Source organism: Enterococcus hulanensis (assembly GCF_005405485.1).
Classification (GTDB): domain Bacteria; phylum Bacillota; class Bacilli; order Lactobacillales; family Enterococcaceae; genus Enterococcus_A; species Enterococcus_A hulanensis.
Genome location: NZ_BJED01000011.1, coordinates 1 through 57,671, shown reverse-complemented (window position 1 = coordinate 57,671; position 57,671 = coordinate 1). Strand labels below are relative to the sequence as shown.

The window sequence follows — 57,671 nt, the reverse complement described above, 5'->3', positions numbered from 1 at the left end:
AAGTTCACTGGCCTTGTTCTCTAAAGGAATCATGCTGCACGTTTCTCGTCCAGTGCGTTGGGATTCTGACCATGTAGTGATCATGGATGATGAATTACAAGAAATCGGCAAAGAAATTGTGCGTAATGATTTGTTAGCTAAAACCAATATCGGTTTGGATTTCTTCGATGCAACCATCAATCGGGTAGCAGCTTGGGTCGTTGGCACACGCAATACGCAAAAAGCATTATTGAAAGCAATGTTAGAGCCGATTGAAGACTTGAAGGCAATGGAATTGGAGCTTGATTACACGAAGCGCATGGCTTTAACAGAAGAATTGAAAGATTTCCCTTATGCCGATGTATGGAACTACTTCTGTGAACAAAACGACGCGCCAGTTGGTATGGATTGGTATGAAGAAGTGATGAATTATGAAAGAGACATTTTGGCAACACGGGAGAAAGAATTAATTACCGCACAAGCATAATCAATTGGCGGGGATTTTCCCCACCGTGTTAGATAAAAATTTGGAGGAATCAATCGTGAAAAATATCTTGGAAGCATCTTTTGTGGAAGAAATGGTGGAAGTGACCAGCAATCTGTACCGATTAGGCTGGGATGAAAGAAATGGCGGCAATATCTCCTATTTATTAGATGAAGCAGAGGTCAGCGAATATCTGGATACTGCTAATGTATTACGAAATATTTCGATGGACTTTGATGGAACAGCCCTGAAAGGAAAATATTTTATCGTAACAGGTTCGGGTAAATATTTTAAAAATGTCGCAAAGGACCCAGCTAATAATTTAGGGGTATTGAAGGTTGCAGAAGATGGACAAAGCGTTGATCTTTTATGGGGCTATACGGATGGCGGCGTGCCAACTAGTGAATTGCCTGCTCACTTAATGAGCCATATCGCACGTTTAGAGGTTGATCCAGAAAATCGCGTAGTGATGCATTGCCACGCGACTCATTTATTAGCTATGACCTTCAGCCATGAACTGACTTCAAAAGCAATCACCCGAACTCTTTGGGAAATGTGTACGGAATGTATGGTCGTATTCCCTGAAGGTATCCAAGTATTGCCTTGGTTGATCCCAGGATCAAATGAAATCGGTGAAGCGACTGCGGAAAAAATGCAAGAAGCCCGATTAGTTCTGTGGTCTTTCCACGGTGTTTACGGAGCAGGACGCACAATGGATGAAACATTTGGCTTGATCGAAACAGCTGAAAAAGCTGCACAAGTTTACACTTATGTTCAGGCGCAAGGCGGGGTTAGACAAACGATCAGTGATGAAAACTTCATCGCTTTAGCGAAACAATTCGGTATCACGCCGAATCCAGCATTTTTTGAAGCCGCTCAGGTGACAAGCAGATGATCAAAAAAGCTGTACGCATGAAACCCTATCCCGGCTTAAAAGAAGAGTATGCCAAACGTCATAACGAACTCTGGCCTGAGATGAAAAAAATGTTAAAAGATCATGGGGCGAAAAGCTACTCGATTTTCTTTGATCCAGAAACGAATTATTTATTTGGCTATCTTGAAATTGAGGATGAAGAAAGATGGGCTCAAACCGCCGATACGGAAATCAATCGTAAATGGTGGGATTTCATGGCAGATGTAATGGAAACAAATCCGGATAATTCGCCAGTGACCGTCGATTTAGAACAAGTATTTGAATTATAAAAGAAGTTGGCTGCAGCTTCTTTTGTAATTATATGTGAAGGGAAACACAATAAGGAACGGGAGCGAACAAAATGACAGTAAACAGAATGATATTAAATGAAACCTCTTATTTTGGAAAAGGTGCGATTCAAGAAGTGGCTAATGAAGCCAAAAAACGTGGGTTCAAAAAGGCGCTTGTGGTGACAGATAAAGATTTATTGAAATTTAAAGTGGCTACGAAAGTAATTGCTGTTTTAGAAGAGGCCGGACTAGCTTACGATGTTTACGATGGGATCGTGCCAAATCCAACGAGAGCAGATGTTCAAGCTGGAGTTAAGGCATGTCAGGAAAAGGCAGCGGATTACATCGTAGCTATTGGCGGCGGATCACCGATTGACACGGCCAAAGCAATTGGCATTATTATGACTAATCCTGATTTTTCCGATGTAATTAGTTTAGAAGGAACAGCGGAAACTAAAAATCCAGCGTTACCAATTTTGGCGATACCGACAACTTCTGGAACTGCTGCTGAAGTAACGATTAATTATGTGATCACGGATGCTGAAAATCATCGCAAATTTGTTTGTGTAGATCCTCATGATATTCCGGTAGTTGCCTTTATTGACAGCGATATGATGATGGGAATGCCTAAAGGCCTCTGCGCTGCAACAGGAATGGATGCGCTGACTCATGCTATTGAAGGTTTTATTACAAAAGGCGCGTGGGAAATGACAGACATGCTGCACATTCAAGCCATCGAAATCATCAGCCATGCTCTGCGTGATTCTGTTGCTGGTGATCAAACAGGTCGCGAAAAAATGGCGCTCGGTCAATATATTGCGGGTATGGGATTTTCAAATGTGGGATTAGGACTCGTTCACGGAATGGCCCATCCATTATCTGCTTGGTACAATACGCCGCATGGTGTAGCTTGTGCGACATTATTGCCATTAATCATGGATTACAATAAAGAATTTACGGGCGAGAAATATCGTGAAATCGCGATTGCGATGGGAGTGGAAGGTGCAACGGAGATGCCGATAGCTGAAGTTCGCGATGCAGCGGTTCAAGCAGTGAAGCAATTAGGAATTGATGTCGGCATTCCCCAAAGCTTGTCAGAACTTGGAATGAAGAAAGAAGACGTAGCGCGCATTGCTGAAGATGCTGCACGTGATGTTTGTACCCCAGGAAATCCGCGCGATGTATCAGTGGAAGAAATCATTGCTTTGTATCAATCAATGCTATAAAAAATTCTGTTCGTCGCTAGTTGTTTGAAAAGGAGAAGACGATGAAGTATCTCGTACAGCTTGAAACACTTGCTGGAGAGCAGCAGGAAAAGAATTTTCAGACTTATCGTGAAGCTTTGTGTTGTGCAACCAACTATGCCCACTTCAAATTTAGTAAAGTGATCCGACAAGGCGAAGTGATTAATGAGTTTAAATTTTAGCAGTCTTATAAAATCAAAAAAAGACAAAGTTCTGGATGTTGAAGCTCTTCAATGTTCAGAGCTTTTTTGTATGGGGAATACTTTACTTGATAAATCACTTCTTAAATTAATCGAAAGAACATCACATTTTTTTTTCAGCAACAAGTTTTTTTTGTGATGAAAGCGCATACTATGAAATTTTGTGGATGCTAAACTGACAATATAATTAGGAAAGGAGGATAGCGGATGATCATTACTGATAAGATGTTTTACCCAGAATTGATTGATGTCTATGATGGCAAGGGTACATTAGATGCGTTAGTTGATTATGCTGCGAATAAATTAGCAGAGCTGGGATTTATTGAAACAACCTATCAAGAGGCTTTGAAAGAACGAGAGCGGGAATATCCAACAGGGTTGCAGACACCTTCATTTGCTGTAGCGATTCCCCATACCGATCCAAGCCATATTAAGAAGCCTTTTATTTACATTATCAAATTAGCGGACTCTGTAACATTTGGTCAGATGGGGACGACAGATGAGTTTGTTTCAGCTAAGTATGCATTTTTTTTAGGCTTTGATAAGGGTGAGGACCAATTACAGCTATTGCAAAATTTGATGGCCATGTTTATGGATAAAAAAGTAATGCGGCAATTGGAAAAAGAGTTTGATAAAACAGAGATTTTAACAATAGTAACGCAATTTTTTAAAACAGAAAGCGAGAAGTGAGAAATGAAAATACACGATATTTATGAAGCACCTTTTATTCAAGAAATGTGTGAAGTGACTAAGAATTTATGGCGTAATGGTTGGGATGAGCGTAATGGCGGAAATATCAGCTACATGCTGGATGAGGCTGAGGTTTGTCTGTATCTTGATTTAGATCATGTAATTAAAGAAAAGGATTTAGATTTTGAAGTCAAAGAACTGGCAGGCAAGATTTTCTTAGTTTCTGCTTCAGGCAGCTACTTTAAAAATATTTGCAAAAATCCGGCGAAAAATTTAGCAATCGTTAAAATCTCGGATGATGGTGGAAGTTTTAAAGTTCTATGGGGACTGGAGGACGGGGGTGTTCCAACTAGTGAATTAGCATCGCATTTGAAATGTCATGCTGTTCGCTTAATGCAGGACCCGGATCATCGGGTGATTTTACATTGTCATTCGATCGCGATCTCAGCGATGACATTTATCCATGATTTAGATGAAAGGAAATTTACGAGATCATTGTGGGAGATGATTACAGAATGTTTAGTTGTTTTTCCAGATGGAGTTTCTGTTTTACCTTGGATGGTTGCTGGGACTGTAGAATTGGGCTTGGCCTCCGCTGAAAAAATGCAAGATTCACGTGTAGTGATTTGGCCGCATCATGGAATCATGGGTGCAGGACAATCGATGGATGACGCATTTGGACTTGTTGAGACAGTGGAAAAGGCGGCGGATATCTACATGCGCGTGGTTCAAGTACCTGGCGGCTTTAAGCAAAAAATTACAAGTGATCAATTGTGGGATTTAGCGGATCAGTTTGGTGTAAAACCTAAAGCGGGTATTTTAGAAGAACGAAGTACGATAAAGTAGTCAATAAAATAGAAAAAATATAGGAGGATATTTTAAATGGTTAAACGCTTAAGCATTATTTCAGTGTGTGGGTCAGGTACAGTAACAAGTTCAATGGTAGCCGGAAAAGTAAAAGACTTTTTGGATGATCATGGCATCAAAGCAAAGACAGTCGAAGTCAATCCTGGAGGTGTCGAGGAACAATTGGCTAGCGGTTCTTGGGATTTGATCGTTCATACAAGTCCTTTGAAAGGAAAATATGAATTACCGACTATCAATGCAGTAGGGTTATTATCTGGGATGGGAGAAGATGAATTTTTTGAAGAATTGCTTGAAACTTCGGAAAAATTAGTAGATTAAAGAGAGGAGAAATGAAATGTTAGATGTTTTATCGAAGATTATGGATGCTTTTGGTGCGGCGATCGTGGTACCGGTAATTATCTTCTTTATTGCTTTATTGATGAAGGTAAAACCGAAGAAGGCATTTAATGCGGCTCTGAATGCAGGGATCGGATTGACTGGCTTTAATATGATCATAGGTGCCTATACGCCGATCGTCACTCCAGCAATCAATCGAATGGTAGAAGAAACGGGTGTTAATCTGCGCATTCTTGATACAGGTTGGCAGGCAACGAGTGTTGTAGCTTATTCGACTCAAGTAGGTATGATTTTCTTAGCACTGGGATTAGCGCTGCAGGCAATTCTATTTGTTATTAAGTTTACAGACATTTTTATGCCATCGGATCTATGGAATAACTACTCCTTTATGTTATGGGGATCAATGCTCTATATTTCAACTAAGAATCTTTGGTTATCGATTGGATTGATGGTGGTTTCTAATCTTTATTGTTTAGTCTTTACAGAAATCGTCGCTAAACGCTGGTCTGTTTATTATGGTTATCCTCGCTGTACAATGAGTGCGCCTCATCATATTTGCTCGGTTCCATTAGCAATGGCGATGGATTGGATCTTGACTAAATTAGGTGCTAACAAAGTTCGCTGGAATCCCGAAACCTTACAGGATAAATTGGGCTTTTTAGGGGAACCAACTTCATTAGGCTTTATTTTGGGCCTAGCGTTAGGCTTAGCTGGTAATTTTATGCGATTGAATACATTGACAGGTTGGGGCGAAATCATGGTAATCGGTATTTCAACTTCAGCCATCATGGCGATTTTTCCAAAAATTGCTGGAATTTTTGCATCTGCATTTACGGCAATTACAGATGCATCAAAAAGTACTGCCAAAACTTCAGGCGGCAAAGACCGCGTTTGGTATTTGGCGATCAATGATGCCGCTGGTTATGGTGAAACAGCGACTTTGCTAACAGGGATGTTACTGATTCCGATTGTTTTATTACTAGCCATTTTCTTACCAGGCAATCAAACGTTACCTATGGTGGATTTGATTGCAATCCCTTACATGATTGAATTAGTAATCTGTATTTCAAATGGGAATATCTTCAAGTCATTGATCAGCGGAGCGATTTGGTGTGCTGGCGGTCTATATATTATTACAGCGGTCGCACCAATCTTTACTCAAGTGGCTATTGATGTCGGCGTTAATTTACCAGAAGGCGCAATGATGATCTGCAGCTTTGCTGTAATGACCAACCATATTATGGGAATACTCTTCTTGATATTCATGACGCAAAATCCACTTTGGATTGGGTTATCGGTAGTTGTTTATATTGCACTTTATGCCTTTGTTCGGATTAAAAAAGAAGCGATTCATGCTTATTTAGAGAATATGGCGAAGTTAGAGGAAGAAGCTGGAATTGTATCTGAGGAAGGAGCAGCCGTGTAATGTCAAAAGTTGTTGTTGTTGGAGATGGTTTAGTTTCTGCAGAGACTTTAGCCGAAGCTGCATTAGAATTGAAGCTTGAAAAGCCGATAGAGGTTGTCAAGTATCACTGGTTCGCTGATCTGAATAAAGAACAGTTTCAAGAAAAAATCAAATTGATCGAACAAAACGGACCTGAAGCACTTGAGATACCAGAGGGAATTTTAGACGACCTAGTAGATGCAGACTATCTGCTAGTTCATATAGCGCCGGTTTCTAAGGCAATGATTGAAGCAGCTCCTCAGTTGAAATTAGTGGGGACTTGCCGGGGCGGTGTTGAACATATAGCAACCAAAGAATTGAAAAAGAAACAAATTCCTTTGATTCATGTTATTCGAAATGCTGAACCTGTCGCTGATTTTACATTAGGGTTGTTTTACGCTTTGACAAGAAATATCGCTTTTTCCTATCAACAGGTAAAAGAAGCCAAATGGCCTAAGAAATTTGCGAATGATCCATATAAGACTACATTAGCTAATCTAAAAGTAGGTTTAGTGGGGTTGGGCTATATTGGCAAATTGGTAGTGAAGCGGTTAAATAGTTTGGGCATTGAAGTTATAGCGTATGATCCTTTTGTAGATAAAGAGAAAATTCGCGAAGAAGGCTTGCAGATCACTTTTGTTGGGCTAGAAGAATTATTTAAAACAGCTGATATTGTTTCGCTGCATGTTCGGGTAACGCCAGAAACAAAGAATATGATTAATGCCGATCTACTTTCCTTAATGAAGCCATCTGCTTATTTAATCAACACGGCAAGGCCGGATATCGTAGACAAAGCTGATTTTGTAGAGGCTTTACAAATGAACATGATTGCTGGTGCTGCTACAGATGTTGTTTGGGAGGAGCCCATTCGGCCAGATGATCCATTACTAGATTTAGATAATCTGATCATTACTTCTCATATAGCGGGAGACACGATCGATGCTATTCCACGATCTCCGTATTTACTACGCGATGTGTTGAATGATTATTTTGAAAGAGGAATGAGTGATATGCTCGTTCGAACCTAATTGGTTTAGTAAGAATGAGGGGGAATAAAAATGGATGTTATGGCGATTCAATTGTTGGAATTGTTTATTTCAAAAGGCAGTCAGACCTCACTTTCCTTAGAAAAAAAGTTTAGTTGGACAAAAGGTCAGTTAGATTATCGGATCAAAAAGGTAAATCAAGAATTGACTGAATTGAACTTAGGGAAAATCAAGAAAAATGGTACTTTCTTTCTCTTGGAGGGTCAGACTAAAGCAATCAAAAGCTATTTGACGAAAGTTTCGCCGTCAATCCATTTATCAGATAGAGAACGCGAATGCTTTCTCTATCTGATCATTCTGCTTCATCAAGGGGAGACATTGCAAACTTTAGCCGAAAAGCTTTTTGTCAGTAAAAATACAATTTTAAACGACAAGCGAAAATTAAGTGAGAACTATTTAAAACCGCTAGCTATTGACCTTCAATTCTCCAGAAAAAGAGGCTTTTATTTTGTAGGTAATGAAGTGGAGATTCGCCGATTAGGAATTAAATTCATTCGTGAAGTTGAAAAATCAGAGGACAATCTCGAATACTATTTAGCGATGATCAAAGTTCAAAGTCACGTTTTAACCGAGATAAAGGAAAGAATCCATTTATTAGAACAAGAATTAGGGCTGGAGTTTACAGAGTTTAAATTGGTGGATCTCTATTTGACCAGCTATATGTGCTCTGTAAGATTTGGTCAAGGCAATGAGTTATCACCAGGGGTTTTAGGGAATTATGTTCAAATGGTGGAAAAGGATTTTTATTCAAAAGTTTGCCAAGCTTTGAAACCTTTTTTTAAAGGAGCCAACTATTTGATTGAAATTCACTTTATTTCGATTCAATTACTAAGCACCAATTTGATTAAGATTCGTTCCAATTACAAAGATCAGGAATTGCTTCGAAGAATTCAATCCTTTATCAGTAGTTTTGAGATTCTAGGGATTACAGATATCAAAAACAAAGAACAATTGGAAGAGGCCATTTATCAGCATATCATCCCAGCCTATTATCGGATAAAATTTGGTTTGCCAGATAATGAGCTGCTTTTTTTGGACAATGTCGAAAATTATGACTTTATCCACCCTTTGGTTCATCAGTCAATCGGGATCATTGAAGATTATTTAAAGATCATTTTTCCAGAAGGGGAATTGATTTATTTATCTGTCATTCTTTTAAGCTTTATCAATGAAGAATTAGAAAAACAAAAGCGCCGAAAAATTCGTGCGGTAGTTGTTTGTCAGCATGGTATTTCCGTATCAAAGCTGTTGCTGGGAGAATTGAAGCAGTTGTTTACGACTATTGATTTCACACGGAATCTCTCTTTGCGTGAATTCTATGAAGAAAGAAGCAATGCTGTTGATATCGTCTTTTCAACGGTTCCGGTCAATACTAAAAAAGAAGTTTTCTTAATTCCGCATTTTTTAACGGATGAAGACAAGATGCATTTAATCAGTGATGTACGTAAGCGGATCGATTTTGATGAGACGTTTAGTCTGTCAAAAAACCACGAATTGGTCCAAAATTTATTGTCAATCATAAAAAAGAATACTCAAATTATCAATGAAGAACAATTAACCCAAGAGATACAGGACTATTTGCTTGAAACAGAAATCAATGAAGGGTTGAACTTCCGAAATCTAAACCCTGATTTGAAGGATTTACTGCCTCTTTCTCATATTCAAATTTATCCAAGTGTTAAGTCTGTCGAAGAAGCGATTCGAATTGCAGGCAAACCTTTGATTAACGAGGGATATGTGTCACCAAAATATATTGAGACAGTAATCGAGCATTATGATCCAGAATATCCTTATTCTGTAATTTCACCGGATTTGGCTATTCCGCATGCTGGACCAGATGATGGAGTATATCGTGTTGGAATGTCCTTCTTGAAATTGGATCAACCTATCTCCTTTGCGGAAAATATATCAATCAGTATGATCGTAGTGATTGCACCAAAAGATAAAAAAAGTCATATCAAAGCGGTAACCCATCTTTATGAGTTAGCAAAAAAGCCGAGTTTCATTTCAGCGATGAAACAAGCAAATTATGAAAAGGATATTCGTAACTACTTTCAGCTGGAGGTTGGCAAATAATAAGGAGGAAACAATGGGAAATCAGGGGATTCTGTTACGTAAGGTAACATTGGATAAGACACTCAATCAATTGAATTTTTTTCTTAAAGGAGCCTTCATGATCTTATTGATGTATCTTCTCAATGGTTGGCTAATTGAGAAAAATCTGCAAATCAAAGACGTTCAAATGATTATTGGCTTATATGGTTTAGTTTTCATCGGCTTTTTCTTTCTTAAAAAGAAAAAGAGCAGTTTAAGCGATAATAAAGTGATGCATGATTTGAAAGACTATTTTGATATTCAAAAATTTACTGATGTGGAACAATTAGACAAAAAATTGATTCAAGAAATTAAACAGCAACGAAGATTTGTTGTGAACAAGGGCCAAATCGTCGGTACACAACATTTCTTGCTGTTTGACTTGATGGACGGTCAATTTCTTTTGATACCTATAAAAAAAGTAAAAGGGCTGCAATTAGAACGAATCAATCAGCATTTTTGTGTCAACATTCAAACGGAAGTAAAAAAAGAAAAAATATTTTTTAAAAAGAAAAGTGAAGCGAATGAATTCATCCTTCAATACGAAAAGTTTTATCATTAAGCATTTTAAATTTTGTATTATTTTGCAGCAAATATTTACAATTAGAAGTCATAGAAACCGCTTTCTAAATGTGGGATAATCAGTTGTGAAATAAAACACAATAAAGGAGAGATACTATGGTAGTCAATCGAATGATTTTGAATGAAACGTCTTATTTTGGTAAGGGTGCGATCCAAGAGGTAGCCAATGAAGCGAAAAAACGTGGATTCAAAAAGGCGTTAGTCGTTACTGACAAAGATTTATTGAAATTTGAAGTAGCCACAAAAGTTACCGCGATTTTAGATGAGGCTGAGTTAAGCTATGAGATTTTTGACGGGATCGTACCGAATCCTTCAATCGAAGATGTGCAAGCAGGGGTTAAAGCCTGCCAAGCGGCGGAAGCGGATTATATTGTAGCCATCGGCGGCGGTTCTCCGATCGATACAGCCAAAGCGATCGGCATCATTATAACCAATCCTGATTTTTCTGATGTGATCAGTCTGGAAGGGCCAGCGGATACTAAAAAACCGGCATTGCCGATTTTAGCCGTACCGACAACTTCTGGAACTGCCGCTGAGGTAACGATCAATTATGTAATTACTGACAAAGAAAATCAACGTAAATTTGTTTGTGTCGATCCGCATGATATTCCAGTCGTTGCTTTTGTTGATAGTGACATGATGATGGGGATGCCGAAAGGTCTGTGTGCTTCAACAGGGATGGACGCGTTGACTCACGCAATTGAAGGGTTTATTACAAAAGGTGCATGGGAAATGACCGATATGCTTCACATCAAAGCGATTGGAATTATTAGTCATGCCCTGCGTGATTCAGTTGCCGGTAATCAAGAAGCACGAGAAAAAATGGCGTTAGGTCAATATATTGCAGGTATGGGTTTCTCAAATGTCGGACTAGGATTAGTTCACGGAATGGCGCATCCATTATCGGCTTGGTATGATACGCCTCATGGAGTAGCTTGTGCGACGTTATTGCCGCTGATCATGGACTTTAACAAAGATCATACCGGAGAAAAATATCGTGAAATCGCGGTTGCGATGGGAGTGGAAGGTGCGGCAGATATGCCGTTAGCTGAAGTTCGCGATGCAGCGGTTCAAGCTGTGAAGCAATTGGGAATCGATGTAGGAATTCCACAAAGCTTGACTGAGCTCGGAATGAAAGAAGAAGACGTTCAAAAAATCGCAGAGGATGCCTTCCGTGATGTTTGTTCGCCGGGAAATCCTCGCGACGCTACGGTAGAAGAAATTATCGCCCTATACAAATCAATGCTATAAGAAAAAAGCCAACCTCGCGAGGTTGGCTTTTTCAATGCGCGTAATTAGTCATCATTTTCGGGAACTTTATTATCTAGGTCTGTCCGCACGATTAAGACATCACAATCGGCATTGCGGATAACATATTCAGAGACAGATCCGATAAACAAGCGTTCAACGGCATTTAAACCCGTTGCCCCCAGCATAATCAAATCGATTTGGTTATTTTCTGGAATTTGGTTGGCGATCATCACTTTTGGCGCGCCATATTCAATGACCTTACTGATATGTTCTACACCAGCTTTTTTTGCGTCAGCTTCATAATCATTTAACGTCTGTTTGGCCATGTCGGTCGCTTGTTCTGCTAAAACATTATCAAAAGAAGAAACTGTTTGAAATGCACGCGTATCAATAACATGAGCGAGTAATAATTCTGCTTGATTTCGTTTTGCGACATTCACTGCTTTTTTGAACGCCAACTCTGCTTCATTAGAACCGTCTACTGCTACCATAATTTTACTATATTCTTGATCCATCGTTACCAACTCCTTTTCTCATCTTTATTTTAAAACAAAATCTTTGAAATTGGTACTGTTAACCTTTTTTTGTTTTTCCGCCCATCAACAAAGCGAAGATCGCTGCGACTACTAAAAGCAAGATCAAATACATCATTGAGTAAGAACGATTATCCAGCACACCGACAATCACCGCCATGATCCCAAGTACAGCATAGATAGAACCAAAACGACGCAGAAATTGGCGAGATTCTGTTTGTGAGTCTTTACTAAAAAGGACTAAAAGCCCATTTGGTTTTTTGATCAGATAATAGCTGCAGATTAATAAAATAAGTGCAAGCAAAAATAATAAAATGCGGATCATTTTCTTCCTCCAATACAATAAAAAGCAATTTGCAGTACGCAAATTGCTTTCATTCCATCAAAAATGGAAAATTCCGTCGATGCCGTTATTCACCCGATAGTATTGATCCCGCAAGATACAGCAGGTGGGTTCCATGGTCTAAGCGTCGAACTACCAAATGAAAAGGCATGTTACCAACTTTGACACAAGACAGATCCCAAGATATCAATAAAAATGTTCGGTCAACACTGAAATAGGCAACGCGCACATCACAGAATTTCCATCTCAATCATAGCACAGTCATTATTGAGACGCAACGAAGCGGCTTGTAGTTAAAAACTTGAAACACTTCAAAATAATCACGTCTTCTATACGTATATTGTATAAAAAAGGAGGACGTCATGTCAAAAAAAATTGCTTATTTTTTTATCTTTTTATTTATTTTACTATTTGGGTCCTTTTCCATGGAGGCAGAGGCTGATACTTTGGAGCTTCTGCCTCCGCTTGCTCAGCAAAAAGAATACCCATTAAGCGCTGAAGGGTTCAAAGAACTTCTTTTGGATCTTTCTCACTTAGGAACGGAGGAGCACTATACGATTCAATTTGATGGGCTGCTTGATTTAAGTCAAACAACCGTCGGCCTCAATGAAAAACGGACTAACCCTACGTTTGAAACGATTAATTTTTCCTGTGTGTCGGCAAATCTGAGTTTCAAAGGTATAGGCACCGAAGCCCAGTTGTTTTTACCCAATGATTGTTTTTTTGGTCAAGATAGTCACTTTAATTCATTAAGTTTACAAGCGGCGAAAATTTATGGGAACGGCCATCAGTTGTTCTTTGAGGATATTGGGCACACTCAGACTACTCGAGTCTTTGGCGGCAGCAACTGTGATTTGGCAGGAAATCCCAAAATTATTTTTCAGCGAGTAACAGGCGGGAGCTGGGAAATTTTCGGCGGAAATGAAGCTGGAATACTGACGGGAAATCCGACGACTCAAGTTTTGGATCTGACTGGTGATATTCCTCAATTGTGCGGTGGTTCTTTGAAGGGAAAGATTCTGGGAGATGTCACGACCGAGATACGAAGACTTAATGGAACGCTAACTAATTACTTTGGTGGAGGATTGGGTGCTGAGGGTGATCCAGTTGAAGTAACTGGGAGGATTAATAATCAATTGATCTCTAGTTCAGCGGATTTTAGCTCGGGAAATTTCGTTGGCGGAGCAGCCTTTGGCAAAACTGGACCGATTAATACGCTGCTCTCTGGCGCTGGCGGCTTTACAGAAGCGGGTATTTTAATCGGCGGTTCGCAGACTGGGGAGATTTATGGACAGGAGTCCGCCATTACGACTCAGATCGACACGCGCCAATTTCAAAAAGGCGAACGGAGCTTTGTCGGAGGAAATCAATACAGCGGAGCGATTTATGGCGATATTGAGAATCAGATTTATGCTGGAAAGGCATTTCAAGGCTCCTTCAAACGAATTGATGGTGCAGGCGGAATGGATGTGGAGAAGAAGAGCCTTACGAATTCCCCAACGTTAGTACCATCAATTAATCTGACTGATCCGCAAGAACGAACGGCTGAGGAACTAGCTTATGATCAGTTGAGTCCGGCTGAACGTTATTCACTGGCAAAATCTCAAGCTAATTTTTCGGTTGAGGGGAATGTTAGGACTCGTTTGATGGGGGGCTGTGTCAGTCGTGGACTAGGGAGCGGATATACTGTTTGCGGCGCTGGTTATGCAGGCGTGATCAATGGCAAAGTCAGTCTGAGTTTAGGTGAGGAAAGTCTCGTTTATAGCATGCTTTGGGAAGATTATACAAAGCAAAAAGAGAAGGACCCAAATTTTTTAACAGATGAAGAGGATTTAGGTTCGACTTACGGTTTTAGTGGCGCTGCAGGGGGCGGGGACAATCAAAGCTCATGGGAGAACGCACTTTATATCAAGGGTGAAACAGAACTGATCGTTAAGCAGGCACTATTGAGCTATGCATATGGCGGCAGCTTTAACGGAGTTGTTGAAGGAAATAGCCGCCTGCGGATGGAGGGAGGACAAGCCAGTGGCGGCTGCGGGGCAGGCAGTGGTTGTTATCGTGTCTATGGAGACAGTCTGTTTGAAATGACTGGCGGCAAAATCGAGCGATATGCGGTGGCAGGAAGTACGCAAGATCGGCGAATGAACGGTGATGCCCGCGCTGAAATTTCTGGCGGGAAGATTTTAGGAGTGCTGGCGTCTTCCTATGGTTCACGTTCAAATCACATGATTGATGGAGACGTAGAGACCATTGTCAGTGGAGGAACCTTTGAAAAAAATAATGAAGCGACTCAAATCATGGGCGGCCTAGCAAAAAATGGAATGATCAGCGGCAACGTTTCCTTGAAGCTGACCGGAGCAGTAGAGCTGGCAGCAGGAATAGGCATCTCCGCCGCACGTCCAAGAAATACGGAAAGGACCAACCAAATAGGCGGAGCTGATAAGGTAATTAATTTTGAATTAGCAACGGAAAAAACTTTTTCTGAGATCGAAGTATTGGGAGACGGAGCAGAAAATCCCAACTTGCTTTACACACCAGCAATCAGCATGAAAATCAATACGCCAAACGGCAGCTTTTCTTTGATTCAAGGGATGGTCAAAAATAGTTTTGGCGGCAGTCTGACCCATGAACTGGCGATTGATATTCAAGCAGCTCACGCAATCAAAATGATCGTCGGCAGCGACCTTACGACCTTCAATAATCGATTGATTGAAAAAAGTGAGGCTGCTATTGCATTAAAGCTTGGGAGTTCCAGTGAAGAGATTCGGGTCGAAAGAATCTATAATTTCACACAGCTTGCTGTAGAAAATAAAGTCGCAGCAAAATCAATTCTAAATGGCAGCGGAGCGACAAGTGAAAACTTTGAGCAAGAGTTTCAGCAATTCGGCGAACTTTCCTTAAAGGAAGGAGCTAAATTGCTGGTGGAAGAATTAAAAACTGGAAAACTGTTTACTGATAAAAATGCCGAAGTCCATTCACCAGCTGGTGCACAAAATATCTTTCTGGAAAAGCTTGTGCCGAAGGAAAAATTAATTTGGCGATTGCTGCTGCCAAAAAATCAGGAAGAAATTAAAGGGAAATATTTTGCGCAGCAAAACGGCTATCCCGTGATGACCTTTGCAGGAAAGGAAAGCTCATTATCGCCGGAAAATTTTATCGGCTTTGATGAAGCAGGACGTGCGTTTACTGGGGATTCTAACGGCGAGTTTGGACTGGCTGTTGCCGCCACGATAATTGATTATCAAGTAACCAGTCAATTAGGAGAAGTCGCCCACAGCTTTTCCTTGAAGCCTGAGAATCACCCACTGGCGCTAGACGTCTGGGGAATTATTGATGAACGAGAGGGAGAAATAATCATTCCCGCCAGAAATAAAAGCAAGTCTGAACTGAGATTTAGCGAAACGGATCAGGTTTCCTTTCAGCAAGCAGAGGTATCAGCCAGTAACGGTGAGAAAACAATTCTGACTGAGAATTTTTGGCAGCCGACAGATAATTACTTTTATCAAATCAAAGCAGCGTTTCAACAAGGAGCAGGAAGTCTTAAACTGCTTTCGGTTCCAACGCTCATGGATTTTGGTCAGCAGGCGATCGGAAGGAAGACAACTTTTTATCCTGAAATTTTAGGTAAGCTTGAGATAAAAGATACTCGCAAGGAACAAAACCCATGGGAATTAACGCTGCAGGCCGAGGCGCCAGAAGAGGGCATGCTTTATTTTCAAGCAGACGGAAAAACCACTTCATTGGATGAAGCGGCAATATTATTTAAACAAACAGGCTCATTGGAAACGACTCTTGATGATTGGGACGAATCAAAGGGCATTTTTCTGAAGATTCCCAAAGAGCGGCAAAAGTTAGGCAATCATCCTATGACTTTTCATTGGACGCTGACGACGAAAGTTGAATGATTTTGTTGAAATAGAAACAAAATTAACCTAGAATGGTTTTGCACTCATCAGGATGTCAGTAAAAAAATCATTACGATGAATAGGAGAAAAAGCGCATGAACAAAAGAGAAGAAGTTCTGGCAGGGTTCAGCGAGGTCTTTAATAAATACGCGTGGCTAAATAAGGTAAAGATGGAGAAGGCTTTAGCAGGATACGCTGCTTCAGAGGTTCATTGTATTGAGTTCATTGGCAAACACAAAGACCCGAATGTCACGAAAATGGCGGAATCCATGTATATGACGCGCGGGGCAATTAGCAAGCTGACGAAAAAAATGTTGAAAAAAGGCTACATCGAAAGCTATCAAAAGACTGACAACAAAAAAGAAATCTATTTTAAGCTGACAGCCGAGGGGAAGAAGGTCTTCGATATTCATGAGCGGCTTCATCGAGAATTTGAGGAGCGTGATGAAGTAGTTTTTGAATCCGTCACCGATGCGCAATACGACGCCTTTCTAAAATTTCTTGAACGTTATAATCAACACTTGGATCAAGAAATCAAAAAACAAGATATTACGATCAATTAATTTTGAGCAGTCGATCAGGACTGCTTTTTTTATTGAAATATTTTTGTTGACAAGGAAACAAAAAAGTTTTATAGTTTCCTAGGAAACAAAAAAACCGACTCTCGACTGCAGCGAGAAAAGTCGCCAATATCTGTACTTTAGGATGAAGCAAACGGCGATATTCGGCTCGAAGAATTTAATCCATAATTTAATCTACTGTTTAGAGAAATCATTTTACAAGAACTATCCACGTTTTAGTGCGGATTGAAAAATGGTATTTCTACAAAAAATCCCCTGTTAACCTGAGAAAGGAGTTCTTTATGACTCAATCAAATAAATTACCTAAAGAAGTTTTATCGGCAGCCTGGGCGATCGCTCTTGGCGCCATTGCACCAATGCTCGACTCTACGATGGTGAATATCGCCATCGATCAATTGACCAAAAATTTCCATACAACACTAGGAACGATTCAATGGGCCATCACTGGCTATGTGCTTGCGCTGGCAATCGCTGTCCCGATCGCAGGGTGGTTGATGAATCGTTTTGACGGCAAGAAAATCTTTATCGCAGCGGTGATACTGTTCGGGTTCACATCCGTACTTGCCGGCATCAGCTGGAATGTTACCAGCTTTATTGTCTTTCGATTGCTTCAAGGCTTTGCTGCTGGAATCATCACTCCACTGATGTCCACCCTCTTAGTTAAAACTGCTGGACCAGAAAATATCGGACGGGTAATGGCGATCGTCAGCACCCCTATGATTTTTGGACCGATCCTTGGTCCGGTGCTTGGCGGCTTCATCGTTCAAGCGGTCTCTTGGCGTTGGATCTTTTTCATTAACATCTTTATCGTTTTAATCGCTGTGCCGTTAATGCTGCGGACGTTGCCAAGCTTTGAACCATTCAACCGAGAAAGCAAGCTGGATATTTTCGGAATTCTTGATTTGTCTGCAATGAGTGCCGCTTTGATTTACGGCATCACTAAAGCGGCTGATCATGCGACCTTCAAAAATAGCGAATCATTGTTCTGGACAGGTATCGGCTTGGCGCTTCTGTTTGTTTATATCTTTTATGATCGATTTAAGAATCACGCGACAGTTTTACCGTTGACGATTTTCTCTCATAGGAGCTTTACGGCATCAAGTGTCGGTCTGTTTTTCGCAAACATCGCGATTATGGGACCAATGCTGATCTTGCCGCTATTCTTCCAAAATTTCCGACATTTTTCTGCGATGGAAGCCGCGATCGCCTTGATTCCGCAAGGACTTGGTATGTTAGTGACGCGTCCATTGATCGGTAAAATGATTGATAAGCTTGGTGCTAAATATGTCGTGATCGTCAGCTTGATCATCTCTTTGGCAGGGACGATTCCATTGGTCTTTATCACAGATAAAACCAGTATGGCTTGGATCGCTTTGATTTTATTTATCCGCGGTACAAGCTTCGGCGGTATCAATTTACCTTTGACCAGTGATGCATACACCGGATTAGCCGATGAAGAATTACCGGATGCAGGTGTCGGCATCAACATTATCGAAAACCTTGGATCAAGCTTTGGTTCGGCGATGATCGCGACTGTTGTCGCAACAGTTCTGCAAGGCTCTCAGCCGACGATTGCTCACGAGCTATCTGCTTACCACGCCGGCTTTCTTGTCTCGGTCGTCGTTTTAGCACTGATCTTCATTCCTAGTATCTTTCTAACAAATAAAACCAAGGCTAGTGTGAAGTAACTCAAAAAAACAGGAGCTAAGTTCAATTACTGAACGAAGCTCCTGTTTTTATATAGCAATATTTAATTATTTTTTCTTTTTCCACTCTTCGATTCGCTGATATTGCTGACCGAGTGCTTGTTCATATTTACCAGTGGATTTTGGTTCATAATAATGAGCGTCCTTGATCTTATCCGGCAAATACTGCTGATCAACCCAAGCATTTTCAAAGCTGTGAGGGTATTGATAGCCGATTCCGCGGTTAAGAGCTTTCGCTCCTTTGTAGTGACTGTCACGTAAATGGTCGGGCACTTCACCGGCATTGCCCATTCGAATATCTGTGATCGCTGCATCTAAGGCTACGTAGGCCGAATTAGATTTAGGCGAAAGGCAGAGATCCACGACGGCATCTGCTAAAGGAATTCGAGCTTCAGGAAAGCCTAATTTTTCTGCCGCCTGAACAGCTTGAACTGTTCGAGCCGCGGCAGCAGGATTCGCTAAGCCGATATCCTCATAGCCCATTACCATTAATCGCCGACAGATGATCGGTAAATCCCCGGCTTCAACTAGTCTGCCTAAATAATGCAGCGCGGCATTAACATCGCTGCCGCGGACTGATTTTTGAAAGGCCGAGATGACATCGTAATGAGCATCCCCATCTTTATCATGGGTCAAGGCTTTACGTTGGACACATTCTTCGATAATCGAAAGCGTCAGGTGAATTTTTTCTTCATCATTTTTCGGTGTAGATTTTGCGGCTAGCTCTAAGCCGTTTAAGGCGCTTCGCAGGTCGCCATTTGTGGCACGAGCTAAATGATTCAGTGCTTCTTCATCCAATTCAATCGGATAATCCCCAAGTCCGCGTTCTTTGTCTTGCATTGCGGTCTTGACTGCTGTGATGATATCGTCTTCGTTCAGCGGCTTCACTTCAAAAATCTGAGTCCGGCTGCGAATAGCGGGGTTGATCGTGATATAAGGATTTTCTGTAGTGGCACCGATCATGATGATTCGTCCGCTTTCTAAATGCGGCAAGAGAAAATCTTGTTTGGTTTTATCTAAACGATGGACTTCATCTAATAATAAGATGACTGTTCCGCTCATTTTGGCTTCTTCGGCGACAATCTGTAAATCTTTTTTTGTATCGGTGGCAGCGTTCAACATCCGAAACGCATAATTGGTGGAACCTGCGATGGCACTGGCGATGCTGGTTTTTCCAGTACCGGGCGGTCCATACAAAATCATGGAAGAAAGCATCCTCGCATCGACCATGCGGCGGATGATCTTTCCCGGACCGACTAAATGCTGCTGTCCAACGACTTCATCTAAGTTGCGGGGACGCATGCGAAAAGCTAAAGGCTGTTGCATAAGAAACCTCCTTGAAATTTTGAAAGTATTTTTTATCGGAACTTGAACTAGTTGTATATGATTCTAATAACGTGCAATGATTACTTTTCAAAGTAATTTTAGCAAACTGTGAAAAGTAGGACTGGCAGCTAGCTCAAGATTAAATGAGACTGTTTTTCGTACGCGTATCTTTTTACTAATCATGCTAAAGCAAGATGGAAAACTGGCAAATGTACGTTCCCATTGTAACATGTTTCCTTTGTGTTTGCTGAGTTTTGATCGCTGAGCGTAGCATGCGGCATGATTATTGTGTATCATGTAGAAGGTGAGAAAAATGGAACAGTTAATCAATTATTTTAATACTGAAACGACCGAAAATGTAGCCCAATATTTATTGGGGATGTATTTGGAGCATGAGACACCTGCGGGGAAACTGGGCGGATACATTGTTGATTGCGAAGCCTATCTGGGGCCTGATGATGAAGCCGCGCATAGTTACGGCATGCGTAATACGCCGCGTGTTCGTGCGATGTACGAAAAACCGGGAACGATTTATTTATATACGATGCATACGCATTTGATTTTGAATATGATCACACAGCCTGAAGGGATTCCTCAAGGTGTGATGATTCGAGGGATTGAACCTGCAGAAGGTGTCGAACAGATGATTCTGAATCGTCATGGCAGGACTGGTGCAGCGATATCGGATGGACCGGGAAAATTGGTCGAAGCACTCGGGATCACTCGGGAATTATACGGAGAATCAATTTTTACGAGTTCCCTGCATTTGATTCCGGAAAAACGACGTAATCCAAAGCAGATCGATGCCTTGCCGCGTATCGGAATCCCGAACAAAGGTATCTGGACGCAACGACCATTGCGCTATGTCGTTCATGGGAATCCTTACATAACGAATCAACGCAAAGTATTAATAGAAGAAAACAATGGATGGAGGAAATAAAAATGGCAAAAGAAACCATGGTTACTTATTTAGACAGCTATTTAAACAAAAAAATCCCTGACTATGAGTTAGCTTTAGACTGGGACACGCGCAACCGCAGCTTTGAAATCGCATTTCGCATTTATGGAGAAAATAAAGGTCAAATTGAGATCGATGATGTAGATGGTGTGGCTTCTGAAGAAGAGATCATTGAATTTGAAGATGGAATTTTGTTAGTTGATCCTGATAAGTCGGTCTATGATCCAGAGGACTTTTTAGCAGTGATTCCATACGAAGGCAAAAAAGGCATGAAGAAAAATGAATTAACCGCGGTCGTTGATTACTTGAAAGATGTGATCGATGAAGGACAAAGCGACCTATTAGATTTTTTAGCTGATGACAGCGACGATGCGATTTTTGAAATGAACTGGGATGATGCAGTTTTCAAAGCGTCAATCAAACCGACCGACAGCAGCTATCTGCCATATCCAAGCTATTAGGTGCCAGTTCTACTTCTTGCTTTAGCAAGCTTAGTAGAATGGTATACGGCTTGAAAAACAATTACCTTAATATGAAATAGGGGAGGAACAACCATGAAATGGAATGAAGTCAAAGTAACAACGGAAAGCGAAGCAGTTGAAGCGGTCTCGAATATTTTAATGGAAGCCGGTGCTTCTGGTGTAGCGATCGAAGATGCTTTGGATTTTGAAAATTATCAAGAAGATCAGTATGGCGAGCTTTTGGACAAGGAAACTTTTTCAAGTTTAAAAGAAGGCGCAGTTGTGATGGCCTATTTTCCAGAAACGATTTTCTTGCCGGAAATTTTGCCATTTATTAAAACTAAGATTGAAAAATTGCCGGAGTTTGGATTGAATATCGGGAAAAATATCGTGGAAGTCAGCGAAGTGGAAGAAAGCGACTGGGCGACGGCTTGGAAAAAATATTACCATCCTGTTCGCGTAACACGCTATTTAACGATCGTGCCAAGCTGGGAAAAATATGAAGCACAGCATGAGGATGAAAAAATCATTACCTTAGATCCCGGCATGGCCTTTGGAACGGGCACACATCCAACGACGAATCTAACCTTGCAAGCATTGGAAACTGTTTTGCGCGGCGGAGAAACGGTCTTGGATGTCGGCACAGGCTCTGGTGTATTGAGTATTGCCAGCTCGATTTATGGAGCAAAGGACATTTACGCTTATGATTTAGACGAAGTTGCGGTCCGCTCTGCACAGGAAAATGTTGATCTAAATGCCAATACTGAAAATATCCATGTGTCGGCCAATGATTTATTAGTCGGTGTGGAAAAACAAGCAGATGTGATCGTAGCGAATATTTTAGCAGATATCATTGTCTTGATGATCGAAGACGCTTGGCGTTTATTGAAGCCAGAGGGGATATTCATCGTTTCAGGTATCATTGAGGACAAGAAAGATATGGTACTGGAAGAAATGTACACGCAAGGCTTCGAGGTCGATCGGATCTTCCAACAAAAGGATTGGTTTGCCATTATCTTGAAGAAACCAGAGGAAGACTAAGATGCAGCGCTATTTTATTGATCAAGCCTATCAGCCGACAGTCGAAGTGTCTGGTGAAGCGCATCATCATATGTCTCGGGTGATGCGGATGTCTGTCGATGATCAGGTTTTTCTTGTCTTTAAGGATCAAACGGCTGTCAAAGCGAAAATCACCGCGATCGACAGCGACAAAGTGGTCTTGGAAGAAATTGAAAAAGAAAGTTTGCAGCGTGAACTACCGATCCAGATCACGATCGCCAGCGGTTTTCCTAAGGGAGAAAAATTAGAGCTGATCGTGCAAAAGGGAACGGAGCTTGGGGCTCATGATTTTATTGCTTTTCCCGGCGAAAGTTCAGTAGCAAAGTGGGATGCGAAAAAGCAAAAGAAAAAACAGCAGCGGTTAAATAAGATCGCCCAAGAAGCAGCGGAGCAATCCCATCGACAAGCACTTCCAATCGTCAATTTTGCTTCGGAGAAAGAATTGATCGCCCACTTTTCTGAATACGATGCTGTTTTGATCGCTTATGAAGAATCTGCAAAGCAAGGGGAGCAGGCTCAATTAGTTCAAACCTTTCAACAATTAAGCGCGGGGCAAAAGCTATTGGCGGTTTTTGGACCAGAGGGTGGATTGACGCCGAAAGAGATCGAAAGTTTCCAAGCAGCAGGAGCAAAGCTTTGCGGTTTGGGACCGCGGATTTTACGGACAGAGACGGCGCCGTTTTATTTGTTGAGCGCAGCGAGTTTCTACTATGAATTGCAGCGCTGATTTGATTGAAAAAGCCTACTAGACTTTGTATAATAAGAACAATCATTTTCAAAAGAGGTTGGGACAGAAGTGCTTATTTCCTTAGAAGCTGCTTCTGGGACACCGTTTATAAATAAAGGGGGAACGTCACTTGGCAAAAGAAGTTGAATTAACCGGTCCTGACGTCATCAGGATGGTTAGTACGTACATGGGAAAAGAGCACGTGGCGTTTGTACAAAAGGCTTACGACTTTGCTTATGAAGCGCATAAGCCCCAGATTCGCAAATCAGGAGAACCCTACATTATCCATCCGATTCAAGTAGCGGGGATCTTGGCTGATTTACATATGGACCCTCACACTGTGGCGACGGGTTTTTTACATGATGTTGTAGAAGATACACCGGTTACTTTAGAGGATTTAAAGGTTGAATTTGGTGAAGATGTGGCTTCATTGGTTGATGGTGTCACCAAATTAGGGAAGATCAAGTATAAGTCACACGAAGAACAATTAGCTGAAAACCACCGTAAAATGTTGTTGGCGATGGCACAGGACTTGCGAGTCATCATGGTTAAATTGGCCGACCGTTTGCACAACATGCGGACGTTAAAATATTTACGCGATGACAAGCAGCGCAGAATCGCTCGTGAGACATTGGAAATCTATGCACCGCTGGCTGATCGTTTGGGGATGAGCCGGATCAAGTGGGAATTAGAGGATACAGCGTTACGCTACTTGAATCCAAAACAGTATTACCGCATCGTTCACTTAATGCGCAGCAAGCGTGATGAACGTGAAGGCTTTGTCGAAGAATCAGTCAATGAAATCAAGTCGGCTACGAAGGAATTAGGAATCGAAGCGGATATCTATGGTCGTCCCAAACATATTTATTCGATTTATCGCAAAATGCGGGATCAAAAGAAACAATTCGATGAAATCTATGATTTACTGGCGATTCGAGTAATCGTGGACTCGATCAAGGACTGTTATGCCGTGCTAGGGGCGATCCATACGAAGTGGAAACCAATGCCCGGTCGGTTCAAAGATTATATCGCGATGCCTAAAACGAATATGTACCAGTCGTTGCATACGACCATTATTGGACCAAGCGGCAATCCCGTGGAAGTTCAGATTCGGACCCACGAGATGCACCAGATCGCTGAGTTCGGGGTTGCTGCTCACTGGGCATATAAGGAAGGCAAGACCGAAAAAATAGAAACCAATCAAGATAATAAACAGCTGGATTGGTTCCGAGAAATTATCGAACTGCAGGACGAAAGCTACGATGCTTCCGAATTTATGGAAAGCGTCAAAGGCGATATTTTCAGTGATAAGGTTTATGTTTTTACACCAAAAGGCGATGTCACCGAATTACCTAAGGGCTCAGGGCCGTTGGATTTTGCTTATAGTATCCATACCGATATCGGGAACAAAACTACCGGTGCCAAAGTTAACGGCAAGATGGTGCAGCTGGATTACAAGCTGAAAAATGGTGATATTATCGAAATCATGACTTCGGCGAATTCCTTTGGCCCAAGTCGTGATTGGTTGAATTTAGTCAAAACCAGCAAAGCGAAAAATAAAATCAAACGCTTCTTCAAAACGCAGGATCGGGAAGAGAATGTCACGAAGGGCCATGACGCAGTGGTTAAATGTATCAATGATCTAGGTTTCGTGCCGAAGGAAATGCTGACGAAGGATAAGCTTGCTGATACGTTGGACAAATTTAATTTCCACAGTGAAGAAGATTTGTATGCGGCTATTGGCTTTGGGGAAATGAGTGCGTTGACCTTTGCTAACCGTTTGACGGAAAAAGAACGCCGTGAACAAATGAAACAAAAACAGCGGGATGCTGTCGATGACATGGTCAACAATCCGAAAGAACCAGAGAAAATCAAAGTTCGTCATGAAGGCGGCATCGTGATCCAAGGAATTGACAACCTGTTGATTCGAATCAGTCATTGTTGTAATCCGGTTCCTGGCGACAATATCGTAGGATACATCACCAAAGGCCGCGGAATCTCGATCCACCGTGCCGATTGTCCGAATATTACGAAGCAAAAAGATATCCAGCAGCGTTTGATTGAAGTGGAATGGGAAGATACGACTAATTCTGTTCAAGAATACAACGCTGATTTGGAGATTTACGGCTTTAATCGCGATGGCTTACTGAATGATGTGTTGAATATTGTTAGCGGAATGACGAAGAAATTGGTTAGTGTTGAAGCGAAACCGACCAAGGATCGTTTGGCGGTTATCAATTTAACCTTCAAAATTCAAAACTTGAATCACTTGTATTCAATCGTTGATAAGGTCAAGTCTGTTCCAGATGTTTACAGTGTGAAACGGACGAAAGGTTAGTAAGGAGGATTTTATGCGAGCAGTTATTCAGCGTGTTAGCGAGGCGAGCGTGACTATCGATGAGAAGCTCATTGGCAAGATCGATCGCGGATTTATGATTCTTCTGGGCATCCATGAAGAGGATACTCAAGCGGATGCGGATTATTTGATTCGAAAAATTCCGTTATTGCGAGTGTTTGAAGATGCGGAAGGAAAAATGAATCAGTCGCTGCAAGATGTCGGCGGCAGTGTCTTGAGCGTTTCGCAATTTACACTATATGCGGATACGAAAAAAGGCAATCGTCCCAGTTTTGTAAAGGCAGCCCGGCCTGAAACAGCGATTCCTTTATACGAGTATTTTAATGAAGGTCTGCGCCAAGCTGGTTTGACCGTTGAGACCGGAGAATTCGGCGGCGACATGGACGTGGCATTGGTCAACGATGGACCAGTCACCATTCTTTTCGATACCAGAGATAAATAACTAACTAAACTAGCTAAGTACAAAAGTTTAACGACTTTTGTACTTTTTTTGCGCGTTCTGCTACCAGCTACAGCAGAATGTTACGCGTACAAGAATACGTTCGTTTTTCTGTGATTTTCAGAAAAAGGAATGCATTAAATTAAGTTAGCCCTACCTTTTATTCATTAAATAAGCGATAATTGAACAAAATAGGTAGAAAAATACATACCAATATGAAGGAGTCGAATACATGGAAACAAGGATCGAACAGGATTCAATGGGCCCAATTGAAGTACCGAAAACGGCTTGGTGGGGCGCGCAAACCGAACGCAGCCGCCAGAATTTTAAAATCGGCGGGGAAAAAATGCCGCCAGAGCTCTTACACGCTTTAGTGCTGGTCAAGAAAATGGCCGCGATCGCCAATCAAAGAACTGGGAAGTTGGCTGCTGAAAAAGCACTCGCCATTCAAAATGCCGCAGATTTGCTGCTGAAAGGTGAGAACTGGAATGAGTTTCCATTAGTAGTTTGGCAGACCGGCAGCGGAACCCAAAGCAATATGAACGCCAATGAAGTGATCGCGCATTTGGCAAGTCAAAAGGATTTGGCGGTTCATCCGAATGATGATGTGAATATGTCGCAAAGCTCCAACGATGTCTTTCCAACTGCGTTGCACATTGCCGGAGCTGTGGCAATTGAGAAAAATTTATTGCCGGCAATCCACGAGATGATCGGTGTGCTGGAAGAGCTGGAAGAAAAAAACAAGCATGTGATCAAAGTCGGACGGACCCACTTGCAGGATGCGACACCGGTGACCTTTGGCCAAGAGATCAGCGGCTGGCGTTCGGCATTGGAGCATAACGAGAATATGCTGATCAATAGCTTGGCAGAATTGCGTCAGCTGGCAATTGGCGGGACCGCGGTAGGAACGGGCTTGAACGCGTCGAAGGCTTATGAGGATGCCTTTATCGAAGCAATAAAAGAAGAAACAGGCATTCATTTTATCAGTGAGGCGAATAAGTTCCATGCACTGGCTAATCGAGATGCTGTCGTGTTTGTCAGCGGAGCGTTAAAAGCATTAGCGGCGAATTGTATGAAAATGGGAAATGATATCCGCTGGCTGGCTAGCGGCCCCCGTAGTGGGTTAGGTGAGATCACCTTGCCTGCCAACGAACCGGGAAGTTCGATCATGCCGGGGAAAGTGAATCCGACTCAGTGCGAAGCCCTAGCGATGGTGGCTGTACAAGTAATGGGAAATGATACCACGATTGGGATCGCTGCATCACAAGGAAATTTTGAATTGAATGTTTATTTGCCATTGATCGCTTTTGATCTATTGCAAAGTATTCGCTTGTTAACAGATGCCCTGCATTCTTTTAGTGATAACTGCTTGAAAGGGTTAGTCGTAAACGAAGAACGCATGGCCGAATTATTGGAACGATCATTAATGCTGGTAACGGCATTGAATACACATATCGGCTATGACAAAGGAGCAGAGATTGCCAAGAAAGCTTTTAACGAAGGTTCAACGTTGAAAGAAGCGGCATTAGGTTTAGGCTATGTATCCGAAGAAGAATATGAAGCATGGGTTCGACCGGAAAAAATGATTGGAGAGAATTACGATGACTATCTATGATGAAGCGTTGGCAGCACATGAGAAATGGCACGGAAAAATCGAAGTAACCAGCAGAGCGAAGGTCCGCAACAAAGACGACTTATCTTTAGCCTATACACCGGGCGTTGCAGAGCCCTGCCGAAAAATCGCTGAAGACAAAAATAAAGCTTACGACTATACCTGGAAAGGCAATAGTGTGGCAGTTGTTACTGATGGTACGGCAGTTCTAGGGTTAGGTGATATCGGACCAGAAGCTGCGTTACCTGTGATGGAAGGGAAAGCTTTGCTGTTCAAGGAGTTCGCAGACATTGATGCAGTGCCGATCTGCCTTGATACCAAAGACCCGCAGGAAATCATCCAGATTGTTAAAGCTATCGCGCCGACCTTTGGCGGAATCAACCTAGAGGATATCAGTGCGCCGCGTTGTGTGGAGATCGAACGTGCGTTGATCGAGGCCTTGGATATTCCAGTCTTTCATGATGATCAGCATGGGACTGCCGTGGTCGTAACGGCTGCGTTGATCAATGCGTTGAAGCTGGTAAAAAAAGAGGCGCAGGATTTAAAAGTCGTGATCTCAGGAACCGGCGCAGCCGGCAGCGCGATTATTCATATGTTAGTTGATCTTGGGGTGAAAAATATCATTGCCTTTAATAAAGATGGCGCGTTGAATGACCAAATGACGAATGCGACTTTTGTTGAAAAGGAAATCTTAGAATTGATCGCGCCAAAAGACTTCTCAGGTACGATGGCAGAAGCTTTTGTGGGAGCTGATGTTTTTATCGGTGTTTCCGCACCAAATCTAGTTACTAAAGAAATGATTGCCTCAATGAATGACGGCAATATCGTTTTTCCTATGGCAAATCCAGAACCGGAGATCACATATGCCGAAGCAATTGCAGGCGGTGCCTCTGTTGTGGGGACGGGCCGTTCCGATTTTCCTAATCAAATCAATAATGTATTGGCCTTTCCGGGATTGTTCCGCGGTGCCTTTACAGCAGAAGCGAAAAAAATTACGCCGCGTATGAAATTGGCGTGTGCCCATGCGATTGCCGATTCGATTCCTTACTCAGAATTGAATTCAGACTACATTATTCCATCTGCCTTTGATGAAAATGTGGTGGACCTGATCACTATGAAGGTCGCCGAAGCTGCTAGAAAAGATGGCGTGACACGTTAAGAAAACCCTTGACAAATCAAGGGTGGAAAGAACTTTCTATCGACAACTTTATAGGAATGGCATACTTTTAAAGCAATAAATCCAATTATTGAAGGTGATCAAATGGAAATCAGTCAACGAATCAAAATGGAACGGCAAGCAGCTAAATGGACACAGGATCAATTAGCCGATAAAATTTTCGTATCGAAACGGACGATCTCAAATTGGGAAACAGGCAGGACCGTACCGGATATCGAAAGTGTGCTGCATTTATCAAAGGTGTTCCAAGTTTCTTTAGACGATCTACTAGTGGCGGATTCCGCTGTGGTGAAAGAAATCAAGCGAAAAGAAAAAATCGCGAATCTAACGGGGCTCTATTATATTGGTCCTGTGCTGACTGGGATTATTTTGATATTGATGATGTATTTGTCTTCAGCAATTGTTCGTGGTGGGATTCTGTATTTTATAACGGCTGCTCTTTTGACTAATTTTATAACGTTGTCCTCCTTCAAATGGAAAATAGCTCATTTGAAGGGTGAGGAAGAGAAATTCCATAAAGAGATGAAGTGGACAAAAATTGCCGGAGCTGGCATTGTCGTGATTACCTGCATCTTTTTGATTATCTTATATTTTATTTGAAAACGGAGGTCATGAAATGAGTAAAGTCTTTAAAATGAGCTTTGCCTCGATTTATCCAATGTATCTTCAGAAAATCGAGAAAAAAGGGCGCAGCAAAGAAGAACTCGATCAGGTCATTTACTGGCTGACTGGCTATGATGAGCAGGGACTGCAAAAGCAAATTGATCAAGGTGTCGACATGGAGACCTTTTTTGCTGAAGTCCCGCAGTTAAACGAGAATGTTTCCTTGATTAAAGGTGTGATCTGCGGCTATCGCGTGGAAGACATCGAAGATCCGTTGATGCAAAAAATCCGCTACTTGGACAAGCTAGTAGATGAATTAGCCAAAGGAAAAAAGCTGGAGAAAATCTTACGTAAATAGTTGGGACAGCGAATCTAGATGGATTCGCTGTTTTTTTACGTTCATTTTCATTTGTCGAAACGATGAATAATGAAATATAAGTAGGGGGGGAAGACAACGAAGCAGAGCAACCACACCAGCATAGTCTGTCGTGTAGTTGTTCTGCTATTTTGCTAATTAGTTGTAAAAAGTTCGGACTGCATAAATTTTTTTGCACAACAAATAAACCCTCATAAGGCCAAATTTTTTGAAATCCTATTTCACCAGAACCATCCTCAATCAACGCAACCTATTTCCTTCGATTGCGTTTCCGATCTTTCTTTTTTCCAACCCCGCCCTTGCCTTTTTCTCTTTTCATCATCAGATCGTCGTTTGCCTCGCGCTTTTTCTGTTTCTCACTTTTCGGCTTTTGGTAGTTGGAATAGGAGTTTTTCTTGTGTACGGGAATTTCCACAGGCTTCTTGGTTTCGTTTTTTGGTTTTTCTTTGACTGCCGAAGTTGATCCAGCGCTGTTTGGTTCAGCCTTTTGTGCGACGGTGGCCGGACTTTCGGACTTCGCTTCATCTCCAAGCTCCGTCATCCGAGCGTCTGTCAAAACCATTCCTTCTGGTAAAAGCATTTTCACTAATGCTAGCTTTTCTGCATCACTCAGGTTGCTGAAGTCGAAAGCTGCTGGCTGCTGTGCTGGAGTTTGACTTGGAGCCTCTGCCACCATATCAACCGAATTTTTATCAGACGTCTCCAAGACCACACCATGTCTGACTTTCGGATAGCGAGTGCAGTTGAAGATATCGGAATTTTCCAGCTTAACAAAGCGGCGAATGCCATCCTTTTCAAAGATCGTCAAAGAAGACAGCAGCTCTAACGCCGCATCGATTTTCATTCCAGAAGATTCCGAGTCGGCATCCCGTAAGCTCCATGTATGGATTTTACCCACCGCATCCTCAAAGGTCGAGACGACTTTATATTGTCCATCCATTTTCTCGGCTGGTGTTGTGCTGCTAAATAAATATTTTTTATTGTCGCTCACGCGATTATTGTAGCGATGATATTCATTCTTATTTTTATAGAGACGGCGAGTAACCGCTTTCCATTCTTTGCCGGATGTAAAGGACGCCCGAAACAACGGAGCAAGCTTCCGCAGCACATCTGACGGCTCCGCAAATAAAAGGATCTCTCGAACCAAGTCCCCACAAAAATCGGAGAAATCACTGATGCACAAACATTGCCGAACCAGCACCGCCACCAAATATTGAAGCGTTGAATCCGCATCGGAAGAATCTTCGTAAAATTTCGCCAGGCGCTTCTCCAGATTCGCCCGCCCCATAGTGAAAAGTGTGATCTGTGACAATGGTTTTGTTTGCATAAGTGTACTCTCCTTCTAACCCAAAATAAGGTTCCATAATGTTTATATTTTTTTAACTCCACTTATTTATTATAACTCTTAAATAATACTAAATTATCCCAACTTTTTAATTTTCGCGAAAGAAAATTGTGACCATTTGAATATTGATTAAGAAGAATAATAGCAGGGCGCATATTTCGTGTTGGAAATAAACCGATATTTTAATAATGTTAATAACCTATGTATGTTTATTGATAAACAAATGTGGATAATAAACTTTACAATCAAATAAAATGCGTCTGAAATAAACATTAATAACTATATTTGAGGGTTATAGAAAAAGAAAAGAGGCGCAAATGATGAAAAAAGTGAAGTTGTTTGTCTTTTTGGTGTTGTCTCTATGTTTTTCAGTGTTGGTAGTTTTTGGGGAAGAAGCACATGCTGCGGATATGTATCGCCTGTATAACCCTAATTCGGGTGAGCATTTTTATACCGCGACTGCTGGTGAAAAGAACCATTTAGTAAAAGTTGGATGGAAATACGAGGGAATTGGTTGGATCGCACCTTCCAGCGGAAATGCGGTCTATCGATTATACAACCCCAATGCAGGGGATCATCACTATACGATGAATGCAGGTGAAAAGAATAATTTAGTTAAGGTAGGGTGGAAGTATGAAGGGATCGGCTGGTATTCGGATGTAAAGAAAGCGGTTCCGCTTTATCGTGCATACAACCCTAATGCAAAGGCCGGCTCACATAACTACACAGTAAATTATGCGGAGCAAAAGAATTTATTACGTGTTGGCTGGAGAGACGAAGGGATCGCTTGGTATGGAATCAATAAAAGCACACCTGTAACCAAATATTCAGTTACGGTGAAGCATGTTGGTTCAGATGGAAAAGAATTGAAGAAGTCCACCGCGAGTGTAGAAAAAGGAAAATCCTATACCGCGAAAGCAGAAAGCTTTAGCGGTTATACTTTAAAAGGGAGCAGCTCACAAACCGTTACAGTTAATGGGAATAAGACGATCACGTTCAATTATACAAAAAACGCAGCACCAGTGACTAAGCATACGGTGACAGTCAAGTATGTGGATTCATCAGGAAAAGAAATTGAAAAGGCTGTTACAGCAAGTGTAGAAAAAGGAAAAACCTACAAGGCAACAGCGAAAAGTATCAACGGTTATACGTTGAAGGGGAATGATTCGCAAACTGTAACAGTTGATGGAAATAAAACAATTACGTTCACGTATACGAAAAATGTGGCACCAGTAACGAAATATACAGTGACGGTCAAGTATGTGGATTCATCAGGAAAAGAAATTGAAAAGGCCGTTACAGCAAGTGTAGAAAAAGGAAAAACCTACAAGGCAACAGCGAAAAGTATTAGTGGTTATACGTTGAAGGGGAATGACTCGCAAACTGTAACCGTTGATGGAAATAAAACAATTACGTTCACATATACGAAAAACGCGACACCGGTAACGAAATATACGGTGACAATCAAGCACATCGGCTCTGATGGAAAAGAATTAAAGAAAGCTACTGTAACTGTAGAAAAAGGCAAACCTTATACTGCGAAAGCAGAAACGTTTACTGGTTATACACTAAACGATAAAGATGTTCAAACCATTTCAGCTGTGAACGCAGATCAAACTCTGACGTTTAATTATAATTTGAACAAATACAATGTCACGGTTGTTCATAAAGGCAGTAATGGAAAAACGTTAGAGACAGAAAAAGCTGTGTCTGTTGAATATGGTAAAGAACATACGGCGAAGTCAAAAACATTCACTGGCTACACATTATCAGGTAGTTCAAGTCAGAAAGTAACAGTGAAGGGCGCGACAACGATCACGTTTACGTATAATCCGAATAAGTATAACGTCACGGTTGTACACAAAGGAAGCGACGGAAAGACACTAGAAACAGAAAAAGCGGTATCCGTTGAATATGATAAGGAACATATTGCAAAATCAAAAACTTTTGCTGGCTATACTTTGTCGGGCAATACAACTCAAACTGTTACAATAAAAGGTACGACAACGATTACTTTCAATTATTTGAAGAAGTACGAGGTTATAGTAATTCACAAAGGAAATGACGGAAAGATTTTGAAATCAGAACCTGCTGTAGACATAGAGCAAGGAATAGTATTCTCGGCCACTGCCTCAAATTTTAACGGATACACGTTATCCGGGGAAAGCATCCAAAGAGTCACAGTGAAAGGACCTACGACGATTACGTTTACTTATAATTTGAATAAGTATAATGTCACTGTCGTCCATAAGAGCAATGATGGAACTATTTTACAGACTGAACCGGCAGTGGTGGTTGAATATGGTAAAGAATATACAGCACAATCAAAGACGTTTACCGGCTATACGCTATCCGGTAGCAAGACGCAAACTGTGAAAATTACAGGGAATCAAACGATTACGTTTACCTATGCTAAGAATGTCGTCAAATACAAGGTTACAGTCAATCATAATGGCAACGATGGAAAAAAATTACTGACTGAACCAGCAGTAGAAGTTGAGCAAGGCAAACCTTATACCGCTAATTCGAAAACATTTGATGGGTATAAATTAAATGGCAGTTCCAAGCAGACAGTCACAGTAAATCAGGATATGACGATTACGTTCAATTATAATAGCTTAGCATTTGATAGGATTACATTGCATGCTGTGGTTAATGGGGTAATAGTTAAATCAGTTACCTTTGATGTTAAGATCGGTGAAAAATTTGTACCTTCGTCTGATAAATTGAAATTGAGTCCAGATGAGTATGATTTGCTTTACACAACTTATTGGCCTGAAATAACTGCTGTTGGCGGAAGCGAACGCTCATACAAATTTGATATTAAACCATTTAGGAACTATTTATCTGAATCAGAATTGATGATTATGCAACAAACGATAGTACAAAAAGTAAATGATTTACGAAAATCGCTTGGAGTAAGTCCTCTCCAAGAAAATACAAAGCTAACTGCTGCAGCATATGTCCGTTCAACTGAGTTGAAACAGCGGCTGGCACATATTCGCCCTGATGGCAGAGATATTTCGACTGCGATAACTGAGCAAGGGCTATCTATTGTAGGTTATCCAGGTGAAAATATTGCATATGACGGGAGACCGGCAAGTTTAGTTTCTGGAAAAGCAGCAGGTGAAGCGATGTTTGAAAGTTGGAAAAATAGTCCTGGACATTATGCTAACATGATAGATGCTGATTACAAGTATATTGGTGTAGGAGTATATTGTTATGGTTCACAACTTTATGGAGCACAATTATTTGTAGAAGCATTTCGTTAATAATCAATAGTAAAGAGACTCAAAAACGGTTTTCCGTTTATGAGTCTCTTTTTTGCAAGAAATCCATATTTTTAAAGATATCTATCTATTACTTCTGAGTCTTTTCTTAATTCAGAAGTAGATGAAACATCGAAATTGTAAGGTTCGATTATTAAGGAGGGTGTGAATGAATAGTCACAAAAAGTAATTCCCCATAATGCACAATCCATTTCTTAAAAGCTAAAGGCTTTTGTGGTATACTACGTAAGAATCTATTTTTAAAGGAGGAGCCTCATGGCAGAGAAAGAAACATTTTATATCACAACGCCTATTTATTATCCAAGTGGCAAACTGCACATTGGGAATTCTTATACAACGATTGCCTGTGATGCGATTGCTCGCTACAAACGCATGATGGGCTTTGATGTGTTTTATTTGACTGGGGTCGATGAACACGGACAAAAAATTGAAAAGAAAGCCGATGAGCTTGGCGTGAATCCACAGGAATATGTGGATAAGATGGCGGCGGATATCAAGAAATTATGGAAGACGTTAGACATCAGCTACGACAAATTTATTCGGACAACGGATGATTATCACCAAGCGGCGGTCAAAAAAATCTTTGATCAGTTGTTGGAACAAGGCGATATTTATCTAGGTGAATACGAAGGCTGGTATTCTGTATCTGATGAAGAATACTTCACAGAAACACAATTAGACGAAGTTTATCATGATGATGAGGGCAACGTGATCGGCGGAAAAGCGCCAAGTGGTCACGAGGTCGAATTGGTTCGCGAGGAATCTTATTTCTTCCGTATGAGTAAATATGCGGATCGTTTATTGGAATATTACGAAGAGCATCCGGAGTTTATCCAACCGGAATCTCGTAAAAATGAAATGATCAACAACTTCATCAAACCAGGCTTGGAAGATTTAGCAGTATCACGGACGACCTTTAAATGGGGAATTCCAGTTAACGCAAATCCTGAGCATGTAGTTTATGTATGGATCGATGCGTTATCAAACTACATTACTGCATTAGGCTATGGTTCTGATGACGATAGTCTATTCCAAAAATATTGGCCGGCAGATGTTCAAATGGTCGGAAAAGAAATCGTCCGTTTCCACACGATTTATTGGCCAATCATGCTGATGGCGCTGGAATTGCCATTACCGAAAAAAATCTATGGTCACGGCTGGTTAATGATGAAAGACGGCAAAATGTCTAAATCAAAAGGCAATGTCGTTTATCCTGAAATGTTAGTAGAACGTTATGGCTTGGATGCTGTTCGTTACTACTTATTAAGAGCGATCCCATTTGGTTCGGATGGTGTGTTTACGCCAGAAGATTTTGTTGCTCGCGTGAATTACGATCTAGCCAATGACTTAGGAAATCTATTGAACCGTACAGTTGCCATGATCAATAAATATTGTGATGGTGTCGTACCGGCGTATAAATCATTAGTTACCGATTTTGATAGTGAGCTATCAACGACGGCTGCCAATGTGGTAAGCCGTTACCGTGAAGCGATGGATAAAATGGAGTTCAACAATGCGTTGGCAGAGGTTTGGACTTTGGTTTCTCGTGCGAATAAATACATCGACGAAACAGAGCCTTGGGTCTTAGCAAAAGATGAAGAACGCAAAGCAGAACTAGACAGCGTAATGGTTCATTTAGCAGAAAGTCTGCGGATCGTAGCGATTCTATTGCAGCCGATCATGACGCAAACACCAAAACGTATTTTTGAACAATTAGGATTGAACGCGGACATGATGAATTTAGCAACGATTCATTTCGGCGAGTTCCCAGAAAATACGAAGGTAACACCAAAAGGCAAACCAATCTTCCCACGTTTAGACATGGATGAAGAAGTTGCTTATATCAAAGAAAAAATGTCTGAAGGCAGTCAGCCGGAAGAAGAAAAGATCAAATGGAATCCAGAAGAAACAGAACTTGTTTCAGTCAAGGATAAAGAAATCAAATTTGATGTTTTTGACAAAGTCGAACTAAAAGTTGCCGAAGTCATGGAATGTAAAAAAGTCGAAGGCGCCGACAAATTATTACAGTTCCGTCTAGACGCAGGCGACAAACAAGATCGCCAAATCTTATCTGGAATCGCGGAATTCTATGCAGATCCAGAAAGCTTAGTAGGTAAGAAATTAATCATTGTAGCCAATTTAAAACCACGTAAAATGCGTGGGGAGATCAGTCAAGGGATGATCCTTTCAGCTGAAGCTCCAGACGGCACATTGAAAGTCGTAGAAGCACCAAATGACATGCCAAACGGCGCGATCGTTGGCTAAAAGTTATCAAAAAGGGACGAAACTCCACGAGTTTCGTCCCTTTCTTAATGATTAATTTTTTGTAAGCATACAGTTACGTTTCCTTTGTCAATAGATACCGTGGTTTTGATTGGGCAGAAAATACTTCCTTCAACGCTAGGATTTACCAGCCCAGTAATGCTAAAATGATTAGACTAAAATAAAAGAGGTGCATTTATGGAATTTAGAATTATTGAACTTCCGCCATTTAAAGCAGCTTCTTCGGGCTTGGATAGTAATGTTGATTTTTCTGAGCAAGGAGTTTTAGGCAAATTCGATGCTTATTTCTCTCAACTTGTTTCTGATCCGCGAGACTCTTTTGTGCCGCGAGATTATCTTTGCTTTGATGGCAAAAGGGGTGGAATGCTCTGGCTGTATGCGTTAACTGACGAGCAGGATGCTGGTGATTTTGAAGTGGTTGATTTTGAAGGCGGCCTTTTTTTGACCTACGTTTATGAAGATGGGGATGAGGCTGCCAGTCAGAGATTATTTAACGAGGCTAAAGAATACATCGAAAGTCTAGCTTATCTTGAGTTAGACATTTCTGAAAAACGCTTAATGATGGGTCATATTATCACTCCACAGGAAATTGTCGAGAAGCAGGGTTGGGCACAAATGGAAAGTTTTATACCGGTAAAATTATTAAATAATTGAAAAGAATCAGAAAATGTTCAATTGCCATATTTTTAATTACCAGAAAAGTGTGTTATAGTTAATTAATACGAAAAATATTTTTATGCGACAACTTTAACTCATTTTGATGAAATTTAATCAAACTGGCGTAACTATAGGGTTACAAGGATGTATTAGAAGGATTTGGGAATACATCGTTTAAACGAGAAATAGTTAATTTTTAGTAATAGTCAACACCCTCAGCTTTAGAATAATAAATATTGATTAGTTAGATAGCCCGCTCTTAATTGAGCGGGCTATCGTTCATTTTTGGGATGAAATAAATGATGGCGTTTACAAAGCCGTTTTGCATTTGGTAAAATGGATAATAATCTTTTTTGGAGCGATATATCGGGGTGTTTGAAAAGGAGTGGATTGGATATGGTAAAAAACTATGAGGCATTTTTTAAATTCTCGTTGGTTTTGATGCTGCTGGCATTTTTTATTTCCAACTTCGCGGATACAGCTTTGCTGGAATTTGCCAAAGGGTTTTCGACAGCACTATTAATGGTTAGCGCGTTTTTTAAAATTAGAAAAGAGTCAGCGAATAAAACAAATTCTTATTAAATGAAAGGAGCGATTTTATGACGTTTAAACAGATTATCATTTTTACGATCAAGGAGTTCAATAAGAACAAGGAAAAGGATGGATACCTTCCGCAAAATGGAACGGTCATTAATGCTTTTGTAAGTTCGAACGGCTTGAACAGTGTGGCAGTAGGTTTCGTAAAATAAGCAGAATTTTTTAAGCATTTGTTGATAATTGATTCAAACAAAAAAGGACTAGAATTCTAGTCCTTTTTGATTTATGCGTGCAGGATTTCTACAATTTTTTTATTAAAATCAGGCAGGTCATCCGGTGTACGACTGGTAACTAATTTGTTATCCACCACAACGGGTTCATTTTTGACGATCGCACCTGCATAACCGACATCAGGGCGGACGGTTGTATAGGCAGTCATCGTGCGGCCTTTAGTAAGACCTGTTTGGATAAATAATTGTGGTCCATGGCAAATAGCGAATAATGGTTCATTTTTGTCTAGGAAATAGGTTACAAAAGCGACAAAGCGTGAATCACTCCGTAATTGATCGGGTGAGAATCCACCAGGGATCAATAAGGCATCGAATTCTTCAGGTTTTACTTCATCGATTCCTTTATCACTGGTAAATTTGTTTCCTTGTTTGCCAGTAATTTCTTGATTGGCTTCAAAGCTGATCAAGGTTACTTCGTTTCCATCATTTTCTAGTGCTTCTTTTGGAGAGGACAGTTCAACATCCTCAACTAAATCTGTAACAAGTACTGCAATTTTTTTGGTCATTGAAATTTCTTCCTTTCCTTTTTCTTATATTTAACACTAAAGGAGAATCGTGAATAGTTCAATTAATCTGTTTGCTATTTTTCTTCTTAAGCTTCACTTAAGGTTCGTGCGTTACTTTAATTATACCAACAACATGTTTTTTTTCATTTCGCTAGTCATTTCTGTGACTAGCCCTTTTTTTTGTAAAAATCTGTTCATTTCATCGCTTTTTTCGCGAAACTAACCATAGTAAGTGAGCGGATTTTGATTTACAAGAAAGGGGAGGATAAAAATATTTTTTGTAAAACCTGTTGACAGCGCTTTCTGCATTTGTTAAGCTAACTTTGAATTAAATAGACCAAGTGATGGATAGTGATTGTTTAAATACAAGCTAAACCTGATGATGTGTACGATTTATTTGTCGTGCCCTCATTGGGTTTTTTTGTTGCTCTAAAACAGGAGGTGACTTTATAAAAAAGAACAATCTTGGGTTTGACAACGATTACAAAGATATCTATCATTTTAAGTGAACGAAGTCAGTGGAAATGATTTTTAGTAGCGAATGTCACAGAACGGAGGAGCATTGGATGCAGATTCAGAAGATTTTGAATAACAATGTAGTCATCACGACCGATCAAAAAAATAACGAGATCGTCGCGATGGGGCGTGGTCTAGCCTTTCAGAAAAAAATAGGGGACGAGATAGCCGAGGAGGCGATCGACAAAACCTATCACCTTGCGAATAGTGATTTGTTCCATAAGTTTCAAGAATTGTTAGTAGATGTTCCGATTACCTATGTAGAAATCGCCAATGACATCATTGATGAAGCGAAGGTTACATTGAAAAATCCGTTGAATGACTCGCTATATATATCGATCACTGATCACTTATACGCCGCGATCCAACGAGTGAAAGAAGGCGTTCGGGTTCGGAATTTATTATTGTGGGATGTTAAGCGTTTGTTTCCAGATGAATTTTCAGTTGGCGTGAGCGCGGTAAAAAAGATTAAAGAACAGTTTGGAATTGATCTAGGAGAAGACGAAGCGGGAAATATCGCTTTGCATCTAGTGAATGCGCAAACGGAAAGTGATAATGAAGACGCCTATTTGATGGCGGAATTGATGCAGGAGATCATTCAAATTACCAGCTATTATTTTAAAGTTCAACTGGATGAGGAATCTGTCTACTTCTATCGTTTTACGACGCATTTACGTTTCTTTGCTTCTCGGATTATGAGCCATCGGCAACTGACTGATGAAACAGATGACGAACTGCTTTTGATTATTCAAAAGAAATATCAAAACGCCTATCAATGTGTAGAACGAATTGCTGATTTTATTAGTAAAAAATATCACTATGAAATGTCAAATGACGAGAAATTATATTTAACGATTCATATCGCACGATTAGTACAAAAAGTAAGCCAATAGAATTTAGACGCCGTCTGCTTTACACATAAATCCCGGGTTGTTGTTTAGTAAGAAGGCATACATTACGAAAAGACTAGTTATTTAGGAGGAAGAACAGTGGGTAAATATCATGATTTAGCAGAAAAAATTGTCGCAAATGTTGGCGGCAAAGATAATATCAGAAGCCTGACACACTGCATTACACGCTTACGATTTAAATTAAAGGATGAAGGCAAAGCCAACGAAGAGGCTTTGAAAAACATGGATGGTGTAGTAACTGTCATGAAAAGCGGCGGTCAATTCCAAGTCGTTATCGGAAATCACGTACCGTTAGTGTATGCGGATGTTTTAGATGTTGCGGGAATTACCGGCGAAGCTAGCGAAGAGGATGAAGGAGAAAAGGGGAATATCTTCAATCGCTTGATCGATGTGATCTCTAGCTGTTTCCAACCATTCTTGGGAGCATTGGCAGCCTGCGGGATGTTAAAAGGGTTCAACGCGTTATTCTTATACTTCAAGTTATATGAAGCAGGCAGCGGGACTGATTTATTTCTTACTGCAGCCGGCGACTGTATCTTCTATTTCATGCCAATCGTTATTGGGCTGACAGCTGCTCGTAAGTTCAAGGTTAGCGAGTTTACTGGTATCGCAATTGGTGCTGCATTGGTTTATCCAACGATCCAGGCTTCGGCTTTAGGTGCTGGCAAACCAATCATGACACTTTTTGCTAACACGGTTTTAGAAAGCCCAGTATTTATTAAAGTCTTCGGTTTGCCAATTATCGCTAACAACTATACAAGTAGTGTGGTACCGATTATCTTAGTTATCTGGTTTGCGAGCCATATTCAAAAATTAGCGAAGAAAGTCATTCCTGAGTTGGTTCAAACATTCTTGGTTCCATTGTTTACGATTTTGATCTCAGTATTTTTCGGATTCCTGATTATTGGTCCAGTAATTACGTTCTTGACGAATATTCTAGGCAGCGGATTTACTGCATTGTATGAATTCTCTCCAGTTCTAATGAGTGTTGTCGTTGGATTCTTCTGGCAAGCCTTGGTTATCTTCGGCTTACACTGGAGCTTGATCCCGTTAGCGATGATCAATCTTTCAACATTAGGTTTTGATACGATCTTAGCGGCTTCATTTGCGGCCAGCTTTGCTCAAACAGCGGTTGTATTCGCAATGTTCTTCAAACTAAAAGACAAAAAATTAAAAGAGCTTTGTATTCCAGCAGTTATCTCAGGGATTTTTGGTGTAACAGAACCGGCAATCTATGGATTAACATTACCTAAGAAGAAACCTTTCTTGATTTCAATGATCGGTGCGGCGATTGGTGGATTGATCACTGGATTATTCGGAGCGAAAAGTTTTATCATGGGTGGTTTAGGTGCTTTTGGTTTTGTAAGCCACATTGATACTGCAAACAATGACGTTAGCAGCATGATTACACAATTTATCGCAGTTGGTGTAGCGATGGTCTTCAGTTTCGTAGCAACGATGTTGTTCTGGAAAGATGATGAAGTAACAGAAAAAACAGAAGTTCAAAATGAAATGGGCGTTCGTAAAGAAATCGTGACTTCACCTGTTCAAGGCAATATGATGCCGTTAGAAACAGCGAAGGACGAAGCTTTTGCTCAAGGTGCGTTAGGTAAAGGTGTAGTGATTCATCCGACAATTGGTGAAGTAGTGGCTCCATTCGATGGTACCGTGATGACGCTGTTCCCAACAAAACACGCGATTGGGTTAATTTCAGATAACGGACTAGAATTATTGATCCATATCGGTTTAGATACTGTTCAATTAGATGGAAAATATTTTGAAGCACATGTAGAACAAGGGGCAAAAGTGAAACGCGGAGATAAATTGGTCAGCTTCGATATTGAAGCGATCGAAGCGGCTGGCTTCAGCGTTGAGACACCAGTTATTGTAACGAACACGGCTGATTACTTAGACATTATCGAATCAGACAAGCAAGAAGATGTTTGTAACAGTGATGAGCTGTTGACCGTATTAGTCTAGTTTATTGAAGCAAAAAAGAGTTCGGGGCAAACGCCCCGAACTTTAATTTGGTCGAAATGACTCAGTAAAGTGGATCATTGACTCTGGTGATTCGGCCATGATGGCTGAACTGGTTTTTCGATTATCAACCAACTCGCTGATAGCGATCAGGTGATTGAGATTTTTTTGATAATCCTCTGCGAAGACGCAGCTGTATAAGACATCCAGCAAATAGCAGATAGAGGAATTGATCGTGAAATTGGCGATCTTGGAATACAGCCGTTCACGTGTTGTCATGCGTAAGACGGCTTGGCTGACCGACGCTAATGAATTTTCACCAATGCTGGTTAAAGCGATGATCGGAATGTTCTGCTTTTGCAGGATTTTTGCGATCTGCATGATAAAACCATTTTCACCGGTATAAGAAATTAAGATGGCGCAGGTGTCTTCTTGACTATTGAAGGCCTCATAAGCATCTTCGCCCATTGTTTGGCTAGTGACGACATTTTTTTTGATGCGGCGCATTTTCAAGGCGAAATCTTGCGAAATCAGTAAATTGGCGTTGCTGCCGAAGATTTTGATTTGTTTCGCGTTCAATAAAAGCTGCTTGGCTTTTTGCAGATCGTCGTGATTGAGCAAGCTCAAGGTGTCATCGATCGTGGATCGTTCTAAGGAAGCCATTTTATTGGCGATCGTCATTAATCCATCGTTGCTTTGGAATGGGAAATTGGCATCGACATCCTCAAAGTAGGTTTGCAGATAGGTTTGTTCAGCTAAAAATTCTGTCCGCAGCTCAAGCCAGCCCTTGTAGCCTAATTTTTTTGCTACACGGATCAAGGTAGAAGGATGAACGTAGTTGGCTTCGGCAATTTCCTTAATCGTCAGGGGTTCAATTGCGGTTCCTTTAGCTAAAATAAATTCTACCAAAGCACTTTCTGCGTTGGAAAAATCTGTTTGTTTCATTTTTTCCGATAATAGCATGGCGAGCCCTCCTTATGTTTACATTCATTATAGATTATTTGTAAACATCTGTATGCTTATTTTAGAGACTTTGCGAAAAAAATCCACCTGAATTTACAAAATAAATCGTTTTCAATCCTCTTTTTGTAAATAGAGGTGGAATAATTTGTAAACGGATTGAATAAAAAGTTTACATCACTGATAATTAGATTGTAAATAAAAATAGAAGGAGTCGATCGAATGTCAGCAGGAGTAAAAATCGCTACGATTGGTGGAGGAAGTAGTTACACACCAGAATTAATGGAAGGTTTTATCAAACGTTATGATGAATTGCCAGTTCGCGAGATCTGGTTAGTCGATATTGAAGCAGGTCGTGAAAAATTAGAAATCGTTGGAGCTATGGCTCAACGGATGTGGGATGCTTCTCCTTATGATGTAAAAATCCATATGACTTTAGACCGTGAAGAAGCCTTGAAGGATGCAGACTTTGTTACAACTCAGTTCCGTGTAGGGTTGTTAGAAGCGCGGATCAAAGATGAACGTATTCCAGCTTATTACGGGATGTTAGGTCAGGAAACAAATGGCGCTGGCGGTATGTTCAAAGCGTTCCGGACTGTTCCGATCATTTTAGAAATCGTTGAAGATATGAAACGTTTATGTCCAGATGCTTGGCTGATCAACTTCGCAAACCCAAGCGGTATGGTGACTGAAGCAGTTGTTCGTTATGGTAAATGGGACAAAGTCATCGGCTTGTGTAATGTACCAGTAATGGCAACGATGGTGGAACCTGAAATGTTAGGCAAGCAGCCTGATGAATTGATTTACAAATTTGCTGGCTTGAATCACTTCCATTGGCATAAAGTGGCTGATGACCATGGTAAAGACGTAACGATGGATATTATCAATAAAATGTACGAAGGCGACGAAACTGGAATGCCGAAAAATATCCATGATATTCCATTCCCAAGAGAGATTTTGGAACAAATGCAAATGATTCCTTGCGGGTATCACCATTACTATTACCAAGAAGAAGAAACCCTAGCACACGCTTTGGAAGAATACAAAACAATTGGAACGCGTGCTCAACAAGTGAAGAAAACTGAACAAGAGTTGTTTGAATTATACAAAGATCCGAAATTGGATTACAAACCTGAGCAACTACAACAACGCGGCGGCGCTTATTATTCTGATGCGGCTTGCGAATCAATTGCTTCTATCTACGCAAACAAAAATACGCAATTGGTTGTTTCTACTAAAAACAATGGTGCTGTGCCAGATCTTCCAGCAGACTGCGTCGTTGAAGTTTCTGCTTATATCGGCGGACAAGGTGCTCGCAACGTAGCCTTTGGCGAATTGCCAACAGCAGAACGCGGCTGGCTGCAAGTTATGAAAGCAATGGAATTATTAACGATCGAAGCAGCAGTTACTGGGGATTACAACACTGCTTTGCAAGCATTTACGATCAACCCAATGGTTCGTTCTGGTAAAACAGCACAACGTATCATGGATGAATTATTTATCGCACACAAAGATCACTTGCCAAACTTCAAGGAAACGATCGAACGCTTAGAAAAAGACGGCATCGAAGTACAAGATGAAGTAGCTCGTGAATTAGATTTAGAAAAAGTTTAGAAAGCAGGGAAATCATTAATGGGATTTAGAAAAGACTTTTTATGGGGCGGCGCAACAGCTGCCAATCAATGTGAAGGCGGATATGACGAAGGCGGACGCGGTCTGGCAAACGTCGATTTAGCACCAGTTGGTGAAGATCGTTTTGGCGTTATCGCTGGTAAAAAGAAAATGTTCAATTTTGATGATGAGCATTTCTATCCAGCAAAAGAAGCGATCGATATGTACCATCATTGGAAAGAAGATATCGCGCTATTTGCCGAAATGGGCTTTAAAACCTATCGTTTATCATTAGCTTGGAGCCGGATCTTCCCTAAAGGCGACGAAAAGGAACCTAATGAAGAAGGCTTGAAATTCTACGAAGACATTTTCAAAGAATGTAAAAAATATGGGATCGAACCATTAGTAACGATCACGCACTTTGACTGCCCAATGCATTTAGTTGAAAAATATGGTGCATGGCGCAGCCGTGAATTAGTCGGCTTCTACGAAAACTTGTGTAATGCAATCTTCACTCGTTATAAAGGATTAGTGAAATACTGGTTGACCTTCAACGAAATCAATATGATCTTGCACGCTCCATTCATGGGCGCAGGGTTATACTTTGAAGAAGGCGAAAACGAAGATCAAGTTAAATATCAAGCGGCGCATCATGAGTTAGTAGCATCAGCTATTGCTACAAGAATCGCCCATGAAGTAGATCCAGAAAACCAAGTCGGCTGTATGTTAGCGGCAGGTTCTTACTATCCATATACACCAAAACCTGAAGATGTTTGGGAAGGCCGCAAAGAAGAACGTGAAAACTACTTCTTCATCGATGTACAATCTCGTGGCGAATACCCAGCATATGCGTTGAAGGAAATGGAACGTAAAGGGATCGAAGTGAAAATGGAAGAAGGCGACGAAGAGTTGTTGAAAGCTCACACTGTTGACTTCATTTCATTCTCTTACTATTCATCTCGTGTAGCGACAACCGATCCTGAATTGTTGGAACAAACTGCTGGAAATATCTTCGCATCTGTGAAGAACCCGTACTTGGATTCAAGCGAATGGGGCTGGCAAATTGATCCTCTTGGATTGCGTATCACAATGAACGATTTGTATGATCGTTACCAAAAACCATTGTTTGTTGTAGAAAATGGACTGGGTGCTGTTGATACACCGGACGAAAACGGTTATGTCGAAGATGATTATCGTATCGATTATCTGGCACAGCACATCCAAGCGATGAGAGATGCAGTTGATCAAGACGGCGTTGACTTATTGGGCTACACAACTTGGGGTTGTATCGACCTTGTATCTGCCGGAACTGGCGAAATGAAGAAACGCTATGGCTTCATTTACGTGGACCGCGATAACGAAGGCAACGGAACCTTGAAACGCAGCAAGAAAAAATCATTTGATTGGTATAAAAAAGTAATCGAAACCAATGGTGAAGATTTAAGTAATTAATATGGAACCGAAACTTGTTTATTTGCAAGTTTCGGTTTTTTTTTGCGTAAATTTATAATAGAAGAAAACAATGTTAAGAAAAGCGCGTGATAGCGGGATTTGTAAGCTGTCACGCGCTTTTTATTTGCATTCTCAGCAACGAATAATTCTAATTCTTTATTTTTTTTAATAAAAATGAGTACCCTTTACTTTAATAATGAAAAAAGAAAAAAGTTAATAAAACGGAAGTGAAATAAAAATACGCTCAACAGCAGTGTATATAGGGTTTTTAATAACTTAAACATTTTTTTTTATGAAAAGTAAAAAAAAAGAATATCTGCTATTCTGAAGAAGAAAAAAGTGAATGGAGAAGCAAAGAATGAAAAATACAGTTTTTTGGGTATGTCTATTTATCCTTTTTTCAATTGTTGCTGAAATGGCCCTAACGATCGTGACTGTTCACGCAGATGCAGGGATTCAGTTAATTGATGAAAGAGATTTAAAGCTTTCCTATATATATATAGAAGAAAAGAATCAGCTCGTTCTGGATTTTGAACATAAAAGCGAGGAGCGGCAGCGCTTAAAAATTAAAATTACCGATGCGATGGATCAAGTGATTGATTATTCCGAGGCGGCCCACATGGTAGAGGAAAGTGGCTGGCTGCTGGAAGAGAATTTTTCAGGCGAAACAGCGGGGAAACTAACGCTTGATTTGGCGAGCACTGCTGGAAAGCATCAGCTATATGTCCAAATGGATCAACAAAAAGTGACTGATAATGACCAAGTAACGATCGAGGAGAATATTCTAGAACGGACGGCACCGTATATTCTCGAAACAGCGACCGCTGAACAAGGAAAAACGTCAGCTTCTGAAAAGGCGAATACGAAAGCAAGTTCTGCAGGGATCGAAGCAAGTTCAGAAAAATTTATTGGCCCAAAGGAAACGAAGATTAGTCAGACGGGAGCATCCGCTAGTAATAAGGCGGCGAGTTCGATGTATAGTCCGATCTATACGAATAAAGTACCGCAGTACAAAACAGATAAGAAGGGAACTTACCCAGAGTTTGCCTGGCAGCCGGAAGGGCAAACCAATGTGCTGAACCATCAGGGAGGGATTGAAAATCAAACCGGTTGGGACAATGTAACCAGCTGGAATGTAGCAGCAGATAATCATGACCAATCCTATATCAAATATGGTGAGGATGTGGCAGATCCAAACATTCAGCTGCGAAAATATGCTCAGCAAACGGATAAAGAGGATGAGTTTAAGATCAAGCTGAATGTTCGCGGCAATACGACTTATAAGCCTGGTGTCGATATCGTCTTTTTACTGGATAATACTGGCTCAATGACAACGAGAGCGGTGAGTAATAAGGAAGATAGTGTCAAAGCGTTAGGAAATATTCTCGATGAAATCGAAAAAGTAGCTGACCCCAGTACCGGCGGCATTCGCATTGGCGGGCATATCTTTGCCAGTTACGATAAGCAGCTTGAAGGAGAATGGAATTGGACCAGAGAGCAGACCCATCATAAGTTATCCAGCGATCCAGCCGATTGGCGCAAGCTCGAGTCATCTTATGAGTCGTTGCACGCTACAGGTCCTACCTTTACGCAAAGAGGATTGCAAGAGGCTAAAGATATTTTTAATGATCCGGAAACGAATACCGGACAAGAGCGCCACAAATTACTGTTTATTTTGACGGATGGGGCGCCGAATTCAAGCTGGAAGCCTGTGACAGCAGAAAAAAATGATTCCCTTTTCTATGATCCGACCTTGGTCACTAGTTTTGCCAGCGGGACCAAACCAGATTACTCACCAGGTTTAACGTTAGGAGCCGAGGGGAATAAAACCATATTCAACTCCCCATTAAATTTAAATGGGCAAAGAATTTCGAGTCATTTGACTACGACGAACTCGACAGCTTACCAACTGAAAAGTGAAGGAATCGAGATTCATAGTTTAGCATTAAGGATTACTTCTGATGGGAAAGACCACAGCATATCAGATTTACTAAAAGGGTTATATAAGATGGCGACAAGAAAAGCGAATGCCGATGAAGGCTCTGATAAGCAGTCCGATTACTTTTTTTATCATGCCAAGAATTCCTCTGAGCTGACGGAATATATCAAGACTTGGTATCAACGAATTATCCGGACGGTGGATAAAGGAGAGATCGCTGATCCGTTAGGGGATATGGTCGAATTCGTGAAGGAGGATGGCAAAACGCCGAAAATCACTCAAGTCGATAACGGTGCTCCGAAAATCGAGGCAGCCGATATGCCGAGCGTTTCTACATCTACCGATCAAATCAACGTAGAAAATCTCAACATGACTGCCAATCAGGAGATTGAGCTGGAATATACTGTGCGCTTAAAAACCGATGAGATCGAATCGAATAAATGGTACCAAACCAATAAGACAACTACGCTGAAACCAACTCCGGAACGGACAACTGATTTGATCGAATTCGGCAGTCCCTCGGTTCGGCTGCAGAAGACGGATTTTGTTATTCCGGTCAAGAAAATCTGGTCGGATACTTATCAAGGGAAATCCGATTACTGGGGGCTGAGACCAGATAAGGTCACGGCGACTTTGCAGAAATGGGACGGCAACGCTTGGCAGGACGTCGAATCCATAGCGTTGAATCCCGGTAATAATTGGGCAGCGACTTTTTCGGCGGTCAAAGGCAGCGATGAAAATACGTATCGCGTAGTGGAGGATGAACGAATAAACGGTTATAAAGCGCCGACGATTAATCAAGACAGCTTCAACTCGGAGACGATCGCGGCTGAAGGAATTAAGATCACGAATGAATTGCTGCGGGGAAGCTATTCGTTTAATAAATACATGGAAGATGGGAAAACGCCATTTTCTGATGATCTGCCAAAATTCCAGATCAAGCGCAGCGATGGAAAAGTTCTCGCGGAGGATGTGACACCAAATAGCGCCGGAGAAGTCAGTTTCGGCGAGGTGCCGATCGGTGTCTACACAGTGGAGGAGACGTATGTTCCGGTGGGTTTCCAAAAAATGGCGAACTTTGAGCTGAAGGTTACGGAGGCAGATTCTGCGACTTCACTTGTTTTTAAGGTGAATGACAGCACTGAACCGTATAGCGTTGTCAATAAACTAAACGATTTTTTATTGCGTGTTAAAAAAGTTGATTCACAAGGAAATCCGCTGGAAGGAGCGATTTTCAAATTAACTGGTCCAAATTATGAAGAAACACTGTCAGGCGGACCTGAGTTTACTTTCACTAAGTTGCGGCCGGGCAGTTACAGCTTGAAGGAAATCGAAAATCCGGACGGCTATCAACGAATCCAAGAACCGATCACATTTGAAATCGCGCTCGATGGGAAAGTGACGATCACGCCTCATGAAGATGCTGTTGGAATCGGCGGGGTAACTGAAGAGGAAAATCGGATCGTGTTGAAGGTGACAAATAAGAAGGTGAGAGCAGGCGTTTTGCCAAGCACCGGCGGTATGGGAATTCGGGCATTTCAATGGGCAGCGGGCATACTGGTTATGGGCGGTATTCTGTTGACGAGCCTTTCTCTATATCTTAATAGAAGGAAAAAGTAAAGTTTGGTCAGAATCCCGAAAATAAAATTTAAAAGAGTTTAAAAGTTGATGAAATGCTTTTAAACTCTTTTTTTTGAAAGATATTTAAAGTTTTTGATTCAAATATTTTAATTAGTTTCTATAATTTGAGTATTTATAAAATTAATGTCTTATAAAGAAAAAGATTTAAATAACTTCATAATGCAAAAATCTTATTATCCAAAAGCTTTTAAAGTGTTTACAATAACTGCAAATAAAATATCAACGAAAAAGCATCAATAAATAAGATTCGTTATCATATATATATAAAGAAAAATAGTAAAAAAATTGGGTTTTTCTTGCGGGAATTAACTCGAAAAAAAGGAGTATTTGTTTTTAGGAACAAATTTTTTTCAAAAAAATTAAATACATAGGTTCACAAGGCCGAAATTTTCAAAATATCAGTAAATAAGAGGGGGAATTATCCAAAAATTTAATAATCAAAAAATGATTCTAAAGAGGCAACTTTTTTAGATAGAAAGCTCCTCTTATGAATAGGATCTGAGATAAGGGCATCTCAGGCAACAGATCAATGAGAGGACGCAGTTGGTAGGGAAAAATTAGTTCGGTGCATGCGCAATGTGTTGATACTAATGCTTTTTTTAACTTTTGAGAGAGGGACATGAGGCATTAAAGGGAGTATGGAAGAAAAGGGGATGAGGAAATGGATTTTAGAGAGGTTTTAGGAACAAGCAGTTTACGACGTCTGCGCTTTGTTGAACTACTCTATGCAAGTCAAGTCGGCTTGCCAAGCGATCAACTGCTTGAGGAACTAGAGTGTTCATTGCCTATCCTATTAAAGGACGTCAAAATGATCAATGATGAACAAGATGATTTTCATATTGAAAAATTTAAGGGGCTTTACCAAGTTCAAGTCAAACCGCATGTAAGTATCAATCGGTTATACGCAGATGTTCTTCAGCAATCACCAGAGTTCCAGATTATTGAGGAATTACTTTATGAAAAATGTTCGAGTATCAGCGATCTGGCTGAGAAGCTGTTTTTGAGTGCGTCGAATACGCAGCGCTATTTAAAAAAGGTCGAAACGGCTTTCAAAAAAGCCGGAATCAAATTGGATTATCGTCCATTACGGATCGAAGGTAAAGAGAGTGTCATTCGACATTTCTACTATCGTTACTTTTTGGAAAAATCTGACCGCTTAGAATCGTTGTTTGTTGATTTGAAGGATTACCAGATCAAGGCGATCACCGACTTAGTGGATCAGTTTATCCAAGTCAATCATTTGGAAAATCGTCATATTTTCAGGAAGCGCCTTAGCTACAACATCTATATCAGCCTGTGGCGGATCAAAAACGGCCGACACTATCCTGAGAACGATCTGATAAGTCCGTTGAGCTTGCCTGATGAAGAAACCTTAGAAGCTTTCGAACGTATGGCTTTGGAGGTCTTTCGGGTTCGCTTGACTAAAGAAGAGATCAAGGACTGCTTGTGGTTGTCTTATGCGGATATGCTGATTTTTAGCGAAGACCAATGGAAATCGGCGATGAAGCAAAGCAGAAGCTATCGTGATATGTATCAGAAGCATCATGAACTAGTGGAAGATTTCAATCGCCTGATTGGCCGCTCGCTTGATGAGCTGGAGCGCAGTGAGCTGACGATCGTCTTAGTCAATGATCAGCGGATGTATTTGCCTAAGGGAAGGTTTATCGATATTTTGTACCGTCAACGGGGGATATTCCTAGAGAAGATGATGGAGACTCATTATCAAGCGGTGAAGAAGGTATTGAAGATTGCGGAAGCTTTTGTTAAAAAATATCGGATCTATCAAGAAAATGACTTTGTTTGGAACTACGCTTATCTATTGATCACGATGGTACCGCAAAGTTTGAATCTGCTGGCAACCAATGACCATCCGTTAAAGATTTTACTGCTTTCTGAATTGTCGCCGACAGAAGAAACCTTTTTGGCTGAGCAGATCGAAGAACGGATCTATGGCAATTTCAAGATTCATTTTGTCGAAGAACGGTCACGGGATACACGAATCGATCGGCATGAATTGGCGAAGTACGATGCTTTGGTCACATCCAGCAGTGTCGAGGAAGTGCCCTATGATTACCCAACAGTGATCATCGATCCTTTCTTGACTAGTCAAAATATCGTGCAGCTGCAGCAGCTGATCAGTGATTTATCTGGTTGATAGGTGAGGATTGAAGATTAGAACAACTAAATAGTCATTAGCTGGAAAAAGGCTCGCAAACGTAAATGTTTGCGAGTTCTTTTTTTGACGAAAACTGTCTCGTTGTCAAATGATATATTTTTTTTTAAGCAAATGAGGATTAGATAATAAAAATTAATATTAAAAAAATGGATTGAATAACCGTTCGATTAATTTGGACTTGAAAATAGCAAACAAAAAACTAAGTGTAATAACAAAAATAATTTGAAATACAGAAAAACAAAGAAAAATAATATCGGCTATTATTGTCGTAGAGGAAGACAGCAAGGGAAAAATGAAGGGAGGGGAAAAAATGAAAAAGTTAAATCTGTTCATGATTTTTGCAATGCTTCTTTCCTTAGTTATTAGTTTAGCTCCGCTAGTAACGACGGTACATGCCGAAACGTTGAAACATGAATTAATCGATGAGAAATTTCTAAAACTTTCTTATAGTAGTGAGTCGAAAAAGAATTCGAATGAGTGGCACTTGAATTTTAAAAGAAGAAGTGAAACGACGGATACTGAGCAGCGCTTAAAGTTTAAGCTAACTGATGAAAAAGATCAGGTCGTTGCTTATCCGCATGTCAAACATATGGAAGCAAAAGAAGACTGGCTCATGGAAAAAGAGTTTTCAATGGAAACGGAAAATCAGATTACGATTGAATTGTCCAAATCCGTAAAGAAACTTAATTTATATGTTCAAATGGATCAACAAAAGGGTGATGAGCTTGAAGAAAATATCCTCGATCGAAAGAAACCATTCATTTTAGTGGCAGAAGAGGTTGCTGAAAAGCAAGAAAGCTCTGAAAAACAGGCTGAGACAAAAGAAACTTCTAGTAGTAAAGGAGGAGCAAAAGAACAGACGGGTGAGACAAAGGAGTTAATTGGACCAAAACTGACAAAAGCCAGTCCTCAAGCAGCAAGGGCAGGTATGAACCTGATGTATAAACCACTATACACGAATAAAAAGACACAGTACAAAAAGGATGCAAGTGGAGAGTATCCTATATATGCTTGGCAGCCGGAAGGTCAAACGCATGTCAAAAATCATCAAGGGGGTAGTGAAGGAACCCCGGTTACTTCTTGGGATGGAGAAACTAGTTGGGATGTCACTGGGGATAATTACACGAGCTCTTACATAAAATATGGAGAAGCGTCAAATCCCAATTTATGGATGCGTAAATATGCGCAACAAACAGATAAAAAAGATGAGTTTAAAGTGAAATTAAATGTTCGCGGGAATACGATCTTTAAACCCGGGGTGGATGTGGTCTTTCTATTAGATAATACAGGATCAATGACGGAATACGGCAGGAAAAAAGCAGCCGTAGCAGCAGTTAAACAAATTGTTGGAAATTTGAAAAAGGTTGGTGATCCGAACTCTAATGCGATTCGTGTCGGAGCCCATGTCTTTGCTAGTTACGATCCAGGTATTGAGAAGTGGGCAAGAAGTGATACCCATCATAAGTTATCCAACAAGCCAGCAGATTGGGATAATATAGTAACTTCTTATAGTAATCTAGGCCCAACAGGACCAACGTTTACCCAACGAGGATTGCAGGAAGCGGCGGATATTTTAAATGATCCAGCATCAGATATTGGAGAAGATCGGCACAAACTATTGTTTATGCTGACAGACGGGGCACCCAACTCTAGTTGGAAGCCGTTGACAGCTGAGCAGAACAGTTCCCTATATTTTGATAAAACCTTGGTTACTAGCTTTGATATGGGGACTGCACCAAATTACAAAAAAGGAGAACTGTTAGGATCAACTGGAATTTATACCAGATTTAATGATCATACTTTAGATGTAAACAATCAAAAAATTAGTAGTCATTTAACGACTACAAACTCAACTGCCTATGAATTGAAAAGACAAGGGATTGAGATTCATAGCATTGCTGTCCAAATTTCTTCTCCGAGTGGTGACCATACTGTATATCAATTACTCGAAGGTATGTACAAGACGGCGACTAAAAAAAATAATGCTACTGGTGATGCCCAAAAAGATTACTTTTTCTACCATTCAAATAACACGAGTGATCTTACTAAACAGTTTGATGAGTGGTACCAAACGATTATTCGAACTGTTGATAAAGGGAAAATCATTGATCCATTAGGGGATATGGTAGAGCTGGTTGGAGAGCCAAAAGTCACACAAGTAAGTAATGGTGCTCCTTATTTTGATACGGAGACCAAGCCGGCAATCAAGAAAACGAATAACGATCGACAGATTGAAGTCGAAAATATCAACTTAACCGGCGGGCAGGAAATCGAAGTGGAATATACGATTCGCCTGAAACCAGAGGCAGTATCTAATCAGTGGTATCCAGCTAATAAGACGACCACATTGGCGCCGACCCCTGAACGAACCAATGACTTATTGGAGTTTGGAATCCCTTCTGTACGAGTACAATTAGAAGACTTTGTGATTCCAGTCGAGAAGGTTTGGGCAGGAGATGACAATGATTATTGGGGATTACGACCAAATAGCGTCAACGCTGTATTACAAAAATGGGATGGATCTGCTTGGACAGATGTTGAAACAAAGACATTAAATCCAGGAAATAATTGGAAAGCTGAATTTTCAGCAGTTCAAGGAGGTGCCGACCACAAATATCGAGTGTTAGAAACGCTGCGGAAGAAGGGCTACAAACAAGCGCGAGTCAATCAAGAAAGCTTTACTTCAGAGAATCTCGTCGCTGGTGGTATAAAAATTACGAATGAAATGCTGAAAGGCGAATACAAATTCTTCAAGTTTTTAGAAGATGGTGCAACACCTTTTACTAATGACTTGCCGAAATTCACGGTAAAGCAAAAAGGAACGAATAAGCTTCTCGCACAAGATTTAGAACCTAATTCAGCAGGACAGGTAACGGTCAGTGACTTACCAATAGGTGATTTTATAGTAGAAGAAACGTATGTGCCTTTAGGATTTAAAAAGATGCCGTTCTTTGAAATAAAGGTTACTGAGAATAATCCGCCGACATCATTAGTCGCAAAAGTTAAGGACAGCACAGATGCCTATAAAGCAACCAACATATTGAATGACTTTTCTTTACAGGTAGAGAAAAAAGATGCTGAGAATAAAGCTCTTAGCGGGGCAACCTTTAAGCTGAAGGGACCAAGTTATGAAAGAACAGAAGTAACTGGACCAACCTTTAATTTTAGTGGGTTGAAGGCAGGCAGTTATGAACTAGTTGAAACAAAAGCGCCAGATGAGTACAGCATTATCCAAGAACCGATCCGTTTCACTATCAAGCAAGATGGAAAAGTGGAGATTTCTCCACATCCGAATGTTTCTGGATCAGGTGGGATAAATGGCGGCGCAAATACAATCAATCTGAAAGTTACGAATAATAAGGCCAAAGCGGGGATACTTCCAAGTACAGGAGGAAAAACGTCTCAAGTTCTATTATTAGTAGCGACGGGACTTGTTGTCTCAGGAATCTGTTTAGGCAGCTTCTATTTAATTCATAGTAGAAGGGAGGGCTAGGAATGAAAAAAATCTTTTTACTCATTCTAGTTCTACTTCTAGGAACCTGTTCGCTCGGCTCAACCGCCAGAGCAACAGAGGAACAAGTAGATTTATGGATTCATACATGGTCAGAAGAGGGGAAGAAGGTAGAAGGAACGGAGCAACTGGGATTTGATGTGTATGATTTGACCAAATGGCGTGAAAATCGTAGGGGGGATGAAAAACAGGACAAAGAATACTTATTAAACACTTATTCAACAAAAGAAGAGTTGCAGTCATTTGTAAAAGAGGAGCAATTAGTCAAGTTGAATCAAACGCCTTATCCAGTAGATGGCAGCGGAAATGTATCATTCAGTGTTCCTCGTTATCAAGAGGAGAAAGATGCAGCATATATGATTTTAGCCAATGGCGAAACAGGAAACTATCATATGCTGCCGATCATATTGTACTTGCCGCAAACCCATCCTGAAACAAAGGATGAGGCACAACGTTTATTGATTTATGGAAAGTATCAAGATGTTACCCAAGAAGTCGAACCACCGGAGGAAACGACTGAAACAGAATCATACACTACCTCAGAAAATCCGGGAATCGAGAAGGATTTCCCTTCATCCGGTAAGGAGTTTCCATCAACAAATGATTTGGTTCGGGACTATACCATTCTTGGTTTGATACTCATGAGCATTGGTTTCATAGGATTTAAAATTATAAAAGAAAGAAAAAAACAAGGGGGATAAGAAATATGAAGAGCAAGGGATTTTTAGTTAGATTATTGATGGCGCTAGTATGTTTATTGCCAGTCGGAATTGGAATGTTTAGTTTAGGAGATTCGGCTTTTGCGGCCGATACCGTTGATGTGACGTTGCACAAGAAAAAGATGGATGAGTTTCCAACTGATTTAACGGAAAACACAGGTTTGGAAGATCCGACTTTTAATCAATATGCAGGATTACCAGATATCACATTTAGTGCATGGAATATTACCGATGATTTTTATGGTCAACTAAATGGAAAGTTGACTGGTTCAGAAAATGAAGCTGAGTATAAAGCAGCTGTAAAAAAATTGATGTTAGAATTTCAGTTGAATAAGTCAGCGGCAAAAAAAGTAGGAGCTGATCAAACGACTGACTCAGAAGGGGAAGCGATATTTTCTGATTTGCCAACCCGTAATGAGAAGGGACTCTACAATATTTACTATTTTGAAGAACATCAAAAACCAGGTGTTGAGATTGGAACACCAGTGATTTTAACCTTGCCAGCGATTGATCCTAGTGATGCGAGTCAAATCCATGATATTCACTTATATCCTAAAAATAAAGTGAAAGGTTTGGATGTAGAAAAAGAAGTCATTGATGATAATGGAAATAAACGGGAAGACACGGATCAAGATGGAGTACATGATTATGAAATTGGGAAACAAATCCATTTCCGTGTAAGTTTTACTATTCCAAGTCAAATTGGTGAGATTCTTGACTCTAATGGCACACTAAGTACTCGTTACACTAAATTGGAATTTAAAGATAAACTTGATAAAACTGGTGTTAAGTTTGAAGGTATCGACAAAATTCAATTTGATGGAAATCCGGATGAAAAAGATTCCTTCCTTAAGGATCATGCAGTCTTAAAACCTTTTGGCGATAAATACCCTTATGGAGAGGCAGCTGGATTTGAAATCAAAACTAATTTGAACAATGCAACAAGTAAAGGATCAGGTAAAGCGAATTATGATAAATCGGAAAAAACGGCTAAGTACTTAGCTAAATATGCAGGGAAGAAAATGGAAATTTATTATACAGTTTCATTTACTGAATTTACAAAAGTGGATGAAGAAATCAATAATAGATTTACTGTAACTTTTACAAACGATAAAGTTACAGATGAAGATGAGTATAATCCAGAAATCCCAGCGATTATTACTGGTGGTAAGAAATTCCTTAAACGTGATGTTGACAATGAACTAGGCTTAGGTGGAGCGAAATTCGTAGTTATCAAGAAAGATGCACAAGATAATGAATCTTATTTGAAAATCAGTAACGGAGTAGTTGATTGGATTCCTGTTGGAACAAATGAAAAGTATGATAACGCTACTCAGTATACTTCAGAAAATGATGGTAAGTTTAAAGTTGAAGGGCTTTCGTACGGAACCTACTATTTACGAGAAATCAAAGCACCAGATGGATTTAACAAATTAGATGGACTTGTAGATTTTGTAGTTGAAAAAGGCTCGTATGACGATAACTTGGAACTAGAAATTGATAATGTTAGAAAAGACGGTTTCTTACCATCTACTGGTGGAGCAGGGATCATTGCATTCTTGATCATCGGGGGCGCATTAATGAGCTTTGCAGTTATTCGCTACCGCAAATCACAACACGCAGCATAGTCTGACAAGTGAATAGCTATTGAGATGAGGCAGAACTTCTTGCCTCATCTTTTTTTGACTGGCAGAAAGTATAAAATTTTCACATGAATAAATCGCTTTGTAGCGGGTATATCCATGTCTGGCTTCACGAACTAGCTTTT

At 40.6% G+C, this 57,671-nt stretch carries 46 protein-coding genes and 1 other RNA gene (1 of these 47 running past the window's edge); 40 read left to right on the top strand and 7 right to left on the bottom strand.

Going from position 1 to position 57,671, the window contains the following annotated elements:
• From rhaA to fucO (FFR60_RS13035), 13 genes are all read left to right on the top strand, one after another.
• Positions 1-466 carry the final stretch of an L-rhamnose isomerase gene (gene rhaA, locus FFR60_RS13095; protein WP_137664498.1) on the top strand. It extends 818 nt beyond the left edge of the window, so the window shows 466 of its 1,284 coding nt (coding positions 819-1,284); its start codon lies off the left edge, out of view; it ends in the stop codon at positions 464-466.
• Between the two features lie 55 nt (positions 467-521).
• A complete protein-coding gene (rhaD, locus tag FFR60_RS13090) occupies positions 522-1,358 on the top strand; it encodes a rhamnulose-1-phosphate aldolase (RefSeq protein ID WP_137664497.1) in 837 nt (278 codons plus the stop codon).
• Positions 1,355-1,666 carry an L-rhamnose mutarotase gene (gene rhaM / locus FFR60_RS13085; protein ID WP_137664496.1) on the top strand — a complete coding sequence of 104 codons (312 nt, stop codon included), beginning with the start codon at positions 1,355-1,357 and terminating at the stop codon, positions 1,664-1,666. The genes rhaD (FFR60_RS13090) and rhaM overlap by 4 nt, the downstream gene beginning before the upstream one ends.
• Before the next feature lie 71 nt (positions 1,667-1,737).
• Positions 1,738-2,892 (top strand): lactaldehyde reductase, encoded by a 1,155-nt coding sequence (gene fucO, locus FFR60_RS13080; RefSeq protein WP_137664495.1) that lies wholly within the window; start codon positions 1,738-1,740, stop codon positions 2,890-2,892.
• 41 nt (positions 2,893-2,933) lie between these two features.
• On the top strand, positions 2,934-3,092 hold the full coding sequence (locus FFR60_RS13075; protein ID WP_171004933.1) for a hypothetical protein: 159 nt from the start codon (positions 2,934-2,936) through the stop codon (positions 3,090-3,092).
• Positions 3,093-3,317: 225 nt separating this feature from the next.
• A complete protein-coding gene (locus FFR60_RS13070) occupies positions 3,318-3,800 on the top strand; it encodes a PTS sugar transporter subunit IIA (protein WP_137664494.1) in 483 nt (160 codons plus the stop codon).
• A 3-nt stretch (positions 3,801-3,803) separates the two neighbouring features.
• On the top strand, positions 3,804-4,646 hold the full coding sequence (gene rhaD / locus FFR60_RS13065) for a rhamnulose-1-phosphate aldolase (protein ID WP_137664493.1): 843 nt from the start codon (positions 3,804-3,806) through the stop codon (positions 4,644-4,646).
• A 36-nt stretch (positions 4,647-4,682) separates the two neighbouring features.
• The gene (locus FFR60_RS13060; protein WP_088933553.1) at positions 4,683-4,985 is read left to right on the top strand and encodes a PTS sugar transporter subunit IIB; all 303 of its coding nucleotides are present in this window, start codon (positions 4,683-4,685) and stop codon (positions 4,983-4,985) included.
• A gap of 16 nt (positions 4,986-5,001) precedes the next feature.
• A complete protein-coding gene (locus tag FFR60_RS13055; protein WP_137664492.1) occupies positions 5,002-6,429 on the top strand; it encodes a PTS galactitol transporter subunit IIC in 1,428 nt (475 codons plus the stop codon).
• Complete coding sequence (locus FFR60_RS13050; protein ID WP_137664491.1) at positions 6,429-7,475, top strand: NAD(P)-dependent oxidoreductase; 1,047 nt, start codon at positions 6,429-6,431, stop codon at positions 7,473-7,475. The genes FFR60_RS13055 and FFR60_RS13050 overlap by 1 nt, the downstream gene beginning before the upstream one ends.
• A gap of 30 nt (positions 7,476-7,505) precedes the next feature.
• Positions 7,506-9,569, top strand: a complete 2,064-nt coding sequence (locus FFR60_RS13045) for a BglG family transcription antiterminator (protein ID WP_137664490.1) — start codon at positions 7,506-7,508, stop codon at positions 9,567-9,569.
• 13 nt (positions 9,570-9,582) lie between these two features.
• The gene (locus FFR60_RS13040) at positions 9,583-10,149 is read left to right on the top strand and encodes a hypothetical protein (protein ID WP_137664489.1); all 567 of its coding nucleotides are present in this window, start codon (positions 9,583-9,585) and stop codon (positions 10,147-10,149) included.
• 116 nt (positions 10,150-10,265) lie between these two features.
• Positions 10,266-11,420 (top strand): lactaldehyde reductase, encoded by a 1,155-nt coding sequence (gene fucO / locus FFR60_RS13035; protein WP_137664488.1) that lies wholly within the window; start codon positions 10,266-10,268, stop codon positions 11,418-11,420.
• A gap of 44 nt (positions 11,421-11,464) precedes the next feature.
• Here fucO (FFR60_RS13035) and FFR60_RS13030 read toward each other — a convergent pair whose 3' ends face one another.
• The 3 genes from FFR60_RS13030 to ssrS all read right to left on the bottom strand — a co-directional run bounded on the left by FFR60_RS13030 (position 11,465) and on the right by ssrS (position 12,538).
• Positions 11,465-11,935, bottom strand: coding sequence for a universal stress protein (locus tag FFR60_RS13030; protein ID WP_088933548.1), 471 nt, complete (start codon positions 11,933-11,935; stop codon positions 11,465-11,467).
• A gap of 58 nt (positions 11,936-11,993) precedes the next feature.
• Complete coding sequence (locus tag FFR60_RS13025; RefSeq protein WP_088933547.1) at positions 11,994-12,278, bottom strand: hypothetical protein; 285 nt, start codon at positions 12,276-12,278, stop codon at positions 11,994-11,996.
• A 66-nt stretch (positions 12,279-12,344) separates the two neighbouring features.
• Positions 12,345-12,538, bottom strand: a non-coding RNA gene (gene ssrS / locus FFR60_RS13020) — 6S RNA.
• A 120-nt stretch (positions 12,539-12,658) separates the two neighbouring features.
• Here ssrS and FFR60_RS13015 point away from each other — a divergent pair.
• The 3 genes from FFR60_RS13015 to FFR60_RS13005 all read left to right on the top strand — a co-directional run bounded on the left by FFR60_RS13015 (position 12,659) and on the right by FFR60_RS13005 (position 18,470).
• Complete coding sequence (locus tag FFR60_RS13015; protein ID WP_137664487.1) at positions 12,659-16,201, top strand: hypothetical protein; 3,543 nt, start codon at positions 12,659-12,661, stop codon at positions 16,199-16,201.
• A gap of 95 nt (positions 16,202-16,296) precedes the next feature.
• A complete protein-coding gene (locus FFR60_RS13010) occupies positions 16,297-16,764 on the top strand; it encodes a MarR family transcriptional regulator (protein WP_137664486.1) in 468 nt (155 codons plus the stop codon).
• Between the two features lie 299 nt (positions 16,765-17,063).
• A complete protein-coding gene (locus FFR60_RS13005; protein ID WP_137664485.1) occupies positions 17,064-18,470 on the top strand; it encodes an MDR family MFS transporter in 1,407 nt (468 codons plus the stop codon).
• A gap of 66 nt (positions 18,471-18,536) precedes the next feature.
• On the opposite strand, the gene FFR60_RS13000 is transcribed toward FFR60_RS13005, so the two are convergent.
• Positions 18,537-19,814 (bottom strand): replication-associated recombination protein A, encoded by a 1,278-nt coding sequence (locus FFR60_RS13000; protein WP_137664484.1) that lies wholly within the window; start codon positions 19,812-19,814, stop codon positions 18,537-18,539.
• 313 nt (positions 19,815-20,127) lie between these two features.
• Here FFR60_RS13000 and FFR60_RS12995 point away from each other — a divergent pair, with 313 nt between their 5' ends.
• From FFR60_RS12995 to FFR60_RS12950, 10 genes are all read left to right on the top strand, one after another.
• A complete protein-coding gene (locus FFR60_RS12995) occupies positions 20,128-20,754 on the top strand; it encodes a DNA-3-methyladenine glycosylase (RefSeq protein ID WP_088933542.1) in 627 nt (208 codons plus the stop codon).
• A 2-nt stretch (positions 20,755-20,756) separates the two neighbouring features.
• Entirely contained in the window at positions 20,757-21,233 is a 477-nt protein-coding gene (locus FFR60_RS12990; protein WP_137664483.1) for a DUF3013 family protein, read from the top strand.
• A 93-nt stretch (positions 21,234-21,326) separates the two neighbouring features.
• The gene (gene prmA / locus FFR60_RS12985; protein WP_137664482.1) at positions 21,327-22,274 is read left to right on the top strand and encodes a 50S ribosomal protein L11 methyltransferase; all 948 of its coding nucleotides are present in this window, start codon (positions 21,327-21,329) and stop codon (positions 22,272-22,274) included.
• A gap of 1 nt (position 22,275) precedes the next feature.
• Entirely contained in the window at positions 22,276-23,019 is a 744-nt protein-coding gene (locus FFR60_RS12980; RefSeq protein ID WP_137664481.1) for a 16S rRNA (uracil(1498)-N(3))-methyltransferase, read from the top strand.
• 130 nt (positions 23,020-23,149) lie between these two features.
• Positions 23,150-25,357 carry a RelA/SpoT family protein gene (locus FFR60_RS12975; protein WP_088933538.1) on the top strand — a complete coding sequence of 736 codons (2,208 nt, stop codon included), beginning with the start codon at positions 23,150-23,152 and terminating at the stop codon, positions 25,355-25,357.
• A gap of 13 nt (positions 25,358-25,370) precedes the next feature.
• Positions 25,371-25,817, top strand: coding sequence for a D-aminoacyl-tRNA deacylase (dtd, locus tag FFR60_RS12970; protein WP_088933537.1), 447 nt, complete (start codon positions 25,371-25,373; stop codon positions 25,815-25,817).
• Positions 25,818-26,046: 229 nt separating this feature from the next.
• A complete protein-coding gene (gene fumC / locus FFR60_RS12965) occupies positions 26,047-27,429 on the top strand; it encodes a class II fumarate hydratase (RefSeq protein WP_137664480.1) in 1,383 nt (460 codons plus the stop codon).
• The gene (locus FFR60_RS12960) at positions 27,416-28,585 is read left to right on the top strand and encodes an NAD(P)-dependent malic enzyme (RefSeq protein ID WP_137664479.1); all 1,170 of its coding nucleotides are present in this window, start codon (positions 27,416-27,418) and stop codon (positions 28,583-28,585) included. The genes fumC and FFR60_RS12960 overlap by 14 nt, the downstream gene beginning before the upstream one ends.
• A 102-nt stretch (positions 28,586-28,687) precedes the next feature.
• Positions 28,688-29,203, top strand: coding sequence for a helix-turn-helix domain-containing protein (locus FFR60_RS12955; RefSeq protein WP_137664478.1), 516 nt, complete (start codon positions 28,688-28,690; stop codon positions 29,201-29,203).
• 16 nt (positions 29,204-29,219) lie between these two features.
• Entirely contained in the window at positions 29,220-29,564 is a 345-nt protein-coding gene (locus FFR60_RS12950; protein WP_137664477.1) for a DUF2200 domain-containing protein, read from the top strand.
• 268 nt (positions 29,565-29,832) lie between these two features.
• On the opposite strand, the gene FFR60_RS12945 is transcribed toward FFR60_RS12950, so the two are convergent.
• Positions 29,833-30,909: a glycosyltransferase family 1 protein gene (locus tag FFR60_RS12945; RefSeq protein ID WP_137664476.1), complete on the bottom strand. Its 1,077-nt coding sequence runs from the start codon at positions 30,907-30,909 to the stop codon at positions 29,833-29,835.
• Positions 30,910-31,244: 335 nt separating this feature from the next.
• On the opposite strand from FFR60_RS12945, the gene FFR60_RS12940 reads away from it, so the two are divergent.
• From FFR60_RS12940 to FFR60_RS12920, 5 genes are all read left to right on the top strand, one after another.
• Positions 31,245-34,199, top strand: a complete 2,955-nt coding sequence (locus tag FFR60_RS12940; RefSeq protein WP_137664475.1) for a MucBP domain-containing protein — start codon at positions 31,245-31,247, stop codon at positions 34,197-34,199.
• A 273-nt stretch (positions 34,200-34,472) separates the two neighbouring features.
• The gene (gene metG / locus FFR60_RS12935; RefSeq protein ID WP_137664474.1) at positions 34,473-36,482 is read left to right on the top strand and encodes a methionine--tRNA ligase; all 2,010 of its coding nucleotides are present in this window, start codon (positions 34,473-34,475) and stop codon (positions 36,480-36,482) included.
• A gap of 195 nt (positions 36,483-36,677) precedes the next feature.
• On the top strand, positions 36,678-37,154 hold the full coding sequence (locus tag FFR60_RS12930; RefSeq protein WP_137664473.1) for a hypothetical protein: 477 nt from the start codon (positions 36,678-36,680) through the stop codon (positions 37,152-37,154).
• Between the two features lie 399 nt (positions 37,155-37,553).
• Positions 37,554-37,739: a hypothetical protein gene (locus tag FFR60_RS12925; protein WP_137664472.1), complete on the top strand. Its 186-nt coding sequence runs from the start codon at positions 37,554-37,556 to the stop codon at positions 37,737-37,739.
• A gap of 17 nt (positions 37,740-37,756) precedes the next feature.
• Positions 37,757-37,906 carry a hypothetical protein gene (locus FFR60_RS12920; RefSeq protein WP_171004932.1) on the top strand — a complete coding sequence of 50 codons (150 nt, stop codon included), beginning with the start codon at positions 37,757-37,759 and terminating at the stop codon, positions 37,904-37,906.
• A 71-nt stretch (positions 37,907-37,977) separates the two neighbouring features.
• Here the strand turns inward: FFR60_RS12920 and FFR60_RS12915 are convergent, their stop codons facing one another.
• A complete protein-coding gene (locus FFR60_RS12915; RefSeq protein ID WP_137664471.1) occupies positions 37,978-38,490 on the bottom strand; it encodes a type 1 glutamine amidotransferase domain-containing protein in 513 nt (170 codons plus the stop codon).
• 566 nt (positions 38,491-39,056) lie between these two features.
• On the opposite strand from FFR60_RS12915, the gene licT reads away from it, so the two are divergent.
• Both licT and FFR60_RS12905 read left to right on the top strand, forming a co-directional pair.
• Complete coding sequence (gene licT, locus FFR60_RS12910; protein ID WP_088933526.1) at positions 39,057-39,899, top strand: BglG family transcription antiterminator LicT; 843 nt, start codon at positions 39,057-39,059, stop codon at positions 39,897-39,899.
• Between the two features lie 96 nt (positions 39,900-39,995).
• A complete protein-coding gene (locus tag FFR60_RS12905) occupies positions 39,996-41,897 on the top strand; it encodes a beta-glucoside-specific PTS transporter subunit IIABC (RefSeq protein ID WP_137664470.1) in 1,902 nt (633 codons plus the stop codon).
• Between the two features lie 42 nt (positions 41,898-41,939).
• Here FFR60_RS12905 and FFR60_RS12900 read toward each other — a convergent pair whose 3' ends face one another.
• On the bottom strand, positions 41,940-42,857 hold the full coding sequence (locus FFR60_RS12900) for a MurR/RpiR family transcriptional regulator (RefSeq protein ID WP_137664469.1): 918 nt from the start codon (positions 42,855-42,857) through the stop codon (positions 41,940-41,942).
• A 219-nt stretch (positions 42,858-43,076) separates the two neighbouring features.
• Here FFR60_RS12900 and FFR60_RS12895 point away from each other — a divergent pair, with 219 nt between their 5' ends.
• From FFR60_RS12895 to FFR60_RS12865, 7 genes are all read left to right on the top strand, one after another.
• On the top strand, positions 43,077-44,468 hold the full coding sequence (locus FFR60_RS12895; RefSeq protein WP_088933523.1) for a 6-phospho-beta-glucosidase: 1,392 nt from the start codon (positions 43,077-43,079) through the stop codon (positions 44,466-44,468).
• An 18-nt stretch (positions 44,469-44,486) separates the two neighbouring features.
• Positions 44,487-45,917 carry a 6-phospho-beta-glucosidase gene (locus FFR60_RS12890; protein WP_137664468.1) on the top strand — a complete coding sequence of 477 codons (1,431 nt, stop codon included), beginning with the start codon at positions 44,487-44,489 and terminating at the stop codon, positions 45,915-45,917.
• Positions 45,918-46,275: 358 nt separating this feature from the next.
• Positions 46,276-49,476: a vWA domain-containing protein gene (locus tag FFR60_RS12885; RefSeq protein WP_137664467.1), complete on the top strand. Its 3,201-nt coding sequence runs from the start codon at positions 46,276-46,278 to the stop codon at positions 49,474-49,476.
• Positions 49,477-50,158: 682 nt separating this feature from the next.
• Complete coding sequence (locus FFR60_RS12880) at positions 50,159-51,652, top strand: AcpB/EbpR/MafR family transcriptional regulator (RefSeq protein WP_137664466.1); 1,494 nt, start codon at positions 50,159-50,161, stop codon at positions 51,650-51,652.
• A 331-nt stretch (positions 51,653-51,983) separates the two neighbouring features.
• On the top strand, positions 51,984-55,166 hold the full coding sequence (locus FFR60_RS12875) for a vWA domain-containing protein (RefSeq protein WP_137664465.1): 3,183 nt from the start codon (positions 51,984-51,986) through the stop codon (positions 55,164-55,166).
• 2 nt (positions 55,167-55,168) lie between these two features.
• Positions 55,169-55,885 carry a pilin N-terminal domain-containing protein gene (locus FFR60_RS12870; RefSeq protein ID WP_137664464.1) on the top strand — a complete coding sequence of 239 codons (717 nt, stop codon included), beginning with the start codon at positions 55,169-55,171 and terminating at the stop codon, positions 55,883-55,885.
• Positions 55,886-55,890: 5 nt separating this feature from the next.
• Positions 55,891-57,531, top strand: coding sequence for a SpaH/EbpB family LPXTG-anchored major pilin (locus FFR60_RS12865; protein WP_137664463.1), 1,641 nt, complete (start codon positions 55,891-55,893; stop codon positions 57,529-57,531).
• Positions 57,532-57,671: the final 140 nt, after the last annotated feature.

Excerpts from the sequence above, each read along its gene's own strand:
- rhaM (WP_137664496.1), top strand. The coding sequence starts at position 1,355 with ATGATCAAAAAAGCTGTACGCATGAAACCCTATCCCGGCTTAAAAGAA.
- fucO (WP_137664495.1), top strand. The coding sequence starts at position 1,738 with ATGACAGTAAACAGAATGATATTAAATGAAACCTCTTATTTTGGAAAA.
- FFR60_RS13075 (WP_171004933.1), top strand. The coding sequence starts at position 2,934 with ATGAAGTATCTCGTACAGCTTGAAACACTTGCTGGAGAGCAGCAGGAA.
- FFR60_RS13070 (WP_137664494.1), top strand. The coding sequence starts at position 3,318 with ATGATCATTACTGATAAGATGTTTTACCCAGAATTGATTGATGTCTAT.
- rhaD (WP_137664493.1), top strand. The coding sequence starts at position 3,804 with ATGAAAATACACGATATTTATGAAGCACCTTTTATTCAAGAAATGTGT.
- FFR60_RS13060 (WP_088933553.1), top strand. The coding sequence starts at position 4,683 with ATGGTTAAACGCTTAAGCATTATTTCAGTGTGTGGGTCAGGTACAGTA.
- FFR60_RS13055 (WP_137664492.1), top strand. The coding sequence starts at position 5,002 with ATGTTAGATGTTTTATCGAAGATTATGGATGCTTTTGGTGCGGCGATC.
- FFR60_RS13050 (WP_137664491.1), top strand. The coding sequence starts at position 6,429 with ATGTCAAAAGTTGTTGTTGTTGGAGATGGTTTAGTTTCTGCAGAGACT.
- FFR60_RS13045 (WP_137664490.1), top strand. The coding sequence starts at position 7,506 with ATGGATGTTATGGCGATTCAATTGTTGGAATTGTTTATTTCAAAAGGC.
- FFR60_RS13040 (WP_137664489.1), top strand. The coding sequence starts at position 9,583 with ATGGGAAATCAGGGGATTCTGTTACGTAAGGTAACATTGGATAAGACA.
- fucO (WP_137664488.1), top strand. The coding sequence starts at position 10,266 with ATGGTAGTCAATCGAATGATTTTGAATGAAACGTCTTATTTTGGTAAG.
- FFR60_RS13030 (WP_088933548.1), bottom strand. The coding sequence starts at position 11,935 with ATGGATCAAGAATATAGTAAAATTATGGTAGCAGTAGACGGTTCTAAT.
- FFR60_RS13025 (WP_088933547.1), bottom strand. The coding sequence starts at position 12,278 with ATGATCCGCATTTTATTATTTTTGCTTGCACTTATTTTATTAATCTGC.
- FFR60_RS13015 (WP_137664487.1), top strand. The coding sequence starts at position 12,659 with ATGTCAAAAAAAATTGCTTATTTTTTTATCTTTTTATTTATTTTACTA.
- FFR60_RS13010 (WP_137664486.1), top strand. The coding sequence starts at position 16,297 with ATGAACAAAAGAGAAGAAGTTCTGGCAGGGTTCAGCGAGGTCTTTAAT.
- FFR60_RS13005 (WP_137664485.1), top strand. The coding sequence starts at position 17,064 with ATGACTCAATCAAATAAATTACCTAAAGAAGTTTTATCGGCAGCCTGG.
- FFR60_RS13000 (WP_137664484.1), bottom strand. The coding sequence starts at position 19,814 with ATGCAACAGCCTTTAGCTTTTCGCATGCGTCCCCGCAACTTAGATGAA.
- FFR60_RS12995 (WP_088933542.1), top strand. The coding sequence starts at position 20,128 with ATGGAACAGTTAATCAATTATTTTAATACTGAAACGACCGAAAATGTA.
- FFR60_RS12990 (WP_137664483.1), top strand. The coding sequence starts at position 20,757 with ATGGCAAAAGAAACCATGGTTACTTATTTAGACAGCTATTTAAACAAA.
- prmA (WP_137664482.1), top strand. The coding sequence starts at position 21,327 with ATGAAATGGAATGAAGTCAAAGTAACAACGGAAAGCGAAGCAGTTGAA.
- FFR60_RS12980 (WP_137664481.1), top strand. The coding sequence starts at position 22,276 with ATGCAGCGCTATTTTATTGATCAAGCCTATCAGCCGACAGTCGAAGTG.
- dtd (WP_088933537.1), top strand. The coding sequence starts at position 25,371 with ATGCGAGCAGTTATTCAGCGTGTTAGCGAGGCGAGCGTGACTATCGAT.
- fumC (WP_137664480.1), top strand. The coding sequence starts at position 26,047 with ATGGAAACAAGGATCGAACAGGATTCAATGGGCCCAATTGAAGTACCG.
- FFR60_RS12960 (WP_137664479.1), top strand. The coding sequence starts at position 27,416 with ATGACTATCTATGATGAAGCGTTGGCAGCACATGAGAAATGGCACGGA.
- FFR60_RS12955 (WP_137664478.1), top strand. The coding sequence starts at position 28,688 with ATGGAAATCAGTCAACGAATCAAAATGGAACGGCAAGCAGCTAAATGG.
- FFR60_RS12950 (WP_137664477.1), top strand. The coding sequence starts at position 29,220 with ATGAGTAAAGTCTTTAAAATGAGCTTTGCCTCGATTTATCCAATGTAT.
- FFR60_RS12945 (WP_137664476.1), bottom strand. The coding sequence starts at position 30,909 with ATGCAAACAAAACCATTGTCACAGATCACACTTTTCACTATGGGGCGG.
- FFR60_RS12940 (WP_137664475.1), top strand. The coding sequence starts at position 31,245 with ATGATGAAAAAAGTGAAGTTGTTTGTCTTTTTGGTGTTGTCTCTATGT.
- metG (WP_137664474.1), top strand. The coding sequence starts at position 34,473 with ATGGCAGAGAAAGAAACATTTTATATCACAACGCCTATTTATTATCCA.
- FFR60_RS12930 (WP_137664473.1), top strand. The coding sequence starts at position 36,678 with ATGGAATTTAGAATTATTGAACTTCCGCCATTTAAAGCAGCTTCTTCG.
- FFR60_RS12925 (WP_137664472.1), top strand. The coding sequence starts at position 37,554 with ATGGTAAAAAACTATGAGGCATTTTTTAAATTCTCGTTGGTTTTGATG.
- FFR60_RS12920 (WP_171004932.1), top strand. The coding sequence starts at position 37,757 with ATGACGTTTAAACAGATTATCATTTTTACGATCAAGGAGTTCAATAAG.
- FFR60_RS12915 (WP_137664471.1), bottom strand. The coding sequence starts at position 38,490 with ATGACCAAAAAAATTGCAGTACTTGTTACAGATTTAGTTGAGGATGTT.
- licT (WP_088933526.1), top strand. The coding sequence starts at position 39,057 with ATGCAGATTCAGAAGATTTTGAATAACAATGTAGTCATCACGACCGAT.
- FFR60_RS12900 (WP_137664469.1), bottom strand. The coding sequence starts at position 42,857 with ATGCTATTATCGGAAAAAATGAAACAAACAGATTTTTCCAACGCAGAA.
- FFR60_RS12895 (WP_088933523.1), top strand. The coding sequence starts at position 43,077 with ATGTCAGCAGGAGTAAAAATCGCTACGATTGGTGGAGGAAGTAGTTAC.
- FFR60_RS12890 (WP_137664468.1), top strand. The coding sequence starts at position 44,487 with ATGGGATTTAGAAAAGACTTTTTATGGGGCGGCGCAACAGCTGCCAAT.
- FFR60_RS12885 (WP_137664467.1), top strand. The coding sequence starts at position 46,276 with ATGAAAAATACAGTTTTTTGGGTATGTCTATTTATCCTTTTTTCAATT.
- FFR60_RS12880 (WP_137664466.1), top strand. The coding sequence starts at position 50,159 with ATGGATTTTAGAGAGGTTTTAGGAACAAGCAGTTTACGACGTCTGCGC.
- FFR60_RS12875 (WP_137664465.1), top strand. The coding sequence starts at position 51,984 with ATGAAAAAGTTAAATCTGTTCATGATTTTTGCAATGCTTCTTTCCTTA.
- FFR60_RS12870 (WP_137664464.1), top strand. The coding sequence starts at position 55,169 with ATGAAAAAAATCTTTTTACTCATTCTAGTTCTACTTCTAGGAACCTGT.
- FFR60_RS12865 (WP_137664463.1), top strand. The coding sequence starts at position 55,891 with ATGAAGAGCAAGGGATTTTTAGTTAGATTATTGATGGCGCTAGTATGT.